Annotated in this window: 44 protein-coding genes (2 of these 44 only partly in view); 20 read left to right on the forward strand and 24 right to left on the reverse strand. The window is 51.5% G+C overall.

Annotation, left to right across the window (positions count from 1 at the left end; all coding sequences use genetic code 11):
• From BUA93_RS07555 to BUA93_RS07570, 3 genes are all read left to right on the forward strand, one after another.
• A protein-coding gene (locus BUA93_RS07555; RefSeq protein ID WP_072978543.1) for a right-handed parallel beta-helix repeat-containing protein crosses the window boundary here: on the forward strand, window positions 1-2,767 show its 3' portion. It extends 503 nt beyond the left edge of the window; 2,767 of the gene's 3,270 nt are visible here — the last part of the coding sequence; the start codon falls outside the window, past its left edge; its stop codon occupies window positions 2,765-2,767.
• A 70-nt stretch (window positions 2,768-2,837) separates the two neighbouring features.
• Window positions 2,838-4,691, forward strand: coding sequence for an NAD(P)/FAD-dependent oxidoreductase (locus tag BUA93_RS16545; protein WP_254793900.1), 1,854 nt, complete (start codon window positions 2,838-2,840; stop codon window positions 4,689-4,691).
• Window positions 4,692-4,803: 112 nt separating this feature from the next.
• Window positions 4,804-5,889, forward strand: coding sequence for an RluA family pseudouridine synthase (locus tag BUA93_RS07570; RefSeq protein ID WP_072978544.1), 1,086 nt, complete (start codon window positions 4,804-4,806; stop codon window positions 5,887-5,889).
• A 5-nt stretch (window positions 5,890-5,894) separates the two neighbouring features.
• Here the strand turns inward: BUA93_RS07570 and budA are convergent, their stop codons facing one another.
• Window positions 5,895-6,635 carry an acetolactate decarboxylase gene (gene budA / locus BUA93_RS07575; protein WP_072978613.1) on the reverse strand — a complete coding sequence of 247 codons (741 nt, stop codon included), beginning with the start codon at window positions 6,633-6,635 and terminating at the stop codon, window positions 5,895-5,897.
• A gap of 142 nt (window positions 6,636-6,777) precedes the next feature.
• Between budA and pheT the strand changes: the two genes are divergently transcribed.
• A complete protein-coding gene (pheT, locus tag BUA93_RS07580; RefSeq protein ID WP_072978614.1) occupies window positions 6,778-9,213 on the forward strand; it encodes a phenylalanine--tRNA ligase subunit beta in 2,436 nt (811 codons plus the stop codon).
• 187 nt (window positions 9,214-9,400) lie between these two features.
• Here the strand turns inward: pheT and BUA93_RS07585 are convergent, their stop codons facing one another.
• Window positions 9,401-9,778, reverse strand: coding sequence for a hypothetical protein (locus tag BUA93_RS07585; RefSeq protein WP_072978545.1), 378 nt, complete (start codon window positions 9,776-9,778; stop codon window positions 9,401-9,403).
• Between the two features lie 156 nt (window positions 9,779-9,934).
• Between BUA93_RS07585 and dnaX the strand changes: the two genes are divergently transcribed.
• Window positions 9,935-11,707, forward strand: coding sequence for a DNA polymerase III subunit gamma/tau (gene dnaX / locus BUA93_RS07590; RefSeq protein ID WP_072978546.1), 1,773 nt, complete (start codon window positions 9,935-9,937; stop codon window positions 11,705-11,707).
• Window positions 11,708-11,781: 74 nt separating this feature from the next.
• Here dnaX and BUA93_RS07595 read toward each other — a convergent pair whose 3' ends face one another.
• Window positions 11,782-13,035 carry an amidohydrolase gene (locus BUA93_RS07595; protein ID WP_072978547.1) on the reverse strand — a complete coding sequence of 418 codons (1,254 nt, stop codon included), beginning with the start codon at window positions 13,033-13,035 and terminating at the stop codon, window positions 11,782-11,784.
• An 83-nt stretch (window positions 13,036-13,118) separates the two neighbouring features.
• Here BUA93_RS07595 and BUA93_RS07600 point away from each other — a divergent pair, with 83 nt between their 5' ends.
• On the forward strand, window positions 13,119-14,117 hold the full coding sequence (locus BUA93_RS07600) for a diguanylate cyclase (RefSeq protein WP_072978548.1): 999 nt from the start codon (window positions 13,119-13,121) through the stop codon (window positions 14,115-14,117).
• Window positions 14,118-14,269: 152 nt separating this feature from the next.
• Here the strand turns inward: BUA93_RS07600 and hisD are convergent, their stop codons facing one another.
• From hisD to BUA93_RS07675, 14 genes are all read right to left on the reverse strand, one after another.
• The gene (gene hisD, locus BUA93_RS07605; RefSeq protein WP_072978549.1) at window positions 14,270-15,559 is read right to left on the reverse strand and encodes a histidinol dehydrogenase; all 1,290 of its coding nucleotides are present in this window, start codon (window positions 15,557-15,559) and stop codon (window positions 14,270-14,272) included.
• Window positions 15,560-15,608: 49 nt separating this feature from the next.
• The gene (locus BUA93_RS07610; protein ID WP_072978550.1) at window positions 15,609-16,412 is read right to left on the reverse strand and encodes a hypothetical protein; all 804 of its coding nucleotides are present in this window, start codon (window positions 16,410-16,412) and stop codon (window positions 15,609-15,611) included.
• Between the two features lie 10 nt (window positions 16,413-16,422).
• Window positions 16,423-16,803 carry a hypothetical protein gene (locus BUA93_RS07615; RefSeq protein ID WP_139257866.1) on the reverse strand — a complete coding sequence of 127 codons (381 nt, stop codon included), beginning with the start codon at window positions 16,801-16,803 and terminating at the stop codon, window positions 16,423-16,425.
• 40 nt (window positions 16,804-16,843) lie between these two features.
• Window positions 16,844-18,547: a citramalate synthase gene (gene cimA, locus BUA93_RS07620; protein WP_083597224.1), complete on the reverse strand. Its 1,704-nt coding sequence runs from the start codon at window positions 18,545-18,547 to the stop codon at window positions 16,844-16,846.
• Between the two features lie 98 nt (window positions 18,548-18,645).
• Complete coding sequence (locus BUA93_RS07625) at window positions 18,646-20,811, reverse strand: polysaccharide biosynthesis tyrosine autokinase (protein ID WP_072978552.1); 2,166 nt, start codon at window positions 20,809-20,811, stop codon at window positions 18,646-18,648.
• 168 nt (window positions 20,812-20,979) lie between these two features.
• Window positions 20,980-21,624: an adenylate kinase family protein gene (locus BUA93_RS07630; RefSeq protein ID WP_072978553.1), complete on the reverse strand. Its 645-nt coding sequence runs from the start codon at window positions 21,622-21,624 to the stop codon at window positions 20,980-20,982.
• A 50-nt stretch (window positions 21,625-21,674) separates the two neighbouring features.
• Window positions 21,675-22,409, reverse strand: a complete 735-nt coding sequence (locus BUA93_RS07635; protein ID WP_072978615.1) for an IMP cyclohydrolase — start codon at window positions 22,407-22,409, stop codon at window positions 21,675-21,677.
• A 25-nt stretch (window positions 22,410-22,434) separates the two neighbouring features.
• On the reverse strand, window positions 22,435-23,487 hold the full coding sequence (locus BUA93_RS07640; RefSeq protein ID WP_139257868.1) for a hypothetical protein: 1,053 nt from the start codon (window positions 23,485-23,487) through the stop codon (window positions 22,435-22,437).
• A 214-nt stretch (window positions 23,488-23,701) separates the two neighbouring features.
• Window positions 23,702-24,502, reverse strand: coding sequence for a hypothetical protein (locus BUA93_RS07650; RefSeq protein WP_072978556.1), 801 nt, complete (start codon window positions 24,500-24,502; stop codon window positions 23,702-23,704).
• On the reverse strand, window positions 24,495-25,328 hold the full coding sequence (locus BUA93_RS07655) for a TIGR02147 family protein (protein WP_072978557.1): 834 nt from the start codon (window positions 25,326-25,328) through the stop codon (window positions 24,495-24,497). The genes BUA93_RS07650 and BUA93_RS07655 overlap by 8 nt, the downstream gene beginning before the upstream one ends.
• Before the next feature lie 132 nt (window positions 25,329-25,460).
• Window positions 25,461-25,667 (reverse strand): hypothetical protein, encoded by a 207-nt coding sequence (locus tag BUA93_RS16550; RefSeq protein ID WP_254793901.1) that lies wholly within the window; start codon window positions 25,665-25,667, stop codon window positions 25,461-25,463.
• Window positions 25,668-25,824: 157 nt separating this feature from the next.
• Window positions 25,825-27,282, reverse strand: coding sequence for an Asp-tRNA(Asn)/Glu-tRNA(Gln) amidotransferase subunit GatB (gene gatB, locus BUA93_RS07665; protein WP_072978559.1), 1,458 nt, complete (start codon window positions 27,280-27,282; stop codon window positions 25,825-25,827).
• Between the two features lie 29 nt (window positions 27,283-27,311).
• A complete protein-coding gene (purB, locus tag BUA93_RS07670; RefSeq protein WP_072978560.1) occupies window positions 27,312-28,754 on the reverse strand; it encodes an adenylosuccinate lyase in 1,443 nt (480 codons plus the stop codon).
• 44 nt (window positions 28,755-28,798) lie between these two features.
• Window positions 28,799-30,280, reverse strand: coding sequence for a BamA/TamA family outer membrane protein (locus BUA93_RS07675; protein ID WP_072978561.1), 1,482 nt, complete (start codon window positions 30,278-30,280; stop codon window positions 28,799-28,801).
• 73 nt (window positions 30,281-30,353) lie between these two features.
• On the opposite strand from BUA93_RS07675, the gene BUA93_RS07680 reads away from it, so the two are divergent.
• From BUA93_RS07680 to BUA93_RS07705, 6 genes are all read left to right on the forward strand, one after another.
• Entirely contained in the window at window positions 30,354-32,771 is a 2,418-nt protein-coding gene (locus BUA93_RS07680) for an MMPL family transporter (RefSeq protein ID WP_072978562.1), read from the forward strand.
• Window positions 32,743-33,936 carry a pyridoxal phosphate-dependent aminotransferase gene (locus BUA93_RS07685; RefSeq protein ID WP_072978563.1) on the forward strand — a complete coding sequence of 398 codons (1,194 nt, stop codon included), beginning with the start codon at window positions 32,743-32,745 and terminating at the stop codon, window positions 33,934-33,936. Before BUA93_RS07680 ends, BUA93_RS07685 begins: the two co-directional genes overlap by 29 nt.
• 105 nt (window positions 33,937-34,041) lie before the next feature.
• The gene (locus tag BUA93_RS07690) at window positions 34,042-36,162 is read left to right on the forward strand and encodes an ATP-binding cassette domain-containing protein (RefSeq protein ID WP_072978564.1); all 2,121 of its coding nucleotides are present in this window, start codon (window positions 34,042-34,044) and stop codon (window positions 36,160-36,162) included.
• Window positions 36,159-37,670, forward strand: coding sequence for a serine/threonine-protein kinase (locus tag BUA93_RS07695; RefSeq protein ID WP_072978565.1), 1,512 nt, complete (start codon window positions 36,159-36,161; stop codon window positions 37,668-37,670). The genes BUA93_RS07690 and BUA93_RS07695 overlap by 4 nt, the downstream gene beginning before the upstream one ends.
• Window positions 37,670-38,077 carry a YraN family protein gene (locus BUA93_RS07700; RefSeq protein WP_254793902.1) on the forward strand — a complete coding sequence of 136 codons (408 nt, stop codon included), beginning with the start codon at window positions 37,670-37,672 and terminating at the stop codon, window positions 38,075-38,077. Before BUA93_RS07695 ends, BUA93_RS07700 begins: the two co-directional genes overlap by 1 nt.
• Before the next feature lie 21 nt (window positions 38,078-38,098).
• Entirely contained in the window at window positions 38,099-38,692 is a 594-nt protein-coding gene (locus BUA93_RS07705) for an L-threonylcarbamoyladenylate synthase (RefSeq protein WP_072978567.1), read from the forward strand.
• A gap of 333 nt (window positions 38,693-39,025) precedes the next feature.
• Here BUA93_RS07705 and BUA93_RS07710 read toward each other — a convergent pair whose 3' ends face one another.
• The 6 genes from BUA93_RS07710 to BUA93_RS07740 all read right to left on the reverse strand — a co-directional run bounded on the left by BUA93_RS07710 (window position 39,026) and on the right by BUA93_RS07740 (window position 44,209).
• Window positions 39,026-39,943 carry a fibrobacter succinogenes major paralogous domain-containing protein gene (locus BUA93_RS07710; RefSeq protein WP_254793903.1) on the reverse strand — a complete coding sequence of 306 codons (918 nt, stop codon included), beginning with the start codon at window positions 39,941-39,943 and terminating at the stop codon, window positions 39,026-39,028.
• A gap of 178 nt (window positions 39,944-40,121) precedes the next feature.
• The gene (locus BUA93_RS07720) at window positions 40,122-40,613 is read right to left on the reverse strand and encodes a 3-hydroxyacyl-ACP dehydratase FabZ family protein (protein ID WP_233144358.1); all 492 of its coding nucleotides are present in this window, start codon (window positions 40,611-40,613) and stop codon (window positions 40,122-40,124) included.
• Window positions 40,582-41,535: a UDP-3-O-acyl-N-acetylglucosamine deacetylase gene (locus tag BUA93_RS07725; protein ID WP_072978570.1), complete on the reverse strand. Its 954-nt coding sequence runs from the start codon at window positions 41,533-41,535 to the stop codon at window positions 40,582-40,584. Before BUA93_RS07725 ends, BUA93_RS07720 begins: the two co-directional genes overlap by 32 nt.
• Window positions 41,535-42,641 (reverse strand): UDP-3-O-(3-hydroxymyristoyl)glucosamine N-acyltransferase, encoded by a 1,107-nt coding sequence (locus BUA93_RS07730; protein WP_072978571.1) that lies wholly within the window; start codon window positions 42,639-42,641, stop codon window positions 41,535-41,537. The genes BUA93_RS07725 and BUA93_RS07730 overlap by 1 nt, the downstream gene beginning before the upstream one ends.
• On the reverse strand, window positions 42,641-43,603 hold the full coding sequence (locus BUA93_RS07735) for a diacylglycerol/lipid kinase family protein (protein ID WP_072978572.1): 963 nt from the start codon (window positions 43,601-43,603) through the stop codon (window positions 42,641-42,643). The genes BUA93_RS07730 and BUA93_RS07735 overlap by 1 nt, the downstream gene beginning before the upstream one ends.
• A 75-nt stretch (window positions 43,604-43,678) precedes the next feature.
• Complete coding sequence (locus BUA93_RS07740; protein ID WP_072978573.1) at window positions 43,679-44,209, reverse strand: gamma carbonic anhydrase family protein; 531 nt, start codon at window positions 44,207-44,209, stop codon at window positions 43,679-43,681.
• Between the two features lie 99 nt (window positions 44,210-44,308).
• On the opposite strand from BUA93_RS07740, the gene BUA93_RS07745 reads away from it, so the two are divergent.
• Window positions 44,309-45,751 carry an aldehyde dehydrogenase family protein gene (locus BUA93_RS07745; RefSeq protein ID WP_083597228.1) on the forward strand — a complete coding sequence of 481 codons (1,443 nt, stop codon included), beginning with the start codon at window positions 44,309-44,311 and terminating at the stop codon, window positions 45,749-45,751.
• 5 nt (window positions 45,752-45,756) lie between these two features.
• On the opposite strand, the gene thiH is transcribed toward BUA93_RS07745, so the two are convergent.
• Window positions 45,757-47,016, reverse strand: coding sequence for a 2-iminoacetate synthase ThiH (gene thiH / locus BUA93_RS07750; protein ID WP_072978616.1), 1,260 nt, complete (start codon window positions 47,014-47,016; stop codon window positions 45,757-45,759).
• Window positions 47,017-47,318: 302 nt separating this feature from the next.
• Between thiH and rpsO the strand changes: the two genes are divergently transcribed.
• The 7 genes from rpsO to glgB form a co-directional block, all read left to right on the forward strand.
• The gene (rpsO, locus tag BUA93_RS07755) at window positions 47,319-47,591 is read left to right on the forward strand and encodes a 30S ribosomal protein S15 (RefSeq protein ID WP_072978575.1); all 273 of its coding nucleotides are present in this window, start codon (window positions 47,319-47,321) and stop codon (window positions 47,589-47,591) included.
• 57 nt (window positions 47,592-47,648) lie between these two features.
• The gene (gene pnp / locus BUA93_RS07760) at window positions 47,649-49,886 is read left to right on the forward strand and encodes a polyribonucleotide nucleotidyltransferase (protein ID WP_175547393.1); all 2,238 of its coding nucleotides are present in this window, start codon (window positions 47,649-47,651) and stop codon (window positions 49,884-49,886) included.
• A gap of 372 nt (window positions 49,887-50,258) precedes the next feature.
• On the forward strand, window positions 50,259-51,764 hold the full coding sequence (locus BUA93_RS07765; RefSeq protein WP_175547389.1) for an HD-GYP domain-containing protein: 1,506 nt from the start codon (window positions 50,259-50,261) through the stop codon (window positions 51,762-51,764).
• Between the two features lie 87 nt (window positions 51,765-51,851).
• Window positions 51,852-53,924: an FISUMP domain-containing protein gene (locus tag BUA93_RS07770; protein WP_072978576.1), complete on the forward strand. Its 2,073-nt coding sequence runs from the start codon at window positions 51,852-51,854 to the stop codon at window positions 53,922-53,924.
• Window positions 53,925-53,956: 32 nt separating this feature from the next.
• Window positions 53,957-55,696, forward strand: a complete 1,740-nt coding sequence (gene ispG, locus BUA93_RS07775; protein ID WP_072978577.1) for a (E)-4-hydroxy-3-methylbut-2-enyl-diphosphate synthase — start codon at window positions 53,957-53,959, stop codon at window positions 55,694-55,696.
• Between the two features lie 145 nt (window positions 55,697-55,841).
• Window positions 55,842-57,008: a phosphoglycerate dehydrogenase gene (locus BUA93_RS07780; protein ID WP_072978578.1), complete on the forward strand. Its 1,167-nt coding sequence runs from the start codon at window positions 55,842-55,844 to the stop codon at window positions 57,006-57,008.
• Window positions 57,009-57,140: 132 nt separating this feature from the next.
• On the forward strand, window positions 57,141-57,671 hold the start of the coding sequence (gene glgB / locus BUA93_RS07785) for a 1,4-alpha-glucan branching protein GlgB (protein WP_083597234.1). Its footprint extends 1,686 nt past the window's final position; 531 of the gene's 2,217 nt are visible here — the first part of the coding sequence; its start codon is at window positions 57,141-57,143; the stop codon falls past the right edge of the window.

Below are 57,671 nucleotides of genomic sequence, written 5' to 3' on the forward strand. Positions count from 1 at the left end.
CGTCGTCGAAAACGGCAAACTCAATATTCAATCCACTCAAGTTGACGGCACCTCTAGCCGCGGCGTCTACGCCAAGAATTCCCAGCTTTCCATCAGCAACAGCAAGTTCATCCGAAACAAAGGGGCTGCCCTCCATATCGACAGCTACAGCAAGGCCGAAATCAATAACACGAAATTCAAGGACAACAAGGTCGCCCTGTACAATGCGCCTCTCGCCATTACAAGCGTATCGGGTTCCAGCCTTACCAACAACACCTACGGTATCTTGAACATGGGCAACAGCCACATTTCCTTCAACAATACCAAGGTCAACGACAACAAGGTCGGAGTATCCTCCGAAGACGTCCTCGGCAAGGAAGTCCTAGAAAGCATCTCGAACAACGAGACCGACTACAACAAGGACTTCGACGCAGTCGCCACCACACTTCCCTCTAGCCCAGAAATTCCGGGAGTCACGAGCCGCGCCATCAACAAGGACGACTTTATCGGAGATTTATTCGCCCAGAAAGTAAACGAAGAACGAAAGGCCGACACCCTCCAGAAATCCTGGAACATTTCAGGAAACATCGGCATCGGCAACCATTATCATTATGTGAAAACAAGCAAGAACCACTCCGGAAGCAATCAGGAAATCTCGGGTGACACCATCAAGCCGGACGATCACTACAAGAACACCTTCCAGGTCCCGGGCTTCGGCACCGATGTCAGCATCTACTTGCTCATGCAATCTCCCGACGGCAAGACGATCGAATTGAACACGGAATACACCGGCGACTCCTGGAACCGCTTCAACCCGATGCCGGTAACACTTACCTATACCGACAAGCACAACCGACTGGTCTTGGGCGACTTCAACAAGAACGGCGGCGAAATCTACATGTCCTCGCTCCCGATTTTCGGCGTGGGCTACACCCGTTCGATCTTGACCAACAATGCGAACCAGCCCCTGTTTGAACTGGACGGTTTCTTCGGTGAAAGCCGCAGGCCCTACCTTGTCGGAGACCGTCATCCTTACGTCTACAAGACCTACATCGAAGACGGTGAAGCTCAGGCCCAGCGTATCGCCTACGGCGGTTCCGTCAAGTGGGCACCACTCCGCCGCTTTGACGCCAAGTTCGGCTTCATCTACGCCAACGACGAAATCAACGACCCGCTGTTACGTGATGGCGGCAGCCGTTCCTCCATTACCAGCGAGCCCATGCAGCAGGCACTATCCGTGTATGCCGATGGAAACTGGCTGTTCTACCCGGGCGACATCGAACTCAACGGACAGATTGCCGTAGGAAGGGCCGACACGGCCGACGTCGTCAAGGAACGAGCCATCAACAAGGTCTTTACCGAAGCGGGCCTGAATACCTCCTCGATGAACACCTTGCGCAAGCTGATGGCGAACGAATCCAAGATCAGCACGCTTTCTAGCGAAGAACTTGAAGAAATCTTCGGTAACAACACCACCCTCAGCCGTCCGAAAATGCGCGACTCCCTCCGCACGCTCATCCGCGAAGCGAAGGCCCAGAACAGCGACTACGAAAGCGACCGCGACGACGATCGCGTCCTCGGACTCAACTGGGGAAGCCAGAACATCGCCATCGGTGCGTCTCTCTACTGGAACATCTACCACACGACACTTTCCGGCCATATCAAATATGTAGGCGAAGACTACTATAGCGCAGGTTCTCCCGACCAGCTTTCCGATACCCGTGAATTTGGCGGTTACCTGGAACAAATCATCACCAGTTTCTGGACTTTCGGTTTTGGCTACCAGATCAACGTCGAAAATGCAGCCAAGGGCAAGAAGACAAACCTCTTCGGCCTGGGCGAAGGAACCCATTGGGGACTGTTCTCCGAAGACGAAGACTGGATGGACGAGCATGAGCTTGACAACGACCGAGCCAAGTACATCCAGAACTTCACCGTCGACAACGGTTTCAAGATTGGCGACAAGATGAACCTGAACCTAAGCTACAACCTGGAATACAGAACCCAATACAAGCCCTACCAACTCCACGGCAACTACATTCTTGAAGAAGGAATCTATAAGGACCGCTGGTTTGCAAAGCGAAATGACAAACCGACATCGACCATCGACATTGGCGAAGAATCTGTCCAGGTTGACTCTACCCGCTGGGCTGAATACCAGAGCATGGCCAGCGAAGATTACCTCGCTTCCAAATTCCAGGAACGAATCTACAAGAACACCTGGATGGCCGAAATTTCGCTCAACGCCTACAAGACCAACTTTAAGGTGGCTGGCCGCTGGACACTCCGTACGGACGATTCCAAGTTCCACAAGGACAGCCTGATCAGCAAGATGGATCTTTCCGACGAAACAATTGCCAAGCTGGGTTACTACTTTGGCGGAGCGGACTACTTCGAACACGCCTACCCCATCTCGGCGACCACATCGACAGGAGCGTTCCAGAACCGGTTCGTCGTGACGCCGCGATTCAAGAACTACAAACGCGACGACATGAGCGAAAGCGAAATTTCCGTGAACGACGACCTCGAAATACCCTTCATGGACCAATTCTTGATTCTGGGTCTTTCGGGTGAATTCCGCTACCTGACCGCCTCATGGGAAGAAGACGAAAAGGAAGTCGAAGATAATGAAACCGACGTTCTAGGCAGCGTAAACCTGACCGTGAACCACTCACAGCGCCTGAGCAGCGAATGGTACGTGGGAACGGGCCTTTACTACCGTCCAGACAACCGTAGCAACGAATACAAGGATGTCTACGGCGGCATCAGGGTCAATTATCAATTCTAGGAAGATCTTCCCTAAAGATTAACAAGGTCGCGTCGGTATGATGCGGCCTTTATTTTTAAATTTGGGAATAATGTTCACCTACCGCTACAGAGAACTTTCCGTCGCCCTTGCCAAGAAAGGGGAATACCGAGCTGCACTCGCCCGCGAACTCCGCTTGCACCCCGAAGAAATTTTCAACTTGCAGGTGGAGCGTTTCTCGCTGGATTGCCGCCGGAAAGGCGACCCCAAGTGGTCTTACAATGTGATTTTCGACTTGAAGCGCGAAGTCCGCGCCACGGGGAATCACGCCAAGGGACTTGTAGCGGCAACGCGTGACAAGGAATCTCTTGAAAGCGACCCGCAAAAAAATAGTGTCGCGATGCCAGGGCATATCGACGTGATTGGCGCGGGTCCGAGCGGACTTTGGGCAGCCTTACATTTGCTGCGGAAAGGTTTTGCGGTAGACCTGTACGAACAGGGCAAATGCGTCGAAGAAAGATTCCGCGACATTAGGCGTTTTTTTGTAGACCGCAAGTTTAACGCTTACAGCAATGTTCTTTTTGGCGAAGGCGGTGCGGGGGCCTTTAGCGATGGAAAGCTGAATACCCGCACCCGGAACCTGTTCACAGAACAGGTTCTACACGACATGGTCGAATTTGGAGTCGACGAATCGGTCGTGACCTTCGCCAAGCCGCATATCGGCACGGACCGCCTCGTTTTATTGCTGCGGAAAATGCGCGCAGAAATAGAAAGGCTCGGCGGCAAGATTCATTTTAGCACAGCGCTTGAAGACATCGAAATTAGGCAAGGGAAAATAACCGCTATTAAATTGAGGAATGTCATTCTGGAGCGAGGCTATGGCCGACCGATAGAATCCATTGCCCCAATCACAAGAGTTAATCCGAGTGAAACAAGGCCGACTTCCGCAACGTCATCCAGGAGCGAATCAAGGCAGTCTTCCGCGACGTCATCCTGGAACGAAACGAAGCTGTCTTCCGCAACGTCATCCTGGAGCGAATCAAATCAGTCTTCCGCAACGTCATCCTGGAACGAAACGAAGTGTAGTGACGGGATCCAGTGCAGCGTTTATACAGCATCATCGAATTCCTACTGGAAACCCTGCGAAGCGCTGGTGCTCGCCGTCGGGCATTCTGCCCGGAGCATTTACGAAATGCTCCACGCCCGTGGCGTCGCACTCGAAAGCAAGGCTTTTGCCATGGGCGTGCGCGTCGAGCACCCGCAAGCACTCATCAACATGCGCCAGCTCGGCCTGAATGTAGATACCAAGCTCACAGGGTCCGCCGAATATTTTCTCGCCACCCCGACACTGAATAAAACCAGCAGCGCCTACAGTTTCTGCATGTGCCCGGGTGGCGTCCTGGTGCCCTGCGCCTCGGAACCCGGGACCCTCGCCACCAACGGCATGAGCTACAGCCGCCGCAACGGGCCTTTTGCAAATGGGGCAATCGCCGTGCCCATTGCGGCAAGCGACAATCTCTTTGGCGGGCACGAATTCCAGCGTAAAATCGAAAGCGACGCCTACGCGGTCGGCGGCAAGAACTACGCCGCTCCAGCCCAAAGCATCAAGGCGTTCCTCGCCCACCGCGAAGACAAATCGCTCCCGAAATCCACCTACCCCTGCGGACTCGTACAGAGCAATCTCTGGGATTGGCTAGACAAGACCATTTGCAAGAGCCTCGCCGAAGGATTCCAAAATTTCGACAAGAAAATTCCCGGATTCATCGAAGAAGGCCTGATTGTCGCCCCCGAAACACGCACCAGCAGCCCGCTGCGCATGAGCCGCAACAACGAAACACTCGAAAGTGTGAATACCCGCGGCCTGTTTGTGCTCGGAGAAGGCGCCGGGTATTCCGGAGGAATTGTCACCAGCGCTGCCGACGGCGTTCGCCTCGCCCACTACGCGAAAAAGGATAAATTGGTATGAGCAATGATTTCGCTCATAAATTCGCTTTGAGGTCACTCCGCTTAAAGCCAATACACCTTAAACCTCAAAGGCACGTAGTGCCGACCTCTTACCCCACACCTCAGGTTAGCCTATGATTACTCGCTTCATTGACCGCAATTTTGCTAACATGCGCCTCGACCGTTTTTTGCGCAAGGCATTCCCCGACGAATCGCTGTCGGTCTTTTTCGCCGTCATCCGCAAGAAGAAAGTCCGCGTGAACGGCGTCGTTGGTAAAGCGAACCAGATGCTGCAGGAAGGTGATACCGTCTGCATCTACGAGAATTTCAAGAGCGTCGAAAACAATTCGGATTTCGGAATTCAGAATTCAGAAACCAAAGACATCGTTGCGAGTTCCGAAGGAACGAAGCAACCCAGCACCGGTTTTGCAAAAGCAAAGTCCACCTGGGGCAAAACAGACGAGAGACTAAAGACGAGAGACGAAAGGAACGCTTCTTGGGGTGCCAAGGAACTCGACATTGTCATCCAGACCGAAGACTATGTGGTCGTGAACAAACCCTCGGGACTTGCAAGCCAGCCGGGTTCCGGCACTCGCCCCGGCGAGAGCCTCGTGGAATACCTATGGGAATGGGGCCGCCGCGAAGGACTTGACTTCAAGCCCACCATCGCCCACCGCCTCGACCAAGAAACTTCGGGCATGATTATCGCCGCCCTCCACGGCGACACGCTCCGCGACTTTACTCGCATGATTCGCGAACACGAAGTTGACAAGTTCTATTACGCGCTCGTCAAAGGCAACCTCAAAAAAGACAAGGGAACCATAAACGAAACGCTCACCCGCACCGACGCCGCCAAGGGCAGCAAGATGAAGGTCGGCGAAACCGGCAAGGATGCCCAGCAGGCAATCACCCACTACCGTGTCAAGCAGCATTACGAAGGCTACGACCTGGTAAAAATCAAGCTCGAAACGGGTCGCATGCACCAGATCCGCGCCCATTTCGCAAGCATCGGACACCCGCTCCTCGGCGACACTCGCTACGGCGATTTTGCGCTCAACCGCGAAGTCAAAAAACAGCTCGGGCTGCACAGGCTCTTCTTACACAGCTGTCGTCTAGAATTTGTATGGCACGGCGACAAAATCGTACTCGATTGTCCGCTCCCCAAGGAACTGCAAAGCGTCGTGGACCAACTAAAGCCTATTCGCCACGAGCACCGATAAAAGACTTATTTATTTCCCTGCTCGACCTGCTTGATATCCTTTTGCGAAGCTCTGGTCAGGGAATAAGTGTCAAAGGCGGCCTCTCGCGGGAGCTGCAACTCGATGGATGTAATTTTCTCCATCTTTGCCTCCCCCTTTTCAAGGGAAAGGTCAAAGACATGTCCGCCAAAACGTTTGTCTTCGGAAACAAAGTGGAAATGCCACCCAGCCGCATTGATTCCATCCATATAATCGGGATAGTACAGACAAACTAGCGTCCCTCCAATATTGTCAAATTCAAATGACTTCTGCCTTTCGAACAGGAGCTCCTTCAACTCAATATGATGCGCCTTGAGCCCGCTTTCGGAGCGGGCATTTACCTTCTTGAAAAATCCGTCTATCCGCACCATATGCATACTGTTGAGACCGAAGTGTTCCTCAATTTTCACATTCAGCAATGCCTTGAGACTATTAATATTCTCGACGGCATCGACCGCAAATGATTCCTGATTCTTTAAGAATACGACCGATGCAAATGGAACACCTAAATCAGCGGGAGTCTCGCTTACGGAGCCATCATCAGCAGCGCGGTAGCAATGACCATCCACGACAATCATCTCGCCGTCGCAGTTTTCAAAAGTTCCAAGCCCCGTATCCCCGTTCTGCAGCAAATCACGAACTTTGACAACCGTTCGCGTGTAACCGAGCGCAAGTGCACTCAGGGTAGATACCTGGTACATTTTTTCGCTAGATGCATTTTCATTCATCACAAAATCTCCTTCTTTCTTGTTCAATATTTAGTTATTCTCCACGCACTTGCAACCACATTTTCTACATTTACCTGCGAAAAATAACGAATCGGCGAAGGAATAAATAATCGTTTTGCCGCCGCATTTTAAAGAGGAAAAGATGAAAGTTTCTTTGAATTGGCTCAGACGTCATGTGGATCTTCCGGAATCTGCGGAAGAAGTTGCAAAGGCTCTCACCGCCGTCGGTCTCGAAGTCGAAGGTATGGAAGAACCGGGCAAGGTTTATGAAAAGCTCGTTGTCGCAAAAGTTCTCACTTGCGATGCCCACCCGGACAGCGACCATTTGCACATCACGACCGTGAACGACGGCAAGGAAGTCATCCAGGTTGTTTGCGGAGCCCCGAACGTGGCTGCAGACCAGACCGTGGTGCTCGCCCCGATTGGTGCGGAACTTCCGCTCCCTGACGGTGGCACGCTCAAGATGAAGAAGTCCAAGATTCGTGGCGTCGAAAGTTTCGGCATGATTTGCGCCGAAGACGAAATCGGCCTCAGCGACGACCACGCAGGCATCATGGTTCTCGACGACAGCATTCCCGCTGGCACCCCGTTCGTAAGTCTCGGCCTTTACGACGTTTGCTTTGAACTGAACGTGACCCCGAACCGCCCGGATGCATTAAGCCACCGTGGCGTGGCCCGCGAACTGGCCGCAAAGTTCAACCGTCCGCTGAAGCCGCTCGCCTACGAACTCAAGGAAGACTCCGAAGCAGCAAGCTCTGCCATCAGCCTCGAAGTGGATTCCGGTTGCGGTTGTTCCCGCTACGTGGGACGCGTCATCAAAGACGTAAAAGTTGAAAAGTCCCCGGCATGGCTCGCAAAGCTCCTGCATGCTGTAGGCATGAACAGCATCAACAACGTGGTGGACATCACGAACTTCATTCTGATGGACGTGGGCCAGCCGCTCCACAGCTTCGCCATGGACCAGCTCCATGGCAACAAGATCAAGGTGCGCCGCGCCGTGAAGGGCGAAAAGATCGAAACCATCGACCACACCGCTCACGAACTCGTCGAAAACGACCTCGTGATTTGCGACGGCGACCGTCCGGCTTGCGTAGCCGGCGTGATGGGCGGCGTTGAATCCGAAATAGTCGACACCACCAAGAACGTGTTCCTCGAAAGTGCCTGGTTCAACCCGACCATCGTCCGCAAGCAGGCCAAGCGTCTCTGCATCTCGACCGATTCCAGCTACCGCTTTGAACGCGAAATCGACTTTACCACCCAGGACGAATACAGCCGCTACGCCTGCGCCATGATTCAAGAAGTCGCCGGTGGCCGCATTCTCAAGGGCACCGTCGAATACACGGGCGACGACCACAAGAAGGCTCTCAACGAAGTCACGCTCCGCACCGCCCGCGCCGAAAAGATTATCGGCATGAAGATTGATGCTGCCGACATCGAAAAGTACCTCACTGGTATCGCTCTCGAAGTCGTGAAGAAAGACGCCGAATCCATCACCTTCAGGATTCCGGGTTTCCGCCCCGACCTCGAACGCGAAGTCGACCTTATCGAAGAAGTCGCCCGCCTTATCGGTTTCGACAACATCCCGTACACGCTGCCCTCCTTCAAGATGCAGCCGAACGAACTTCCGCCGATCGAAGTCCTGAACCGTAAGATTCGCAAGACGCTTTCTGCAATGGGCCTGCACGAATGCCTGAGCCTTCGCTTTACGAGCAAGGCCCGCACCGAAGCTTTGTTCGGTGCAGAAAATGACGACCGCCGCAGCAAGCCCGCAGCGCTTCTCAACCCGCTTTCCGATGAACTCGGCGTGGTTCCGACCAGCCTCCTCCCGAATCTTCTCAAGAGCGTTGCCGAAAACGAAAAGAACCGCCCTGGTTCCGTTCGCCTGTTCGAAGTGGCCAAGGGTCAGTTCAAGCGCGACCGCAAGGACGTGCGCGATCCGGGCTTCGACGAATCGAACCTCGTCGCCCTCGCCGTTGCAGGCGCCTTCGATGTAAACCCGCTCAACGACAAGCCTGCCCAGATCGACTTTGCCGCCTTCAAGGGGCTGGTGCAGAGTTTCCTCAAGCGCGTGGGCCTCGTAGTGGAGTTCCGCGTGCCTGCCAAGGCTGAAATTTACCTGCACCCGGGCAAGCAAGTCGAAGTCCTCGCCGACGGCGTGGTGCTCGGCACCATGGGCGAACTCCACCCGACCGCCATGGCCGCTTTCGATATCGGCTACAGCACCTACGTGATGGAACTCGACATGGACAAGATGGAACACGCCACCCACAAGAAGATCGTGTTCGAACCGTTCAGCCGCCAGGTACCGTCTAGCCGCGACATTTCCATCGAAGTCGACAAGACCATGACTCACGAACAGATTCTTGCACGCATCAAGGGCCTGAACCCGAAGAACCTCGCGAAGATTACGCTCAAGAGCATCTACGAAGGCGACAAGATCGAAGCCGGCAAGAAGAACATGGTCTACAGTCTGACCTACCAGGCCATGGACCGCACCCTTACCGACGACGAAGTCAACAAGGCCCACAACAAGCTGCGTGACAAGCTCGTCGCCAACGGCGACATCGTGCTGAGATAGGTGTGAGCTCGGGCCTCACGGCCCTTTGAGCTATGAGCAATGAGCGCGCATTTCTTCGGAATGCTGTGAGATACAAAAAGAGCCCCTTACAGGGGCTCTCATTATTTAGATACTCATAGCACACAACGTGTGCGGCCTCACAGCTCAAAGCGTAGCGCCCTCAGAGGCGGTCACGCCGACCTCATCGCTATTCCAGCGCTTCACGAATCTGCTGGATAAAGTCCATTTCTTCGGGCGACACGTTGCTTTCGTTTTCGTTTTCTTTAGAGGCGTTCGCTACACGGAGCATCGATTCAAGAACCTTGCTCTTGAATTCGCCAGACTCATTCTTGATGGCCTCGACACAAGCAGCGGCACGGTCCTTAGCCGATTTAAACTTCGCATAGGTGTTGTTGAAATCGTCCCAAGAAACATCCGGGGTCAGTTCGTCATGAATCGCATCCAGCGTATCGCTTTCGGCTTCCGTTGCCGAAGTGGAACCCGGCAAAAGCTTGTCGGTTTCGGATTCGTGATAAAGACAAGCCACCTGCCAAGAAAGAATCAAAAGAGCCAAATTCGAATTCATGTTTACCTCAATTTTTTTTTGCAAAGATACAAAATGAAAATGGTTTGCTTCGTCACTTCGCTCCTTGCAATGACGCTTTTTTACTTTTCATTTTAAAAGCTCCGAATTCTGAAATCTGAATTCCGAATTTCAAGCTCATTTTACTACTTTTAGGCTATGGCATACGTAGCAATGGCCCGTAAGTGGCGTCCGCAATCTTTCTCCGACATGGTCGGACAGGAACATATCGCAAAGACCCTCCAGAACGCAATCGAAGGAGGACGACTCCACCACGCATTCCTATTCACCGGAACCCGCGGTGTCGGTAAGACTACCAGTGCCCGTATCCTCGCCCGCACGCTCAACTGCACCGGCGGCGATCCGCTCCACCCCTGTGGACAGTGTGAAAGCTGCAAGGACATCGCTGGCGGAAACCCGATGGACGTGTTCGAAATAGACGCCGCCTCCAACACCGGCGTCGACAACATCCGCGACGTGATCGAGCGCGTGCAGTATCCGCCCGTCATCGGCAAGTACAAGATTTTCATTATCGACGAAGTCCACATGCTCTCGAACGGAGCCTTCAACGCGCTCCTCAAAACGCTCGAAGAACCGCCTGAACATGTCATTTTCATCTTCGCGACCACCGAAGTCAACAAGGTGCCGCAAACGATTCTCAGCCGCGTACAGCGATTCGACTTCAAGCGACTGACCGTAGAACAAATCCGCAGCCGTCTGCGCTACATCTGCGAACAGGAAGGCATCAACGCCACCGACGAAGCCCTCGACATTTTCGCCGAAAAAGCCGACGGTTCCATGCGCGACGGCCTCACCTACTTCGACCAGGCCTACGCCTTTACCGGTAACGAGATGGCCGCCGAATCGGTCCGTAGCGTTCTCGGCATTCCTCCCGTCGAACTGTTCTTTACGCTCATTAACGCCATCAAGGATCACGACCTCAAGGAATGTTTCAAGATGGTCGACGACGCCTGCAAGCGCGGAATCGAATTTACACCGCTTCTCGACGGTTTCGGCAAGTTCCTCAGGAACATGCTCTACGCCCGCCTCGACGCCTTCACGCCTGACGTGATTAACATTTCCGAGGAGCTGTACACCAAGTACAAGAGCGCCGTTCCCGAACTCAAGAACGGAGACATCCTGCGCATCAGCAAGATGCTTATCGACTTGCAGGGCACCCTCCGCTACAGCACGAACCCGCGACTCCTTGTCGAAACGACATTCGCCCGCATGGCTTGGCTCGACAGGCTGACGGATCTCAGACGCGCTCTTGCCGCGATTAACGATCCTTCCAAAGCTTCGAGCAGCGCCTCCGACGAGGCGTTAAAAAAAAAAGTAACTGAAGTCCAGAACATGCTGGATGCCGTGGAAGAAGCCAAGGCTTTACAGCAACAGGACGAAAATCCCTTTGCCGCCCTACAGAACGGAATCGCCAACGGCTACAATGGCGACGTTTACAGTCGTTACGAAATTTCTGCCGTCTGGGGTTCCATCAAGACGCACATCGCCGATTCCGGTGACTTCGCCTTCTCGGTCGCCCTGAACGATACCGTCCTCGAAACCGGCGACCCGAAAGTCACCCCCTTCCCCATCGCGCTCACCTACCTTGGCGACACCGCCAGCGAAGTTTGGGGAATCAAGCAGATGGAAGAGCACCCAGAGTACCTGGAGCGCTTAAAGCAGATTCTCGAAGAAAAATTGCAGACCCCGGTAATGCTTACGGTCAAGTCGAGAGCCTTCAACGAAAGCGAACTTGCCGTCCGCAAGCAGGCGCGCATGTCGCCCTACCAGCTGGACCTCGAAAAAGATGCGGGCCTCGCTAAGCTCAAGGAGCTGTTCATGGCAGAACTCATCTATAGCGCCAAGAGCAGCAGACCAGTTGTCGCCCCGCAGCAAAACGATTCCTGCGACGTCGACAGCGACGACCAATAATTCAAACGGGTAGACTCAAGTCCACCCGTTTATCGAAGCTTTCGCCAAGCCACTTTTTTCATATAGGCCGGGAATTAACTTTTTTTCGCAATTTTCTGCACGTCCTTCAAAATATCCTCTTCACCATCGACATGGCGGTTCTTCATCACGAACTTTCCGTTACACATCACGGAATGAATCGCAGAGGAATCGGCCGCATAGACCCAGTTGCTCACCAGGTTATGGTTCGGGACGAGGCGTTCGTTTTTCAGGTCGAGCAGCAAGGCGTCTGCCAGGAATCCTTCGGCAATCACGCCCGCCGGAATGCCATAAGCCAATGCCGTATTTGAAGTCGCCAACTTGAGCGCCACCTCCGCCGGCAACGATTCCGCCTTGCCAGTCTTGGGTTCCACCTTCGCCAAAAGCGAAATCAGCTTCATTTCTTCGTGCATGTCGAGGTTATTGTTCGACGAAGCCCCGTCAGTTCCAAGGCCAACCAACATTCCGCTATCTAAGAGAGCATTCACTTTCGGGATTCCGCTCCCCAGTTTCAAATTCGAGCAGGGATTCAGAATCGCGGCAGAACCCGATTCGGCCATCAACGCCATATCGTATTCGGACAAATGAACGCAATGTGCCGCCACCAGGTGGTCACCCAGAACATCCCACTTTGCCAAAAGTTCGACCGGAGAGCAACCGTACTGTTTCTTGCAATCCTTGATTTCGATCAAGGTTTCAGACAAATGAGTGTGCAAAACATAGTTTTCTTCAAGAGCCAATTTCGCACAACGTTTGAAAATCTTTTCGCCCACCGTATAAATGGAATGCGGCATCACTGCAAGCTTTACCCGATCGGATTCATAACGATGGTCCTGCAGGAACTTGAAATTTTCTTCGATATGTTCCGGGGAATCCAGATTTTCGGCAACCGTCACTCCAATCGCCGCACGAATCCCCATTTCCTTAACGACCTTCATCGTCACTTCGCGGCGCCAGTACATATCCGAGAAGAAAACCGTTCCCGACTTGATCATTTCAAGCACGGCTAGGCGAGACCCGATTTCAATATCCTTGGCAGTGAGCTTTGCCTCGAACGGCCAAATGTATTCCTGCAACCACTTCTGGAGCGGCATATCATCGGCATACCCACGCAAAAGGGTCATGGCGGCATGAGTGTGTCCGTTATAGAAAGGCGGTACAATGGCAAGCCCCTTGCAATTTACCACATCGGCCTTGTCATAATCACGGGCGGTAAGCGGGCGCCCCACCTTCGCAAACTTTTTTCCCGAGATGAGGATATCCTGTATTTTACCTTGGAATAGTACAGATTGGAGTATTGTTTTTGCCATATAAACTAGTATTCTCGCGTGTTTTTTTCAAAAAGTAGTATTTTCTGTTTTCGTTTTGAAAAGTTTTTGTATATAATTATGGTATGAGTGCGAACGAACTAGAGACACTGCCCATATCCAGGGCAGAATTTCAGCGACAGGATATTTTCAGGAATGTCGCCTTCGAAAGCCTTGCCGGTTACCTGCTTGGCTGTAAAACGATTTTCCCTGAACCGGGCACACTCCTTATCGACCCTGAAAAGCCCAGGCGTCGTCTTCTAGTTCTCCTAGACGGCCTTCTGGAAGTACATGTGGAATCCCAGGGCGGTATGTACATTGACCATATCCATCCAGGGCACTGCGCCGGAGAGATGTCCATTTTTGACAACATCAAACCGAGCGCCAAGGTCTTCGCCAAGGAAAACTGCAAAATCCTGATTATCGATGGCGACACCGCACTCGCCATGCTCAACGCTTCGCACGATCTGTGCCTGAACTTTTTGCAACTTCTGAGTCGACGCCTACGCAACAACAACAAGGTGGTGTGCGAAGAAGAATACCATATCCGTTGCATCGAAGAAAACGCCAAGGTGGACTCGCTTACGGGCCTGCACAACCGTCGCTGGCTCGAAGAAATGTACACGCGCGAACTCAACCGAAGCAACGCGGGAAACCTGCACCTTTCGGCCTTCATGCTGGACATCGACCACTTCAAGAATGTCAACGACACCTACGGCCACCTCGTCGGCGACCAGGTGCTTATCGCGGTGGCCAAGGCGATTCTCCAATGCCTGCGCCCCACCGATATGCCCGTACGCTACGGCGGCGAAGAATTCACGATTTTCTTGCCGGGAACAAACATCGAGAACGCGAAAATTGTCGGTGAAAGACTTCGCGCCAGTGTAGAATCTATGAAGATTCCGCTTCTGGATAAGAAAGATTTTATTTCAGTCACGATCAGCGTCGGGTTCACGGAACGCAAGGACGGAGACTCCGTCGAAACGATCATCAAGCGCGCCGACGACGCGCTCTACCACGCCAAGGAATCAGGCCGCAACCGCGTGTGCCTGAATCTGGGCGAGGGCTCCATGTTCCTATTCTGACCGGGTAAACAGCAAATAAGTCAAATTGCAAAAAAGGCTCCCGAAGGAGCCTTTTAATTTATAGAATTCATCCTCAAGGTCACTTCTGAAGTCATCCCCGACCGCCATCCCTGAAGTCATCCTCGACCGTCAGGGAGGGGATCCAAGAGCGACTACAGTCTCTTAAGCACCGCAGCAGCGTGGTGGATAAAGCCCTCTTCGGTTGCAACGGCGGCAATGGCCTTCGCATTCTTCTTGATGGCCTTCTCGCTGTAGCGGATGATGCTCATACGCTTGAGGAAGTCGTAGACTCCTAGCGGGCTGAAGAAGCGGCCCGTGCCGTTCGTCGGCAGCACATGGTTCGGACCCGCAAAATAGTCGCCCACCGGTTCGCTCGACCACGGGCCGATAAACACGGCACCCGCGTTCTCGATCTGCGCAGCCATGGATTCTGCTTCGGCGGTCATGACTTCCAAATGTTCCGGAGCAATGCGGTTCGCAATTTCAACACCGTCGAACCAATCCTTCACCACTAAGATGCGACCGAAGTTACCGAGCACCTTTTCAAGGAGTTCCTTCTTCGGGGAGTTTTCCACCTGCACATCAACGCAAGCAGAAATCATCTGGGCCGTTTCCATGTTGTCGGTAATGCAGATAGCGGCTTCAAAACCGGAACCGTGTTCCGCCTGGGAAAGCAGGTCTGCAGCGACAAAGTCAGGATCGCAGGTGTTATCGGCCATCACGAGCACTTCGCTGGGACCAGCCACCATGTCGATATCCACGACACCGAAGACTTCCTTCTTGGCGATAGCGGCAAAGACGTTGCCCGGGCCCACAATCTTGTCGACGCGTTCCACGACGATCTTGCCCTTGGCGTCCTTGGCACCATAAGCCAAGAGACCAATCGCCTGAGCGCCACCGATGTGGTAGACTTCTTCAATGCCCAATTCCTGAAGCACGAATGCCACAGCACGGTTGATTTCGCCCTTGATCGGGGTCACGACCACGATATCCTGAACGCCAGCCACCAGAGCCGGAACAGCGTTCATAATCACAGTGCTCGGATAAATGCCAGCACCACCCGGCACGTAAAGACCCACGCGCTTCATGGGGCGAATGCGCTGACCGAGGACTACACCATCGGCCCCTTCCATGAGCCAGGATTCTTCCATCTGGTTCTTGTGGAAGTCGCGAACATTCTTGATAGCCTGCTTCAAGGCCTTCTGGAGTTCCTTGGGGCACTTGGCGGCAGACTTCGCGATGGCCGAAACCGGCACGCGGATGTTCTTGCCCTTCAGGCCGTCGAACTTCTGGGCGTATTCCGTCGCCTTGGCGATACCGCCCTTCTTGATGTCGGCAAGGATTTGCATCACCTTGTCATGGATTTCTCTGGACGGAGCGACTTCGCGCCCGCAGATGCGTTCAATTTCAGCAGATTTCGGAGTAACTTTTGTAATAATCATAGTAGGAAATAAGATATTAGACATCTACAAAGATAAAAAAAACAAAAAGTTATTTCAACAAAACTTTCTTATGTTCGATATCTAAGATGGAGGGTGTCTTGGGAACATAGATTTGCCCGTTTTCAGTACGGCCTTGTTTCAAGAGGATACCGTTGACATCAAATAGCTTGTAAGGAACCGTTTCATTGAGTCCATCAACAATGAACATTTCTCGACTTATGCGAGACAGACGGAATCTATTTTTGATCGGGGTCTTGGAAATGGAAGTCGGCTTTTCATCAGGAAGCAAAGTCCACCAGTTCTCAATCATTGCAGTTCCACCATCAGTTGGCTCCGCACAACATTCAAAGGTGTCGCATGACGCTATATGCGTATATACAGAAACCATATCATTTGCGTTGTAGATATCCGCCATATCTACTTTGCATTCAAGCATATTATAAACCATTCTATCTATTAAACTAGATGCACTATCCTTTGATATATTTACAACACCCCATTCTTGCAGATTAATAAATTCCTGTTTAAGTATTTGGCTAAGCGTGATATCTCTTTCTTCGAAAAAAGAACCTGTATGAATATTAAAAATAGTGATTCTACTAGCATAAACGTTTACAAATACAGCAAAGTTTGTATCTAATGTTGAATAATAAGCAAATCCATAAAGGGGACCATACTCGTCCGTAACACAATTAATATAATTCAAGGAACAGGTTTTTCCAAAATTGAAAGCTATGTAATTTAGTCCGAATTCTAATTGTGTTCCTTGTCTGAAATTACTTTGAGGATTATCAAACTCAGCTGATAACAACATCGTCGTTAGAAACACTATTGTCATTAGAACTTTATTCATCCCAAGCCTCCTATTTAAATGAAATTTTTAACGATGGCAGAATCGGATTGAAGTCAACACGATAAACATCGGTGTTCTGATGAACTGTTACTCCATTTCCAAGGAATCTTCCGTATACATTTTTTACAGTCTGCCCCAAAATCAATTGAGCTTTTGCTGCATGAATTGTGCCAGCCCAGTCACCTTCTACAAATACAGGCTGTTCTCCATACTGAATGAGTTTGAAGCCCCTTGCAACAAGATTCTTGTCTTCGTTAACAAGAGAAGCTCTCCAAAGAAACGCACCTTCCGCATGGATAACGGTTTCTTTACCAGGTTCTAAAAATTCCAGTTGACAGCCAGATCTTTCAAAAAACAAATCCGCCGACTTCGCGCCCGCAGATGCGTTCAATTTCAGCAGATTTCGGAGTAACTTTTGTAATTTGCATGGCTTATTTTTTCCTTGAAACACCAGCGAGGTTACGGACCTTGCGAGCAGTCAACTTTTTCGCTTTCTCAGGTGCAGTAGCTTCTTTCGCCTTGGCCGGTTCAACAGGCTTCACGTCCAAATGCTTGTAGGCACCTTCGATGACCTTGTTATCCACCAGAATCTTGTAGGTAAGGCCATCGACAAACGCCATCCAGGACGCTTCGATAATGTTGCTCGAAACGCCGACTACGTTCCAGTAGCCCTTCTCGTCGCCGAAGGTGGTCCATACGCGCACCGTAGCGTCGGATGCCACGTTGCTTCCAAGCACGCGCACCTTATAGTCGTCAAGCTTGACCTTCGCCATATTCGGGAAGAACGGGAGCAATGCCTTGCGGAGCGCCGCATCCAAAGCATTCACCGGGCCATCACCTTCGCTCACCTGGTGACTGATTTTGTCGCCAACCTGAAGCTTGACCGTCGCCTGCGACACAGAAACCCCCTGCGGAGTCTTGTCTTCGATAACGCGGTAGTTCAGCACCTTGAACGGTTCTTCCACCATTCCCAGCTGGCGGTACACAAGCATCTTGAAGCTTGCCTCGGCGCTATCGAAATGCCAACCGGCATTTTCGCGTTCCTTGATAAGTGTAAGGAGCTTGCCCACCACGGGGTCTTTCTTGTCGATACCCGGCTTGATGGCCTTCAGTTTTTCTACCACGAGAGAACCGCCGGCCTGGTCGCTGGTGACAAACACGCGGTCGTTACCGACGGCATGCGGGTCGATATGTTCAAAACTGCGAGAAACCTTCATCACGCCATCGATGTGTGCTCCGCCCTTATGCGCAAAGGCTGCATCGCCCACATACGGGGCATGCACATCGCTCGGCAGGTTCACAATCTGGTCCACATTGCTGCTCAACTGACGAAGCCTAGCCATCTTCTTTGCGGCAAAGAACTTCGCGCCCATCTTGAAATGGAGGTCTGCAGCAATGGTCGTGAGGTTCGCGTTACCGCAACGTTCACCGTAACCGTTTACCACGCCTTGCACCATGGTCGCACCGTTCTTGACGGCATAGATGCTATTACACACGGCAAGTCCCGCATCGTTATGCACATGGATTCCGATCGGTGTCGAAATTTTCTTCTTCACTTCCTTCACGATTTCTTCGAGTTCCCACGGCATCGTTCCGCCATTGGTATCGCACAGCACGATGCAGTCGGCGTGGCCGAGTTCCGCGGCCTTCAGAGTCTCGATGGCGTACTCGGGATTCGCCTTGTAACCATCAAAGAAATGTTCCGCATCGTAAATTACCTCTTCGGAATGTTCCTTGAGGTACGCCACCGAAGACTCAATCATGTCGAGGTTCTCTTCGAGAGTCGTGCGGATGACATCGGTCACATGCAGGTCCCAGCTCTTTCCGAAAATCGTCTTGACGGGTGCACCGGACTTCACGAGCGCCTGCAGCAGCGGATCGTTCTCGGGCAAAACCTTCGGACGACGAGTCGAACCGAAGGCGGCAATCTTTGCGTGCTTCAGCTTGACTTCCTTGATCTTCTGGAAGAATTCCTCGTCGGTCGGATTACTCGGATTGGGCCACCCCCCTTCGATATAGTCAAAACCGAAATGGTCAAGAATTCGCGCAATCTGCAACTTGTCGGCAAGAGAAAGGCTTATCTTACGGTCTTGATTACCGTCACGGAGAGTCGTATCGTATAGGGAGATTTTCATAGGCGCAAATATAGAAAAAGAAACTTTCTAAAAACGGAGATGCCCGGTCGAAGCCGGGCATGACAACGTGCGGCTCAGCCGCATTCAATCCTTAAGGACTACGATTTTTTCTTCTTGTCCTTGTTGTAATACCCGTACTTGCCGTAGTAGCCGTAACCACCGTAGCCATACCCATGGCCCTCGTGTTCGCAATGGTTCATCACGAACGCACGCGACTTGCCTTCGCAGCAACGGTCGAGTTTCATCATGGATTCCTTGATCTGGTCCATAGAATGTTTACCGTAATGCAGCACGAACAGGGCAAAGTCGACAATCGGGTAAATCAATTCGGAGTCCGTCACCAATTCCAGAGGCGGAGTATCGACAATCACGATATCATATTTGGACTTAGCTTCTTCAAGAAGATTCTTGAAGGTATCTCCACGCAAAAGTTCACTCGGAGAAACATCGGTCTTACCGGCACCCAGCACAAACAAATTTTTCGTAATGGAATCAGCAATGGCAGAATCCAAAGAACAATGTCCCGAAAGAACATCGCCAAGGCCCTGCTTACGATGGCTATAAATTACACCGCGACGCATGTCTGCATCGATCAACAGAGTTTTCTTGCCAGAACCGGCAAACAAGGCTGCGATATTCTTAGAAACAAATGATTTACCCACACCCGGAATCATACCTGTCACCATCATGACACGCAGATCCGTCGTCGCAAATTCAATAGCGGTATAAAGGGAACGCAAGGCCTCGCTCGAAGGAGACTCGGGATCGTCTTCTACAAGGGGTTTCGTATACTTACCCTTATTGCGCTTAGAAAGAATTGCATTTTCAGCCTTCGGAATCTTGGCATAAACACTGATACCCGTTTCACGTTCAATTTCGAGAGAACTACGAACGCCACGCTTGGTCATCTGCAGCAAGTAAATCAGCAGGGCCCCCAAGAGAAAACAGCCGCCGACACAGCCCGCAAAGATAACCTTCTTGTTCGGCTTGCTCGGCTCACGTTCAATCTGGGCATAGTCCACGATGCGCACGTTACCGACTTCACCGGCACGCACCACGCGGAGCTGTTGGATGTTATTCAACATCGCAGTGTACTGAGCATTGTTCACAGCCACCTCTTCCTGCAAGCTCAACACGTCCTGCTGTGTACGCGGCATATTTTCAGCAGACTTTTTCAACCTAGAAAGTTCAGAACGCAGACGCCCCTGCTGTTGCATAATGGTCTGTACCGCCGGGTGTTCTTCCTTAAACAGACGCGTGGCTTCTTGACGCTGTTGGTCCAGTTCAAGAATCTGCTTTTCAAGTTCGGCCACCTTTTCAAGGTGAGACCTCGTTTCACCCGACATATCCACAGAACCGATTTTCAAGCGGTAATCGGCCAGTGCCTTTTCTGCGGTATCCAATTTGGCCTTGACGCCCGGAAGTTGCGCTTCCAAGAATTCCAAAGTCTTTTCGGCTTCGGCACTGCGCATTTCGACATTCTGGCGCAGATAGATATTGGCAATGGAATTCAACACAGACGCGGCCTTGTCTGCATAGCGGTTGGTATAAGAGACTCCGATAATTCCCGTCTGTTTGCCTTTTTCCGCGACATCCAGCGATTTCACCAACCCACGAACCGCGTCTAGAGGTTCGGACTGCGCGATTACAAATTTCTGCCCCGGAGTCGCCAACAGGCGCTTTACCTGAATGACCAAAGTATCGCCACCATAGGCCGCAGTCAGGCGCTCCCCTACCGGACCCTGCAACAGTTTCACCCCCTCCGGCGTGTAAACGGCAATTTCGTTTTCACTAACCACTTCGGCTGTCCATTTTTCAATACGGGCAATTTCGGGAATATAAAGATTCTCAATATCCATGCGGCCCTGCTTATGCAGCAAGCGGTCCAGAACACCAACCGGGTAAGCGTTGAAACAAAGGTGTTCCTGTTCCACCACAAAGCTCAACACCATGCGGCTTTTCAAGAGTTCAATTTCTGCTTCGGCGGGGCTCGCTACATCCAGAAGGGCACCCATTTCGCCCATGGCCTTACCCGCCTTGTTCCCCTTAACGTCAATCTGCAAAAGAGCGTCGCTCGTATATTGCGGAGTCATCCAATTCGAGACCAAAAAACCGACAATACAGCCAAAGACTATACAAACAGAAAGAAAAAGCTTATGCTTTAAAAGGATTCCCAAGACTTCGAGCAAATCGATTTCGTCATCATCCTTATTGTGAGAAGCAGAACTAGATGTGGAAGAAGAATATTGCGAATTCGGTTCCATTTTTTTTCCTTAAAATCACTTTTTCGTAAAAATAGAAAAACACAGACTTTTTTTGGAAGTTTTTTTTAAGTTTTTCTCATTTATTCAACAAAAATTTTCGACCCCCAAAAACAAAAGAAACCGCGGACATTCTCCACGGTCTCTTCAAGCTTTGGGGCTTAAGTAAGATTACTTCTTTTTAGCCTTCTTAGCCGGAGCCTTCTTGGCAGAAGCCTTGCAAGCGCTCTTGCAGAACTTCACATAGGCGGCGAGGGTGTCGCAGAACACTTCGTCCGGAGTGTTGTCGCCGTTGATGCGGCTGATGATGGACTTGCTGTACTTGCCGAGCACCTTGGCGGTGGATTCCTTGTACACCTTGAGGCGGTTCTTGATCACGGCTTCGTCGGCGTCGTCCTTACGGCCTTCAATCTTGGCGCGGTTCAGGAGGCGGGCCACGATGGTCTTCTCGTCCTTGATGTCGAGCACGAAGATGTGCTTCACGTCGACCACGGATTCGATGAGCTTGACCTGGGCGACCGTGCGGGGAATACCGTCGAGGAGGAGGGTATCCTTATCCGGGTTTACCTTGTTCGTATTGATGAGGCCCTCGATGAAGCGGCCGAAAATTTCGACAGTAGCTTCATCCGGAACCAGGAGACCCTTGCTGGAGTAAGAAGCGAGGAGCTTGCCGGATTCGCTGGAAGGAGCAATGCCACGGAAGATGTCGCCCGTAGAAATGTGCTTGAGAGAGGTAGTAGCAGCGAGCTTTGCGCCGACGGTACCCTTGCCGGAACCCGGTGCGCCAAAGATAAGAACTGCAGGAATTTTAGCCATTGTTAGACCTTCTTGTGTTGATTGTTGAAATTCGTTGGCAAATATAGCAATTACTTGTTCTTGTTCACGATCAGGGTCTTGGCCTTGAAGGTCTTCTTGTCAATCCACTTGACCATGAGCGACACCTTGTTGTCCTTGTCGAGGGCGGCCCAGTACTTTTTGAGCGTGTCTTCGGCGTTGTCAAAAATCGGCATCAGTTTCGGGAAACCGTTGAAAGACGGAATCGGGCTGCCATCAGTTTCGTAGGTGCTGATGAAGTGGCCGAGACCGGGCAAAGCCTTCTCGTATTCAAACGTCATGCGTTCGCAACCAGCTTCTTCGCTGTTGTTTCGGCTCTTGAGGATAGAGAGCTTGTACACGGCGGGGCTTGCGTTCTTGTAGTGGATGCCGGAAATACGCGGAGTGAAGTTCGGGGCGTCGTCTTCGTACTGGCGCGTGCGGAGGGCGCTCTCGAAGGTGCCGCCGAGCTTGATGGCATCGTAAATCGTGTCGGTCTGGTCGCCGTTCGTGATAATCTGGACGTCGGCAGTGTGACGTGCCGGGTAGTAGATAATCAGGTGCGGGTCCGTGAGCTTCGATTCGTCGAAGGCCTTGGTCTTCATGAAGCCGGTCGACCGTTCGATTTCGAACACGCGGTTGCGGCTGTTCACGCTACGGCCCATGATCCAGTACACCTGCACGTAGGACTTGCCGTCGGCACTTTCGCCGAGCACGATGCCACGACCGGGATAAGGGTTATTGGAGAGGGCCTTGAAATTCTGTTTTGCTTCGTCTGTGTACTTCATACCCACAAATATAAAAAAAATCTTATTAATCAACCAAAGACATTGCGTCAGCCAAAACGAATAATTGATCGCCGTCTAACAAGAGGTAATGCGGCATACCAACTTCCGGACGTTGCTTGATTTCAAGCGTAATACGCGTCGGGCAGATGCAGTTAGCAATCGGACTTGCCGGGTCAATTTTCGATTGAGCATAGAATGTGTCTCCCTTGGCAACCACATCGAATCCTGTAAAAACGGCTCCGCAAGGCTTGTCCACTTCGTCAATAACGATCGTTGTTGTTTCCCCCTCATTTATGTACCACGCAATCGTTGCATCTTTCCAGCCAATATCGGCTCTCCATGCAGTGTCGATCTGCGCGACCAAGTCGTTATCGTTGAAATCAACTGGTTCATCAACCGCCTTATCGAGATGATTCTTGCATTCGGCATTAAAATCCTTTGTCACCATGCTATAAGAGGGTTCCAGTTCCTGCGCTATAGACGGATCTATTTTATGCAAAGGCATAACAAAACCCTTGTTGAATTTGGTATAGTTAGCCGTATTAAAAGCAGGGTCATATTCTACTTCGAAAGAAAACGCTGTCGGACAAACGCAGTCCAAAAAAGAATCAACGAAATCGCCAACGACAACAAGTGTATCGCTTTCTACCGTAACTTTAATGTTCTCGAAAGTTGAACCACACGGAATGTCGCCTACGTCCAATGTAACAGTCACAAACCCATTCTTAACGACCGTTGAAATCGTAGATACCGGCTGAATTCCGCCAGGGCCGTCAACAATTTCAGCTGTATTAATTTCTTCTCTGTACATGCATTTCGCGCTGATATTTCTCACCTGTTTTTCAACGCTAAAAATCGCAGACGAAGAAGATTCAATCTCTTCTGAAGATGAAGATTCGATTGTCGTGCTAGATAAAGGTGCTGTCGCCGAAGAAAGATTTTCCGAGCTAGACGATTCTTCTATAGACGAAGAACTGTCTCCCCCGCTAATAACGGGTGCCATACCCGAAGACGAATCATCAGCACAGGCAATGAGCAAAAGCGAAAGAGTCGCTGCAGCAGTAAGAACCTTTTTCATATGAACCTCCATGGTTTGTTATTGATTTCTGTAAACAATATACGTTTTAGCCAGGCTAAAATCAACACAAATATTATACAATATTAACGATTTTTACAAAATTTCAAAAATTTTTATTAAATTTAATTAATACAAATATAGAATATTATACATTCCGTATAATACAAAAAAACAGCCTTCCAAGGAGGCTGTTTTGCAAGGTCTGTTTGAGAGGCTACTCAGGAATCACATCCATATCGAAAATTCGCATCACTCCCGAGGACCGAGAATCAATGTCATTTTGGAAATTGAGCAGCGTTGCATAAGTGTAAGCGGAATCATTGTCCACAGCAAAGTCAATTTGGGAGAGACACCTGTGCCTCTGTGCATTCGTGTAATCGAAAGTTGCTTTTACGTAGACCGTATCACCAGACACACCAACTTCGAAATTTTTTGCAGCCACACCAGCAGTAAGTTCTAGCCACTTAATAGTAAAGCCTGTACGCTCGGTACCGACATACCTATAAGCTTCCGGCAGCGGGTAATCGACATCATCCCCAGAAGATTCTAGCAACGAGTCTTCTGCTAATAGCACACATCGAATGTAAACGTCTGTTACCAACTGACGTGAACGATCTTCAATCTCAGATGAAGAACTCTCCGGCAATACATCTGGATATTCAGAAGAACTAGATTCCTCAAGATTTTTCGAGTCGTTCATCGAAGAAGAACTCTCCGGCAAAAGATTAGGATCAGAATCTTGTATTGATGAACTGGAAACAAACGAAATGTTATTGTCTTCGCGTGCACTCGATGAACTAAGCGTCCCCGCATTCTGCGAAGAACTGGTTAAAACAACATCAATATTTTCGATCGAAGAACTGCTTAAAACAACATCAGTATTTTCGATCGAAGAACTGCTGATTTCAGCAATTGAATTCGGGTCGATGGTCCCACCCGCAACATCGTTGCTGGAGCAGGCAGTCCAAATTACCGCAACGACGGGGCTTATGGCTAAAGCAATTTTCTTAAGCATGGTGCGGCTCCTTGATTTTATCAGTCACCGGGAAAAGCTGGAAATTGATTCTGAAAACTTGATCTTGATCTTTGTACTCGTTTGCGATGGAAAGAACCTTCCTGCAGCAGTCATCAAGTTCTTGGGTTATTCTCTTGTAAGCCTCTTCGTTCACGCTGAAAGTAACACCCGTAAAATGACGTTCGCTTGCAGAATAACGATCGACAGCGCGCGCCGCCATGCCAGCCATTTCTTTATGCATGGCGCGGATTGCGATAGGCAAAGCCTCTTTCGAACCAATCACGGTCTGTTCCGTCTGCGAATAGACCTTTTCAGCCTCTCTTTTCAAGAACCCCGCTTTAACCAAGAAATCCAAAACATCACGAACCTCTTCGGCAGATACATGTTCCTTACAAACATCGGCGATGTCACGCGGTTTTGCCCCTGACATCATCGGAGCAAGCTCCCTGATTACAGGATATTTCCAGGATTCATAATACTGGAAAGCATCGCTATCGACAACACGCACCTTGTGCTCCAACGCGATTTTTTCCATTTCGAGCAAGGCTGCCTTTTTAACGGAATCGTTTTCAGCATTGCAGAATGTCACGAGCTCACGAAAATAATCTTCTTCAAAACCGACAAGTCCCATGGCATGAGCCACATTCGCAATTTTGGGACGGCTGAGCCTGCTTTGGCCCATGCATACAAGCTTTAAAAAATTAGGTGAAGTAAATCCGGCACTTTTGCAGAATTCTCGCCACGAGAACGCACCGAGACGCTTGCGCTCATCGTAGTAATCCTGCATATAGAGGTGATAATCTTTATATTCAAGAACCGACTTCATACCTATTAATATAGGTTTACCAGTTCTTGAAGTCAAGAAAAAGACTATACAAAAATAGCCTTTTTTAACGAAATTTCATTATTTTAATCAAAACCCGCAAGTTTACAGTCAAATAATATACAATCCGTATAATTATCGTTTCGGGTTGTAATTGTTCATGAGCACCATGGCGACGGCGACGCAGAGCATCACCACGCTGCCAACGATGACTTGCTGGCGGTGGTTGTAGTCGCGCTTGACGTAGCTCGGATTTTCTTCGTTGAGCTCCTGAAGAGTCGGGCCCTGGTTCAGTTTGGTCGAGTCGATGCCGTAGAGTTCCGCCGCTTCTTCGTCGGTCATGTTCAGCGTGCTTACATAGGCGCTGTCGTACTTGTCGAGCTTATCCGCGGCTGCTGCGGGAATCGCGAGGAACAGGGCGAGGAGAACAGCAAAAACAAGGCGCTTCGGCGAGCTCAGCGACCTTGCTTCTTTCGTCTCTCGTCTTTCGTCTCTCGTCTTAACCTTCCTTCGCGAGCTTGTCTAGGATCTGGTTCACGAGGCCCGGGTTGGCCTTGCCGCCGGACTTGCGCATGGTCATGCCCACGAGGAAGCCCTTGAGTGCCACCTTGCCTGCCTTGAATTCGGCGAACTGGGCAGCGTTTTCGGCACACACGGCACGGACCACTTCTTCGATGGCGCCGGTGTCGGTCACCTGCACAAGGCCCTTTTCCTTCACGATGGCTTCGGGATCCTTGCCGGTCTCGAACATCTCGGCGAAGACCGTCTTTGCAATCTTACCGTTGATGGTGTTGTCGGCAATGAGGTTCACGAGCTTGCACAGGTCTTCGGGCTTGATCTTGAGGGCAGAGAGGCCGCCTTCAAGTTCCTTCACCTTGGCGAGGAGTTCGGTAATCACCCAGTTGGCGAGCACCTTGCCGTTCTTGCAGTTCTTCGCGGCGGTGTCATACCATTCGCTCACGTCGCGGTCTTCGGTCAGCACCATGGCGTCGTATTCGGAAACACCGAAGTCGTCCATGAAGCGCTTGCGGCGGGCATCCGGCAGTTCCGGAAGCGTGCGGCGGATTTCTTCCACGAAGGCGGGGTCGGTCACGAGGCGGACCATGTCCGGTTCCGGGAAGTACTTGTAGTCGTGGGCGTCTTCCTTAGAGCGAATCACAATAGTCTTATCGGCGTTGGGGTCGTAGCGCTTGGTGCACTGTTCCACTTCCTTACCGGCATCGAGGGTCGAGGCCTGCAAGTTCATTTCGCAGTACAGGGCCTTTTCGAGGTTCGTAAAGCTGTTCAGGTTCTTGATTTCGGCGCGGATACCGAACGGAGCGTCTTCGCTCTTGCGGAGAGAAATGTTGCCGTCGCAGCGCATGTTGCCGTTTTCCATATTGGCATTGGAAACGCGCGTGTATTCCAGCGTCTGCTTGATCTTCTTGAGCACGAGCACGGCTTCTTCGGGGCTACGGATATCCGGTTCGGTCACGATTTCGCAGAGCGGAGTGCCGCAGCGGTTCGCGTCGAAGTGGGAATCGGTCGGGCTCATGTCGTGGATGAGCTTACCGGCATCTTCTTCCATGTGGATACGGGTAATGCCCACGCGCTTCTTGGTGCCGTCTTCCTTGACAATCTCGAGCCAGCCGTTCTTGCAAATCGGGTGGTCGTACACCGGAAGTCCGCCCGTCTGGGTAATCTGGTAGCCCTTCGGCAGGTCCGGGTAGAAGTAGTTCTTGCGGGTCCACATCGCGTTCAGGTCGATTTCGCAGTTGAGCGCAAGCCCAAGGCGAATCGCGTATTCCACCGCCTTCTTGTTCGGCACGGGCATGGCACCCGGCATACCGAGGCAAACAGGGCAAACGTGCTTGTTCGGGGTCGTATTCACTTCGATTTCGCAGCCGCAGAACATCTTCGTCTTAGTTGCGAGCTGGCAATGGATTTCAAGACCGATAACAGGACAATAATTGGACATAAAAACTCCGTTAATTATTCTGCAAAAAATTACACCTTCAGTTCACCGGCGTCAATGTTCGCCCAGTCCTTCACAGCTTCAATGGCCGGGCGGACTTCTTCGGTCACGAACTTCACGACCTGGCCCGGAGCGCGACCCACGAACTTGCGGAGGTCGAGGATTTCCTTGAGTTTCGCTTCGGTGATGCCGAGCTTCTGGAACTTTTCGTTCTTCAAGACGCGTTCGAGCAAGTCGTTGTCCTTGCCCTGTTCCTTGACGACCTTGCCCGCTTCCATGGACATCACGCGGATTTCTTCGTGGAGTTCCTGACGGTCACCGCCGTTCTTGACGCCTTCCATGATGATGTTTTCGGTGGCCATGAACGGGAGTTCGGCCATGATACGCTTTTCAATAACCTTCGGATAAACCACGAGGCCGTTGGTGACGTTTTCAGCAATGATGAGCATGGCATCCATGGCGAGGAACGCTTCCGGAATGGCGAGGCGCTTGTTGGCGCTATCGTCGAGGGTACGTTCGAACCACTGCGTCGCCTGCGTGAAGGCGGTGCTGTTCACCTGGGCCATCACGAAACGGGCCAGGGAGCAAATGCGTTCGCTACGCATCGGGTTACGCTTGTAAGCCATGGCGCTGGAGCCGATCTGTGTCTTTTCGAAGGGTTCTTCCACTTCTTTGACGCCCTGCATGAGGCGCATGTCGGTGGCGAACTTGTGCAAGCTCTGAGCGATGGAGCTGAGCACCTGGTTCACGCGGTTGTCCCACTTACGGGTGTAAGTCTGGCCGGTGATGGTGAGCACGCGCTTGAAGCCCGCCTTGGCGGTCACGCGGCGGTCCAGTTCCATAATCTTTTCTTCATCGCCGTTGAACAGGTCCATGAAGCTGGCCTGCGTACCGGTGGTGCCCTTCACGCCGCGGAACGGGAGAACTTCGATGAGGAAGTTCAGTTCTTCGAGGTCAATGAGCAAGTCCTGGAGCCAGAGGCAAGCGCGCTTACCGACAGTCGTGAGCTGGGCAGCCTGGAAGTGGGTGGCGCCGAGCTGGGCCATGTCCTTGTATTCCATCGCAAACTTGGAAAGCTTGTCCATCACGCGGCAAAGACGCTTGCGCACGAGAATCATGGCCTGCTGCATCTGGATAAGGTCGGTGTTGTCGCCCACGAATGCAGACGTTGCACCGAGGTGGATGATACCCTTCGCCTTGGGGCACTGGACGCCGTAAGCGTAAACGTGGCTCATCACGTCGTGACGGCGGCGCTTTTCTTCTTCTTCGGCGACTTCGAAGTTGATGTCCTTCTCGTGGGCCTTCAGTTCGTCCACCTGCTCCTGCGTAATGGGGAGGCCGAGTTCCATTTCGGATTCGGCGAGGTAAATCCAGAGCCTCCGCCAAGTCTGGAACTTGTACTGCGGGCTGAAGATGAAACTCATTTCCTTGCTAGCATAACGCTTGATAAGCGGGCTTTCGAATTGATCACGCATGATTTTATCCTTGTTTGAATTTTTACAAAGGTAAAGATAGAAAATTACTTGAACTCGGGAGCGATAGTCAAAATCAGGTTCACGCCATGCAGACCGTGGAAACCGAATTGGACACGGAACAGGTACATATTGGGCATACGGACGCGAATACCGAACCCCCAGGAATTATAAAAATGAGAAAAACTCCACTCATCGACTTCCGGGGCAATCATCGCGTATTCATCAAAAAGCACGCCATCGACAAAACGGTCCACCGGCCAGCGGTATTCCGCGCTCAAGGACATCATGTGGTGCGTCGTCCAGGAATCGGAGTAACCTCGCAGGGGCGTATTCGCGTTCAACCTGACAAAGACATCGTGCGGAGCGCCTCCCTTTTCCATTTCCCAAAGGTCCATAAGCCTATACTGCAAGGCAATCACCCTTCGCTCGAACAGAGTTTCCCGCACCTGTTCCGGTCTCCAGATTCGCAACGCTTCGTCCCACGAAAAATCGGTATAGAACCTGCGATTGACACGCGCCTCTTTTACAGACAACATATACTCCTTACTTTTTCCCAAGTAGAAATAGTGTTGGAACACGAATTCCGTTGAAATATAGTCGTGATTCATATCGCTGCTTTCAATCCGTTCTTTTCCGAACTCTTCGGGATCAAGCCCCAAGTCACGAACATTGACTCCGCTGTAATCCCCCACAAAATAATACGAGGTTCTGAACATCGCACGGGTTCCACGAGACGGAGCGTAGGCGTTATCAATATTGTCGTAGACAATGGAAAAACCTATCGGGAGCTGGTTTCGGTTCTGATAAATACCGCGGTCATCGATGGGGAAATCGTCACTAATCAGTAGCGAGTCCTCTACATCGGGATGGCTGTAACGGTAACATTTCAGCGTAACCCAGGCTTCCGTATTCCAGTTGGTCAAACGGGGAAGCGGGGTTCCCAGGCGCCATGTAAACGAGTAAGTCGAATCCGGTTCAAGATAAGCTTTCTGGGTTTCGGGAATCCTGAAGACATGATCGCGGTCATACACCATATCGTAGCGGAAGCCACCGAAGATCTTTGACCCGAAAAGAGCATGTTTCGTGTAGCGGACAGTAAGATCTATATCCCCGTTGGCATAATAGCCCCCCTGCATCACGAGGTAGTCCTGGTCCAGCAAAATTCCGCGATGACGGTAAGTCAGTCCGAGCATCGTCTGGGAACCCGGTTTCAAGTTGAATCCGGGATAAATCAGGATATTGCGCTTTTCTCCGAAGGTAATTAAATCTACCGACTTTTGGATAATGTCATTTTCAAAAGCGTAGTCCACAGGTTTGGCTATCGGATAAATCAGTCCGTTCAAAGCAGGTTGGATTACGTTGTTGAACGGCCACATCCAAAGGCAAGACCACTTGAAGGAGTCGTCATCTTCAACCGCAACCTCTTGAGAGGCCGAATCATCCTGTTTTTCAGGAGCATCGTTTTTCTCTTGATTTTCGGAACTTTCAGCACGAGACACGCCTGTCCCCCAAAGGAGCAGGAGCATTATCACCCAAACAGCTAGAGATCCGAAACCTCTTTTTAACATACGCCCCCAATTTATTAATTATATTAGAGACATGTTTTCGTTTGTTGCCAAAATCATCCAACAAATTGCGCATTATCCCAAAACGATGATTGCGCTTTTTTCGGTGTTGGCACTCCTCTCGATCTACCCCATCGAAAACCTTCGCTGGGAAATTCAGCTGCAGGACACGCTCAACGGAAATAAAGTCGAAGCCGATTACCAAGCTATTGAAAAAGCCTTTGGCGGATTCGGCAGCCTTACCGTCGTCATCCAATCCAAAGACAGTAGCGCCAACTTCCAGTTTGCCCAGAATCTCGCCCGCCACCTTGAAAATGATCCGGCTGTCCATTACACCGAATACATGACGGACCTTGACTTTTTCAAGAGAAACAGGCTCCTGTATGCCAGCGAAAAAGACCTGGACCAAGTAATCGAAAAACTGGACAACATCAGGGACGAACAGATCCGGAAACACAATCCGCTACTGGTGGACTTGGCTGAACCGTCCTCCCTGCCCCCCACCCACGATACCGTCGAAATCATTTCGCAGATAGAAGCCAAGTATTTTAAAAGCCTTCAACAAGATTTCGCAAACCAACAGGGTTCCATCCGAATCATAGACATCTACCCAACGACCTCCATCTCGGACCTGCAAGCCAACCGACAACTTCTAGGGAAGGTTCAGCGCTTTGTCAAAAAGAACCAGAATGGCATCAACGTCTACTACACCGGGAAAGTCTACGACTCCATTAAGGCCGGAAAAGCCCTACTTCCCGAAGCGAAATTTGCAGGAGGAATCACTGCCCTCATTATCCTCGTACTATTAATCATCAATTTCTATAGGCAACCCCAGCTCATTTTTGTATCGGCTATTCCGCTTGCCCTCCCGACGATTTACACCCTCGGACTTGCGTACGTTCTTTTCGGACGAATAAATCTCTTCACGCTTTCACTCGGACTCCTGCTGCCAGGGCATGCCTGCCAGATTGTGACGCACGTTTTCTCGCGGTATTTTCACGAGCGCGAAAAGAAACTCAGTCCCGTCCTTTGCATCGAAAGCGCCCTGCTCGGAATCGGTCCCGTCGTTACCGCATCGTCGTTTATCATGGCGGGTCTTTTCAGCACCATTATCCTAGTTCCCCTTCCGGGACTCCGCGAATTCGGAATTCTCGGCGCTATCGGAAGCATGCTCAACCTGCTGACCTGCACCCTGCTAACGACATCGCTCCTTCTGATTTTGCAGAGAAAAAAGCCTTTCGACATTCACTTTGACGCGAGTACCTACAGGCACCGCAAGCGCCTGTTCTCGTTCAAGGTCAACTGGATTATCATCACGACCATCAGCATTGTCAGTGCAGCGGCGTGGCTGTATAGCGGAATCAACCTGCAATTCCTCTACGATTTCAAGCAGACCGAAATGCAGCTGGAAGAACGCGAGGCAAAAGCCCTGATTGCAGAAACCGGCTTTTCCACATACGACCCCATCATCGTGATGCTTCCCGATTCCTCTTTCAACGACGACCTTGTCGAAAACTTCGAGCACCTACAAAAGAAAGGGCGCCTCAAGGATCTCGGGAAAATCTACACCCAGTACCAATTCCTCCCCAAGACGAGCGTCGAAAAAAAACATAAAATCGAGACGCTAAAGAAGCTCGTTTCAGACGATATCCTCACACAGCTAAATTCCAAGGACAGTGCCGCCATTATCGAAATGCTGGACAACTATGAAAACGACATCAAGGAATTCGAACTTTCTGAAAGTATCCGTCGCAAGTTTAGCGACAAGAGCGGAAATTCCGGCGTTTTCGCATTCATCATCCCCAGCTCCGGCCCGAACAACGGTATCACCTGCCGCCATATTGCCGAGCAGCTGCAACAAATTGATGGAATTCACGACAGAACCTACAAGGTTTACGGAACCCCCATCCTAAGAGCCACTTTGCTCGACACCATTCTCGGAAATATCGACAAGTCAATCCTATTCGGCACCCTGTTGATGTGTTTTATTTTGCTCCTGTTCTACAACAAGTTGAGCCGCGCCTTCTTTACGCTACTTCCCGCCCTTTTCGCCATGAGCTGGGTCACTATCAGCGTCCACCTTCTTGACATCCACATTTCGGCATACAGCTCGATTGCGTTTGTACTCTTAATCGCAGTAAGCGTTGACGGGACTCTTCAACTGTGGTCCGCCTACTACGAAAAGCAAGGCGGAAACGCATGGACCATCATGCAGACGAAACTCCTTCCTATTATAGGAGCGCAGGGAGCCTCCTCTGTCGGCGCAATCGCCATGTTGCTCTCTCCGCATCCGGGCATCAAGAGCGTAGGCCTGATAGCCTTTATCGGCCTCCTGTGCATTTTCGTTTCACTGTTTACCATTTACCCCTTGACCGCAAGTACGCTAGACGCTTACCGCATTTTGAAAAAGGCAAAGAAAAGACATGAAAGACTTATCCGCAAGAACCCTTAACATTGCAGCTTCTTTAACAGTCGCCATTGACACCTTGGCCAAGCAGATGATTGCCGACGGCAAGGATGTCGTGAGCCTAGGTGCCGGCGAGCCCGATTTTCCGACACCGATGCCGATTCAAGATGCTGCCTGCAAGGCCATTCGCGAAGGCAAGACCCGCTACACCGCTCCCGTCGGCATTCTCGAAGTCCGCAAGGCCGTTGCCGAAAAGTTGAAAAAAGAAAACGGTCTGGACTACAAGCCCGAACAAATCATAATGACAAGCGGTGCCAAGCATGCCGTATTCAATTCGCTCGCAGCCCTTATAAACGAAGGCGACGAAGTCATTATTCCGGCACCGTACTGGGTGACTTACCCGGAACTGGTGAAGTGGCTCGGCGGAAAACCGGTAATCGTGAACACCAAGATTGAAGACGGATTCAAGATCAAGCCCGCAGCCTTGAAGGCGGCCATTACCGCAAAGACCAAGGCAATCCTCTTGAACAACCCCTGCAACCCGACGGGTGCCGTTTACAGTAAGGCTGAACTCGAAGCTCTCTCGAAGGTCATCGTCGAAAGCGACATTTACTGCATTTCGGACGAAGTGTACGAATACTTCACCTACGACACGGAATTCTGCTCCGCCGCAGCCCTCCCCGGAATGGCGGAACGCACCATCGTGATTAATGGATTTTCGAAGTCGCATTGCATGACCGGTTGGCGAATCGGCTACGATGCCGCCCCCGTCGAAATCGCAAAGATTATCGGAAAAATCCAGGGACAGGCTACTCACCACCCAAGCAACGTGGCACAATACGCCGCCCTTGGAGCATTGCAGATGGACAAGAGTAATGTTCACGCCATGCAGGCAGCCTTCCGCAAGCGCCGCGACTACATGCTAAAGCGCACCGCCGAAATTCTGCCGGAACCGTGCCGCGCTCCCGAAGGCGCATTCTACCTGTTCGCCCCCGTCAAGAGTTTCTACGGCAAGAAAACGCCCGAAGGCAAAGTTATCAACGGTTCCATCGAACTTTGCGAATACCTGTTGCAGTCGCAGGGACTTGCGATAGTGCCGGGAGCCGCTTTCGGCGACGACAGTTGCGTGCGATTCTCTTATGCAGCAAGCGATGAAACGCTGCAGAAGGCTTGCGACCGATTCATTAGAGGATTAAAGGAACTTATTTAATTCGGAATTCAGATTTCAGAATTACAATCAATTCGGAATTCAGATTTCAGATTTCAGAATTAAAATCAACTCCGAAATCCGAATTCTGAATTCATAATTTACTAGATGCAGTCGTTCAGAATCATCACTCCACAAATCGGCGAGCCGTTTACCATCGGTCGCAAGCCAGACAACACTCTGGTGCTTGACAACCCGATGATTTCTAGATATCATGCGGTGATCGAAAATGCGGATGGACAATGGATTCTAAAGAACCTTTCGCAAAACAGTGTCACGCAGGTAAACGGAAGCGACGCCGCGGAACGCCCCCTTGAAGATGGCGATGTCATTCTGATTGGACCGCTGCAGCTGCGAGCGACACTGAAAGGCGGACGTCTGCAGCTTTTGCTCATGGAATCTGCCGAGCACGACCTCGTCCAAACGAACTTGCTCCAAGAGAAATGGGAATCACTCGACAATCTGCACATGGACATTCCCGAAGGCGTTTCCGCAAGAATGCAGGCGGGAACCGCAGAAATCCGGTTCAACGAAAAATTAGTCGACATGCACGGGAAGGCGACCAAGTTGCTTCAGCTGAAGGAAGGCCAGACCGTTCGATTACCCAGTTGCACGTTCCATTATTCCATGCAACAGCTGACCTGCAAGAACCTTCCCCTGGGATTCGATATCGAAGTTTCCAACCTGGATGTCTTCGCAGGGAAAAAGCAGATTTTGTCAGGGATCAATTTCAAGCTCCCAGCCGGAGAAATCCTCGCCATTATCGGGCGTTCGGGACAAGGAAAATCGACACTCTTGAGGTTGCTGCAAGGCAAGCTTAAGAAAGGTGAGAAATCCTCCGTCTGCATCGGCGGGCTCGACTACCGCAACGAGGAAATCCGAAAGCATATCGCCTTCCTGGAACAGGATCCTGAACTTAGGCGCGACCTCACCGTCAGAGAGACACTGATGGATGGCGGGCGCACCGGTATGAGTGTCGAAGACTTTAAGAAGAACGCCACGGGGCGGCTCGAAAAGTTCGGCGAACTTTTCGGGCTGAGCGAACGGATGCAGAACCCCGTGAAGACGCTCAGCGGCGGCGAATGCCGCCGAGCCGCCCTCGCCCATGAACTTATGGGAAATCCGGGGCTGATCATCCTCGACGAACCGCTTTCGGGGCTGGATCCGTACAATTCCAAAATTCTCTGCACGCACCTGAAACAACTTGCCTTCCTCGGCCACACCGTCATCCTTACCACGCATAGCTACGAAGCGCTCGAAATTGCGAACAAGGTTCTCGTGCTGCACCAGGGCGAACAGGCTTTCTACGGAAGCCCCGAAGAGGCCTACCGCTTCTTCGAAAGCGACAATCCCGAAAAGATTCTCGCGAACCTGAATGACGAAACGGCCACCCAGTGGAAAACGCTGTTCAACAGCCGCGCCATTCCCACCGGCAATTCTTCTGAAACGGCCTACGGCACGACCAATGCCCTCGCCCCGGAAACAGCCGTCCCTTGTTACTTTCCCAAAGTCAAGCATCCTCCGGTCCTGTTCTACAAAATGGGACTTACCGCCAAGCAATGGTTCCGCGACAAGGGCAAGTTTCTCACGCTCCTTTTGCAGCCCCTTGTCATCGGATTCCTATTCTCGCAGATTTTCTCGGAACTTTCGTCGCTCTGGATAGTCGCCTTCGCCCTTATCCTCTGCGCCAACTGGCTCGCTCTTTCGCTGTCCATCCGCGAAATCGTGCAGGAAAAGGAAATTCTCCAGACCGAATTCCGCAAGGGAATCCCGATACTCCCCACGTTGATTGCCAAGGCTGCAATTCCCACGCTGGTCGCCTTCTTGCAAACCATCGTCGTCTACGTATTTATCCATTTCCGGATTTCAGCCCACGTTCCCATTTCATCGTTGCTCCTGTCGATTGCCGTCATGGTTATCCCGCCCGTCGCCGTCGGGCTCACTGTCAGTACCTTCGCCAAGAACCAGGGACAGGCGAACGCCATGTTGCCGCTCCTCATCATTCCGCAGGTCGCCCTTGCCGGAGCGCTCGTTCCACTTGACCAGATGTTGCCACTTGGCCGCACCCTATCTTATGTCATCTGGTCCCGCTACAACCAGACAAACCTGCTGAATCTTTTTTTAGAGAGAAACGACCCCATCGAAAACGTTATTTCGGCACTCGCAATCGCCGTATGTTTTTATATTGTGGTTGTTATAAAACTTAACTATTCCAAGAAAGCAAAATGATTGCACCTCAGAAACAAGAAATTTTTCCACGCCCCTTCAACGAAAACTATGACCTCATCGGAGCCCTCGGCAAAGGCGGAATGGGCAATGTTTACAAGGCGATGGACAAAAGACTGAATCGAATTGTCGCATTCAAGATTCTGGATGCCTCCTCCGATGAAGAAGCAATCAAGCGTTTCTACCTGGAAGCCCAAGCGATGAAAGAGCTGGACCACCAGAACATCGTCCATGTTTTTGACTTCGGTCAGCAAAACAACCAACTTTTTATCGCGATGACCTATGTCGAAGGAACCAACCTCGCCGACATCCTGCATAAAAAGGAACAGCTATCCTTTGAGGCCATCGAAGTCATCATCCGCCAAATCGCACGCGGCCTGCTTTCCGCCCACAACAAGGGCATCGTCCACCGCGACGTAAAACCGTCCAACATCATGCTGACGCGCGACAACCGCGTCTTCATCATGGACTTCGGCATTTCCTACATCCAGGAAATGGAAAAGGACCGCCTTACGCGAACAGGCATGACCATGGGCACCCCCGAATACATGTCGCCGGAACAATGCCACGGCGACAATGTCACCATCCAGTCCGACATTTACAGCATGGGCGTCATCCTCTTCGAAATGACCTGCGGACGACTCCCCTTCGAAGGCAATCGCCCCGTCGAAATCGCCCTCAAGCACGTCCAGGAACAGCCGCCTGCACCGGAGCTTTTCCGCAAGGACATGCCGCCAGGACTTTCGCAGTTAATTCTCAAGTGCCTCAAGAAAAAGCTGAACGAGCGCTTCCACGACATGCAGGAATTTTTGGATGCCTGCGACCAGGTTTTCCCTCCGGACAAGGGAACTCGCCAAACACCCCGCCCCACCATGGGAGGATCCCTACTGCGCCGCCACACGGCCTCCATCACCGAAATGGCGAACATCATTACGCCGCGCGCCCGCATGCTCCAGAAAAAGCTCACAGCGCTCGCCATTTTCATTTTCCCGCTCATCATCATGCTGCTGATTCTCCTGATGCTCACGCACAAGCCCGAGAGCACCCTGCGGGAACTGGAATGGAGCGACGCTCTTGGCAACTACGAGACCAAGGCGCTCGAAGTCGAAGAAAGCAGCGGCTACCCGCTCGACAACCTGAATGACAACGACCTTAAAACAGCCTGGCTCTACACGATGCCGCAAAAGCCGCAGAATCCGGTCCTCACGCTGTATTTCGACAACAACGCGATTGTCACCCATTTCGGAATCGCTGTCGGATACCAGAAATCCGTAGATGATGCTTTCGGCGACCGTTTCCGCATTTTCAAAAAGCCCAAGACAATCACGCTAGAAACCAAGGACGGTTTCAAGCAGAAAATCAAGCTCGAAAATATCCGCGGCATGCAGTACCCGAATATCCAGGCCATGGAAACCAGCGAACTTAAAGTCTACCTCGACGACATCTACGACGGCGAGAACGAGGACTTCGCCATATCGGAAATCCGCCTGCTCGGAATGGAATTACCGTAGTGACCGCGCCCAAATCCAGCAACAAGCCTAAGGGCAACTTCATCGAAACCCAAGCCGCGGCATACCTAAGCCGCGAAGGCTACGAGATTGTCGCCCGCAACTACGCCTACCAGGGTGGAGAGCTCGACATTGTCGCCAAGGACGGAGAAACGGTCGTATTCGTAGAAGTCAAGTCCGTTTGGAACAACCAGCAAGGGAACCCGGCGGCCCGCGTGAACGCCACCAAGCAGAAGAAAATCTGGAAGACCGCCTGTCATTTCTTGCACACGCAGAAGGAGGTTGCACCCAAGGGGTTCGACCAGCCCTGCCGATTTGACGTTCTCTCGGCGCGAGTCTACCAGAAGCCGCTCCATTTTTTGCATATCAAGAACGCCTTTGATGGCACCCAAGTCATTCCGCAGTGTTAGCGGATAATCTATATTATCGCCATGCGTTTTGAAGTTCACCCAGTAAATCCGCAAGCAAGAATCGTGAAGCTTGCCGCAGCCGCCCTCGAAGACGACGGTCTTGTTCTCTACCCCACTGAATCCGGTTACGCGATTGGCTGCAACGCCGAATCGCCCAAGGCAATCCACAAACTTTACGCCCTTAAGAAGCCGATGAAGAAATTCTTCATGGCTCTCATCATTCCGGATATTCGCAAGGCGACCGACTACGCCCGCGTAGACAACTTTGCATTCAACATCATGAAGCCGCGCGTGCCCGGGCCGTACACCTTCATTTTGCCGGCCGACCCGCACATTGCTCGCCGCCTGGACGTCAAGCGCCCCGAAATTGGCGTGAGAATGCCGACGCACCCGTTCTTCAAAGAACTTTTCCAGCATTTCGACAAGCCGATTCTGAGCACGGCCGCCAAGCTCACCGAAGAAGACATGTACGAACCCGACGATATCTGGAAAACCTTCGAGCATTTAGTCGACATGATGGTCGACTGCGGCCCCATAGAAATAAACCCGACCAACATTATCAGTTTGGTCGGGGATCAAGTCGAAGTGATTCGTGGCGAGTTGCTAGATCCGTAAAAAAGGGGGAAGCCTCCCCCTCGCTTCAACCCCGGCTGTGTCATCCTGAGCGTAGTCGAAGGATCTAGCCGGGTTTTCCGCTACCCTCTCGCCTAGAGGCTTAGCCCCTAAAACCCCAAAAGCCACACAGATTAGAAATGCCTAACGGCATTTTTTTCGTCACACGAATTCGAAATCACTAACGTGATTTCTGTTTAATAAGAGTCATTATTGCGAAGAGCGCTTCGTCTCTGCCTGCACCGCACGCTCACATGGATTCGGCCTTCGGCCTCTAATGTACGCTCGCCGACTTACTTTCCTCCGCCTTTGGGCATTTTTCCCTGCACAAGAAAACTAGTCCTTTAGACAACGAACGCTAAACCCATCGTTCTCATCTTTGTGGCCCAGGCGTGCAGCGCTGCCGTTGTAGTCAAAATACATGCAGCACGCGTAGATGTCAGAGTACTGCGTGGCACTCCAGAATTTGGCGTTGTTGTCGAAGAAGTAGCCAACGCTGCCCCTGCTGCCGGCAGGAAGCGCAGCGAAGCCAACTGCGTCGGAACCGTTTTCGTTATTGTTCCATCCCGTCTGCGACTTGAGAACCTTGCCAGCACTCGAGTATCCACCGACTTCGTCAAACAAAGTCTTCCATTCCGTTTCCGTCGGCAGGTGCCAGCCTTCGGGGCAAATTCCCTGCACTTTTGCCGGGAGCATACAGATCTTCTTGCCGTAACCGCAATCCACTCCATTGCCACCGTCATAAAGCGCAACCGAGTCAATTGCCGCCGCCCAAGTGTAAAGGCGGCCAAAAATGGCACAGTTGCCTTCTGACCAATTAAGTCCGCCACCGCACCAACTGCGCTTCAACAGACTCGGAGTCTTCACACGGTCGGCATAATTCAAGTTTTCAGCCATCCATACCTGATCGCCAATGGTTACAGTCTTGTAGGTCTGACCATCGCGACTGTCGGTCATGGTGCCGTAAGTAATATCTGGATTAAGGCGAGATTCCTTCGGGACATTCCAACCATTATCCACCTCCAATGTCGCCGAACTACTCTGTTCAACATGATCACCAACCTTATCAGGGACCTTGGAACTACCGGATTCCAAATCAGAACCCGGAATGACTGAAGAGGAACTCGACTCCGGCGTGACGCTGGAGGAAGATAAATCCTCATCTAGAATTACTGCTGGCGCAGAGCTACTCGATTCATCACCGCAGGCAACGAACAAAATAGCAGAAAGCAACAACGCAGCAAAATATTTCACAGAAGACCTCCTGGAACCTCAATCGTTTTTGCCAAATTTAAATTATAAAAAAAGGAATCACGTTAGTGATTCCCAATCAGTGTGACAATAAAGTCTATTTTTCTCAGGTATGAAAAGCTGATGCTGACCGAAGCCTGCCCTGGGCAGCCATGGGTCAGCATGACTCGGGCATAAAAACCTAGACCATGGCGGCGCTGAAGTCGGCCTTGGTGCAGAGGGTTTCTTTGCCTTCGGCATCGACGGTCAGGAGTTCGCCGCTGTACTTGTAAATGCCGTGGCGGGCCATGATGAGCTTAGCCTTCAAGACGATTTCGGCCTTCGGGATCACCGGAGCGCGGAAACGGCAGTTTTCGACCCCCATGAAAGCCGGGCGCTTGCCCGTGGTTTCAGCTTCGCGACCGATCATGGTGAGGAGCGTGGCGGCCTGGGCCATGGATTCAATCTGAATCACGCCGGGGAGCACCGGATTGCCCGGGAAATGTCCCTTGAGAAAACCTTCTTCACCGGTCAAGTGCCACTTGGCAACGATTTCCATGTTTTCAGCATCGAGGGAGAGGATTTCATCGACAAAGGCAAACGGGGCCTTCTGCGGAAGCACGCTGTGGACGACTTCGGCATCGTAGAGGATTCCATCGACGTTAGACTTGGGTAAAGATTCCAGCATTGACATAAGGAATGATTTTCTCCATGATTTGGTGGTGGGACACATGCCCACCGTTGGTGATTTCGATTCTGCCCCTCGGAAGGGCCGGACAGATAAAACTCAGGTCTCCAATCAAATCTAGTATTTTATGCATCGCAGGTTCGTTTGCGATGCGGAATTTTGGCGATGTTGACGAAGTTTTTTCGCGACAGCCACTCGATTTTTCAACGCACAAACTATCATCAAGTAGTAATCCGCAGGATTCATCGACTCCGGCGAGGAGCCCTGCCGCACGGGCGCGCTCCAGTTCCACCTGATGGATGAAGGTGCGCGCCATGAAAATTTGGTACAAGTTCTCGGGCGAATAAATGGAGACGGACGCCGCCGACTTCAGGTCGTAACCGTCGCGGGCCACATTGCGGTCCAGCACGTATTCGACTTCGAAGGTTTCCGCCGGCGTAATGCGAACATGACCGTGGATTGCCGCGTCGCCTTCGGCTCCTCGCAATGACGTTCCGACGGCATGCAAATCCCACTCAGCATGCACGGGCGCATCGTAAAAGACGAGTTCTTCGGGCGCTCCGCAAAATTTTCGCATTTCGCAGAAGAACGGAATCGCAGAACCGTCCATCATCGGGACTTCGGGCTTGTTCGCATCAGTGAGCCGCACGTTAAAGCGCCTATGCGGCCACATCAGGAACACGGGTGCCAAATGCTCCGGCGACAGAAGTTCCAAGCCGGATTCGCTCAACTTGTAGCCAGCGGTACGTTTCGCAAAAAATTCAAGTTCTTCAAAACAATGACACGCATCGCTGCGGTAAAAAAGCTTCTCGCCCACATACCACGCCACAAAAGGAACCTTCTGCGGGTCACGCTCCAGCGGTTCCACCGAAACAGAAGCCTGCCCAAAACTTAAACTGCGGGATGTAAAAATCAATTCTTTATTCATCACTTCTCTAGCTTCTTTTTCGCCATCATGCGGAGTTCGACCATTTGGCGTCGCCAGATTTCGATGTCTATCGCAGGGAACCCAGCAACGGTCTTGCCAGCGGGAACGCTCTTGGTCACGCCCGCTTTCGCGGTCACAATCGCATTCTTGCCCACGGTCAAGTGCCCCGCGGCCTTGGCACCGCCCGCGAACTGCACGCCGTCTTCGAGAATCGTCGTGCCGCCGAGCGCCGTCTGCGAGGCCATGTAAATGTTGTTGCCCAAAACGCAGTTGTGAGCAATCTGCACCATGGAATCCAAGTGGCAATTGTCGCCGATGGTCGTCGGCGAAATGAATCCTGCAGCCACGACCGTGTTCGCGCCAAAGCTACAGCGGTTCCCGATGCGGACGCCCGCAAAATGCGGCACCATGCGACGCTCGCCCTCGTGCTCGTAAAATCCGAAGCCGCGGCTACCGACTACGACGCCTGCCTGAAAAATGCAACCCTCGCCCACAATAACATTCGGGTAAATGGTCACGTTCGATTCCAGGCGGCAACCGCGTCCGACGCTTGCACCGCGCATCACCACGCAGCCGGGCCCGACAAAACAGCCTTCGTCGACAAAGCCTTCGACAACCGCCGACGGGTGAATCCAGGGGCCATTTTCGCCATAGCCCACACCAGCGTCAAAATCCACGCCAGTTTTCATGTTGTCATTAAAGCCATCGCCCTCGAAATGCTCCAGGAATTTGACCATGACATGGTAAGGCTCGGCTACCGCCACAATGTTTTTGACATGCGGAAAAATCTCCAGCAACGGGTCACGCATAGTCGCATTATCCGACATTGATTTTCCGTCATTTTCCGACACGTTCGCTCGTGAAAATTTCGGTACAAACAGCAGACCCGCAGCAACACCGTTCAATTCATCGTTCGAAGGTCCATTCGCATGCGTCACGCTCTCGATACGACCGACCCAGAAACTCACGTCATTTTCACGGGCCTGCGTCAGTGCCGCAAAGCCGCTCAATGGAGCGCCGTCCAGCGACTTGCGCAAAAATTCACATTCAATATGACATTCGTTTTGCAGGTAATCGACAATTTCCGAAGCGCAGACCGAGAACATTATTCCCCCAGCGCCATAATCTGCACCTGACAAGCGAAATCAATCTTCACGTGTCCGCCCAATTTTCCACTCAGATCTTCACCGTCAAGTTGCAGGAACTCGTCATCGGCAAACTCAAGTTCAATTGATCGCGCCTTGTGCGTTTTCAAGAAATGCTTCTTGACAAAGTTACCCACCACAGGCACCGTTCCCACGGCAATCGCCAAAAGGAACATGAACATATTCGGAACACAAACGATTTCGAGCAGACGGTCCGCCATATCGGATTTGTAGAAAGGATTCGCGCCGCTGGCAAAGCTCGGGATATTGCCCACAATCACCGTGCGGTGACCATCCAGAATCTTTTGCCAACTGCGGCCTTCGGCATCAACAAAGGAAAGCTTTCCCTTTTTTAAATGATACGAACGGTCCGCAAAGAAACTCTTGACATAATGCAGCTTGTTCACGATAACGGAATTCGAATTGAATTCACCCACCGCACGGGCATGATTAAAGTCATGAGCAATTCGGGCATCGATTCCACCCGAAAAATAGTTCGCAAAGGCAATCTTGCCGTTCACCTTCCAAATATCGAAGGGACGTGCCTTGGCCTGCAACAAGCGACGCACCAGGAACAATAGACCTTTGTCCACATAGGGTTTGTAAAGGTTCAGCACGCGGGCAAGGTCGTTTCCCGTTCCAAGGGGAATCAGGCCGATTTTCACGGACTTCGCGTATTCCGAAGAGACCATCACCGAAAGTACCGACGACACCGTTCCGTCGCCGCCGACAGCCACAAGCTTTTCCGTATTGGCCAGCGCATCGCTAATCTGTTTTTCCAGCCCGTCGATATTCGTGAATTCAGCCTTCCACTGGTCGTCCGTATAATTCATGGACGCCATGATTTCGGGCAAGAACTGGTGAATCATCTTGCCCTGGCCACCGCCACTAATCGGGTTTATGAGAAAAACAAACTTATACACAAAGACCTCAAGTACTAAAATACTAAAAATAAATTCCGTTTCTCACGGCATTCGTCCCAGAATGACTTTAATGGGTTACTCGCAACGATGTTCTGCGGATTCCATTAGGATATCTTTCACAACTATATAGTGTTCCGCGTTTTCGTGGAACTTGCGGATTTCATCTTCGGTAAGTTCTCGCACCACGCGAGCCGGAGCGCCCACAATCAAGCTTCCTTCGGGAAATTCCTTGTCCTGCGTTACTATGGCACCGGCGGCCACCACGCTATTGGACTTGATATGCACCCCATCCATAAGAATTGCACCCATGCCCACCAGCACATTGTCATCGACATCGCAGGCATGCAAAATGGCGTTGTGACCGACTGTCACGTTATCGCCCACATGCACGCCCACATCTGTCGATAGATGTATCGTCACATTGTCCTGAATGTTGGTTCGCTTGCCAATCCGAATTTCAGCCAGGTCCGCTCGAATAACCGCGTTGTAAAACACCGAGGAATCGTCTCCGATTTCCACATCGCCAATCACCTTCGCGCCATCGGCGATAAAAACACGTTCACCCAAGACCGGGCGCTTACCGTTGTATTCGATTAAAGAAGCCATATCTATAATCTATAAAAAATGACTGACAAAGTCATAAGCCCGCCCCCAGTCATTCGATTAAAGTTGAGTTCGTTACAACAAAAAACTTATATTTTCATTATGAGCGATTTTTTGAACAATCTTTTTGAATTGCAAGGTAAAAACCGTTGGGCAATAGCACGAACATCCGTCCGAGAACGCATCGAAAAGCTCCAAAGACTCCGCAAGGCCATCGTCAAACGACAGCAGGAATTTTACGACGCCGTGTGGAATGATTTTCACAAACCGCAAACCGAAGCCTGGCTTACTGAAGTTTTTCCGGCTCTTCAAGAAATCGACCACACCGTGAACCACCTGCCAGACTGGATGGAAGACAAGGACGGCAGCTGGAGTTTTTTATTTCCGTTAAATCATAGCCGCAGCCACTTCGAACCCAAGGGACGCGTCCTGATTATGGCTCCGTGGAACTATCCCTTCTTGCTGTTTGTCTCGCCCATCGTAGCGGCAATCGCCGCCGGAAATGTGGTGATTGCCAAGCCGAGCCACAAGACCCCGCATGTAGCAATATTTCTCGAATCACTCTTCGCGGAAGTTTTCCCGCAGAACGAAGTTGCCGTCGTGCTGGGCGCGGGAACGGAACTCGGAGACAAACTTCTCGCCCTCCCCTTCGACCATGTATTCTTCACAGGCAGTCCCAAAGTCGGAGCCCACATTGCAGAATGTGCGGCCAGAATGCATGCTGGTGTAACGCTTGAGCTCGGCGGAAAATCACCCGTAATCATTCTGGATGACGTAAAAATCAAGGATGCCGCCAAGAAAATCGCCTGGGGCAAGTGCCTGAACGCAGGCCAGACCTGCATCGCTCCCGATTTTGTACTTTGTCCGTCAAAATTAGTACAACCGCTCGTCAACGCTATTGCAGACAACGTAAAGAAAATGTACGGCGATACCGAAGACACTCGCCGTCTTTCAAAAAACTTTGTCCACATCGTAGAAAGCCGAACAGTTGAGCGTCACCAAGCTCTCATCAAAGACGCCTGCACCAAAGGCGCAACCGCAGTTATCGGCGCCCAATTCAGTCCCGAAGACATCGAAAACCGCTACACGCCCGCCACAGTACTCACCGGTGTCACGCCCGATATGAAGATTATGGCATCGGAAATTTTCGGACCGATTCTCCTGATTGTCGCCTACGATTCTCTTGACGAAGCTATTACGTTTGTACAGAATCGTCCAAAGCCGCTCGCCCTCTATATTTTCGGAAAATCCGAAGCAAAAATCAACGAAGTCATCGTCCGCACGACCTCGGGCTCGACCTGCGTAAACCACTGCATTCTGCAAATTGAAAATCTATCGGTCCCATTCGGCGGAGTCGGCATGAGCGGCACCGGAAATTATCACGGATTCTACGGATTCAAGACCTTCAGTCACGAAAGAAATATTATGGAGCAGGGCGCATTCGATGCAGTAAACTACCTCTATCCACCCTATCACCAGAAAGGCGACAAGGGTTTCCGCGCCAAGATCCAAAGATTTTTTAAAGCAATGCTTAAGCAAGCATAAGGCTTTTACACGTATAGATAATCGTTCAACACCGGCTGAAGACCTTCGCCCGAAATGTCTGAGTACATGGCGTTAAAGCTGCGGCCGTCGTTGATTTCGAACTGTTCGTCGCCGCCTTCGCCGTCGTCGTGACCGCTGTACTTGCTTTCGTGGTCGCCAATGCCCGTAGAAACCCCAGCAGAAACTTTAGTCGCCGCAATCTTCACGATGCCGTTGCGGAATTCCTTGCTTTCGCGGCTCGAGACCGTAATGCCCACGTACGGCAAGAAGATGCGGTAAGCGCAAAGCACCTGGCAGAGTTCCTTCTCGTGAACATCCAGCGGGTCAATCTTGTCGTTGTTGATGATGGGGCGGAGTCGCGGGCAACTCAAGCTCATTTCGGCATGCGGATACTTCTTTTGTAAGTAATACACATGGAGCGCCGAAGCCAGCGCATCGCGGCGGAAGTCCGAAAGGCCGAGGAGTGCAGAGAATGCCACCCCGCGCATGCCCGCCATCAGGGCGCGTTCCTGCGAATCAAAGCGGTACGGGAACACACGCTTATGGCCCATCAGGTGAAGTTGTTCGAAACGCACCTTGTCGTAGGTTTCCTGGAAAACGGTCACGTAGTCCACTCCGCATTCATGCAAGTAGCGGTATTCGTCGACGTTGACCGGGTATACTTCGATGCCCACCATGCGGAAATACTTGCGGGCCAGCTTGCAGGCTTCACCGATGTATTCCACACTGCTTTTCGCGCGGCTTTCGCCCGTGAGAATCAGGATTTCTTCCATGCCGCTGTCGGCGATGACCTTCATCTCGTGCTCGATCTGCTCCATGGTGAGCTGCATGCGCTTGATATGGTTGTAGCAGTTGAACCCGCAGTAAACGCAGTAGTTTTCGCAGTAGTTCGCGATGTAGAGCGGCGTGAAAAAATAGACGTTGTTGCCAAAATGCTTGCTCGTCTCGATTTTCGCCTTCGCGGCCATCTGTTCCAGATACGGAGCGGCCGCCGGAGAAAGGAGCGCCTTAAAATCTTCGAGCGTGCAGCGTTCATGTTCCAGGGCGCGCTTCACGTCCTTGCCGGTATACTTGGAATAATCGAAATTTTCAGACTCAGAGAGCACCTTGTCGGCAATGTCCGACTGGATGACTTCCATGCCGGGCAGATAATCCATTATATTAGTACGGGAACTCGGATCGTTTTCAAGGCGGTGCTTCTTGGCAAGCGCCCCTTCCGAGAGATTCCCGGAATCAAACAGGTAATTATTGTCTTTTCTTTCCACAGCCCCCAAATATAGAAAAGAAGCCCAAATCTTGCTAGAAGTCGCTTTTCATCTATTTTTTGCCTTTTTTCACCACGTTTTCCTCTTTTTTCGCCTTTTTCGCGATACTTTCACCTCCGAATTCCGAACTCCGAATTCCGAATTTTCTATATATACCCCCAAATTGCATTTTTGCCTGGGTCCTGTGACCAGATTCGCCAATTCCACTGGTGCTAGAGCAGAGAAACTCGGACAAAAACATGTAATGAAACAGGTCGCCATGGTGGTGACCGCAAAAACAACAAAAAAAAGGAATGGCTATAATGGCTACTATCACTAAAGAAAAGGCTGCAGAAATCACCGCTAAGTTCGGAGCAAACGAAAAGGACACCGGTAACGTCCGCGTTCAGATCGCTCTCCTCACCGAGAAGATCAAGAACCTCACCGAACATGCTAAGACCCACAAGAAGGACTTCCACTCCCTGCGCGGTCTGTCCATGATGGTTTCTAAGCGCAAGAACCTCCTCAAGTACTACGGCGAAAAGGACATTATCGCCCAGCGTGCCTTGATCAAGGAACTCGGTCTGCGCGGCTAATTCTTCAGACTGGAGAAATTTATGTCTATTGACGCATACCATCAAAAATACGGCAAGATGCTCGACCCGAAGGAAGTGTCCGTAACGCTCCCTGACGGCCGCGTCATCACGTTTGAAACAGGCCGTATCGCCAAGCAGGCACGCGGAGCAGCAGTCGCCAAGATGGGCGATGCATTCGTGCTCTCTACTGTCTGCTACGGCGAAGAAAAAGAAGGCGACTTCTTCCCCCTCACTGTGGAATACCGCGAAAAGGCTTACGCCGCTGGTCGCCTCCCGGGCGGCTACAGCAAGCGCGAAGCCGGTCGTCCCTCTGACGAAGAAACGCTTTCTGCACGTATTATTGACCGCCCGATTCGCCCGATGTTCCCCGAGAACTTCACCCGCGAAGTCCAGGTGATCGTGCAGGTTCTGTCTGCTGACCGCAAGTTTGCACCGGACGTGCTCGGCGTGTCTGCAGCATCCCTTTCTATCGGTCTTTCTGAACTGCCCTTCGAACAGCAGGTTGCCGCCGTACGCGTGGCCGTGGTCGATGGTCAGAACATCGTGATGCCCACCTACGAACAGATGGCCTGCGCCGATCTGGACCTGGTGGTCGCCGGTACCGAAGATTCCGTCTGCATGGTGGAAGGCGGTGCCTACGAAGTGTCCGAAGACACGATGATCAACGCAATTCTCGCCGGTCACGAAGCCATCAAGCTCATGTGCAAGGCCCAACAGGAACTGGTGGACCGCTGCGCTAAGCCCAAGATGGAACTCAAGCCGCAGCACGTTGGCGAAGCCCACGAAAAGCTTCTCGCCACGGTGAAGGAAGTCGTGTGGGACGAACTGAACAAGGACGTCCACTCCAACATGGTGAAGACCGACTTCTATCCGGCTATGGCAGACCTCTGCGCGAAGATGCTGGAAGACGAACGCATTCTTGCCATCATCGGCAAGGACGAAGAACAGGATCCTGCTCTCGTTGCAGACGCTAAGGCAATCTTTAGCGACTACGAACGCACTGCCATGCGCGAAATGATCCTGAACGAAGACGTGCGTCTCGACGGCCGTACGACGACCGAAGTCCGCCCGATCGAAATCGAACTCGGCGTTCTCCCGAGCGCTCACGGTTCTGCGATCTTCCAGCGTGGTGAAACCCAGGGTCTCGTGGTCTGCACGCTCGGCTCCAAGGCCGACGAACAGCGCTACGAAAGCCTGCAGGGCGAAGGCTCCAAGAGCTACATGCTGCATTACAACTTCCCGCCGTACTGCGTGGGTGAATGCAAGCGCCTCGGCATGAGCCGCCGCGAAATCGGTCACGGCCACCTGGCTGAACGCTCTCTCGCTGCCGTTCTTCCGCTGCCGGAAGACTTCCCGTACACCATCCGCGTGGTTTCCGAAATTCAGGAATCCAACGGTTCTTCTTCCATGGCCTCTGTTTGCGGTGGCTGCCTCAGCTTGATGGACGCTGGCGTTCCTATCAAGGCTCCGGTCGCAGGTGTCGCCATGGGCCTCATCTCCGAAAAGGGTTCCGTCAAGGAAGGCGGCAAGATCAAGATCTTGACCGACATCACCGGTACGGAAGACCACCTCGGCGATATGGACTTCAAGGTGACGGGTACTGCCGAAGGTATCACTGCCTTCCAGATGGATATCAAGATCCGCGGCATTACGCCGGAACTCATGCGCGAAGCTCTGGAACAGGCTCGTCAGGGCCGCCTGCACATCCTCGGCAAGATGGCTGAGCTGGGCCTCGCCGCTCCGCGTCCGAAGGTTTCCGAGAAGGCTCCGACCATGATCAAGATGCGCATCCCGACCAACAAGATTCGCGACGTCATCGGTTCCGGTGGCTCCGTGATCAAGGGCATGCAGTCTCAGACGGGTTGCACCATCAACATCGACGACGATGGCAACATCGACATTGCCGCCCCGAGTGGCAAGGCCGCTGCAGTCTGCCGCCGCATGATCGAGGAACTCACTGCCGAACCCGAACCGGGCCGCAAGTACAAGGGCAAGGTCAAGACGATCCAGCCGTTTGGCGCATTCGTCGAAATCCTCCCGGGTCGCGACGGCCTCGTGCACATCTCCGAACTTGCCGACCACCGCGTCGATAAGGTCGAAGACGTCGTTCACGTCGGTGACGAAGTCGAAGTGCTCTGCCTCGGTGTCGACCCGAAGGGCAAGGTGAAGCTTTCCATGAAGGCGCTCCTCCCTCCGAAGCCCGCAGCAGAAGCTCCGGCCGCTGATGCTTCGACAGGCTCAGCAACCGCCGCTACTGAAGCTCCGGCTGCACCTGAAGCACCGGCTGAAGCCTAATTTCGATTATCAGCTGATTTAAGTCACGGTCGTCAATCGTAAAAAGATTGGCGACCGTGATTTTTTACACACATTTTAGACATTTTAAGCAAAATAAACCAGGGAACACACCTTAACCCGTAAATTTTAATTTATATTTAATACGGTTGATTGGTGTTGTTAATCGATGGGATTTACATGGTTATTTTGTATTTGACATTTCTGACCGTTTTATCGGCCTTTAATATATTGGTGCACCACCGTATCAACCCGAAATTGAACGGTCCTTACACACTGTTATTCTATTCTGTATTCATCGCTTGTCTAGGGCACCTTTTACTAGCCTTATCTACAAACCTGGACCAGGCAATTCTTTCGAATAAAATAATCTATGTGGGATCGATATGCCTCCCGCTATTTACTTTCGACGCAGGTATATCCATCTGCAAAATCCGACTCCCCCATTGGTGCTATGACTTGCTAACCATCGTGGTTTTTGCGGTATTCGTATTATCGCAGACAGTCGGTTTTAGCGACATCTATTACAAGTCTATCAAGTTCATCTATACCAACGGCGTAGGAAACTTTACCGCGGTCTATGGCATAGGCCACGACATATTCAACTGCATGATGGTCGGTTTCGTCTTAATCAACGTGAGCCTTATCGTCTATGCTTTCATCAAAAGAAGGAACGTTTCCTTCAACAGCTTGATTGCGCTTTCTTCGATTGAAGTCGTGTCGATCCTTTCGTTCTTCATTTCCCGTTTTGTCGAAAGCGATACGCTGGTCATGCCCGCCGTCTACGTATTTGACCAATTCGCCCTCCTGTACATCTGTTTCTGGGTCAAACGCTACGATGTTGAACAAATTATTTCCCATGTTTTGGAAACCCAGAACACCGACAGCTATGTCCTGATTACGACAAACAACAAATTTCTCGGTTGCAACGCAGTGGCTTACAAGACCTTCCCCGACCTTAAAAAATGCCGGATAGACCACTCGATGCCCGACAATACGAAACTCAACCACCTTCTCGTTTCATGGATCAAGGAAATTTCTCAAGACAAGATTATCATCGAGAAAAAATTCGAAAGCGACGGAAGATACTACAAAATCAAGTTGAGACAGATTCCGCTTACCCGCGCCAAGAAAATCAACCTGTTCAAGATTGAAGACGAAACCAGCATCCACAATTACATCAATATGCTGGGTTCAAACAATGTCCGTCTGGAAATGATGCTGAAGGAGAACGACTCTCAAATCCGCTCAATCCAGGAACAAATGCTTATCGGCATGGCCCACATGGTCGAAAACCGTGATAGCAATACCGGTAGCCATATCAAGCGTACAAGCAAGGTCGTTTCTATCTTGGTGGACTACCTGCGCAAAGACAAGAGTCTCGGTTTCTCTGAGTTTTTCTTCGACAGTCTGGTTTCTGCAGCCCCGATGCATGACATCGGTAAAATCGCTATCGAAGACCGCATCCTGAGAAAGCCCGGTCGATTTACCCCGCAGGAATACGAAGAAATGAAGAGCCACCCCGAAAAGGGCGCCATGATCGTAGAAAACCTGCTTACCTCTATAGAATCTCCCGACTTTGTCAAGATTGCAAGCAATGTAGCTCGTTACCACCACGAACGCTTCGATGGATTTGGGTACCCGCATAAACTCAAGGGAAACCATATTCCATTCGAAGCCCGCGTCATGGCAGTCGCCGACGTCTACGATGCGCTAGTCAGCAAGCGCTGCTACAAGGCCGAGATGTCTTTTGATGACGCCTATACGATTATCATCGAAGGTATGGGCACCCAATTCGATCCTTCGCTCAAGGATTGCTTTATCGCCTGCCGTTCCAAGTTAGAAGAATACTACGGCAGCCTGAAAGAAGACGAAGCATAGAGAATTTGGAATGAAAAATGAAGAATGAAAAAACTTTCATCCTTCATTTTTTCTACATTTGTTCACATAACAAGGTCTAGTAAACAAATGCTGAAAAAACTTACAAATTTAATTTTCGGAGCCACTCTCTTCTTAGGGTTCACCGCTTGCGGTGACGATGACTCGGGGTTTCACATTTCATCGGCATCCTCTATAAACAACCTACCCGATTGCTCGCGTGAAAATGCAGGTGATCGCTACTTTGTCGAAAGCAAGGACGCCGTTTACGCGTGCAATCAGGGGAAATGGGTTGATGAACGCGATCTGGATGAAGACGAGTACAGTTCGTCTTCGGACAGTACGGATCTGAGTGCAGGTTCCAATTCGAAAAAAGGCAGTTCCTCATCGAAGAATCCTTCTTCTAGTAATGACGAAAGCTCAGATACATCCAATTCTTCGGGAAACACCTCTTTGTCGAAGAATTCCTCGTCATCTGAAGCATCTTCTTCGAACAATGAATCTTCTTCATCTTCGGAAGAAGATACCCCCGGTTTGGTAATCCAGGGAAGATACGAAGGGTTCTATTCTCATGAAGTAGCCACCAATGTTTATGCCCGACTTTTGGACAATAAGTTGGATTATGTGGATTCAACAATTGAATACAAGGGGACTATGGATACTACCACGAACAAGTTCATTATTCGTGGAATTCCAGAAGATGCTGAATTCTTGGAAATCGAGATTATCCGCAACAACACCACGAATTCGACAATCAGGTCTTATGTCTACCAATACGGCATTGTCAATGTGAAAAAAGATACGTCTTTATTTATAAATCCGCCGTTCAGCGCAATTCAGGGCAGAATCAAGTCCTTGGTCAGGGAACAGGGCCTTTCGTTTGTCAACGCGAAACACCAGGCCGAAACGGAGCTGCAGAAGGCTTTCGGTCTCGACGAAAAATTCCATGACGTGGATAAATTCAGCGTCGCCGGGACGTCGGATACGGACAAGCTGTGGGCGACGGCGATAACCTACTTTATCGCATCGGATATGGATTTTGGTTCAAGGTATTTTGACTCGGAATCGTTTGTGAAAAACGGTGTCGTGGAGTTCGATGAAGATGCTGCCGGTGAGCTGTTTTCCGATATGTACCGTTGCTCGGGCCGCTGCTGCAGCGGATTCTGTTATTGGGCCTCGGATATTAGCGAGCAGCTGGAATATTTATTGGATGTTCTCTCGAGTCGAGGTACATGTGAAGCCTCCCGTGAAGGTGAAGTCTATTCGTTCAAGATTTCAAAAGATTACGACTATCTCTTTTATGTAACATGCGCCAAAACGCAATGGAATGAATCGACAACTATCGAAAAGTATACTTACCAGTGGGATAAGCCCTGTACACAAGGAGATTACAAAAAGGGCAATGTCACCGACAATGTGTATTTCTGCCAAAACGGATCGTGGTTCAATGCGGTTTCATGGAATCTTGATATTCCCAGAGATTACCGCCTGAACCCGACTATCGATTACGGAGAACTGGTGGATGAACGCGACGGGAAAACATACAAAACCGTGAAAATCGGGAACAAGACCTGGATGGCGCAGAACCTCGATTTCCGTGGATACAAGACGGGTTATGAACAAGACTCTAGCATTGTTGCGAATATGAAAGGCCGGAATAGAGTTTGCTACAAGGATAGTACAAAGTATTGCGATGTGTGCGGAGGCATGTACAACTGGCAGGCTGCCATGAACTTGAACGGAGCTGCGGTGAATTACGACTCCGCATCTATTGCAGCCTTAATCCAGAAAGAGCACCAGGGAATTTGTCCCGAAGGCTGGCATATCCCGACGATGCTTGAATTCAAGAATATCGTGGTTGACAAGTACGGCGTACCGCTCGACAGTAACGGACATGCTCTCAGATCCCGTTATGGGTGGGGTACCAATATGGAAGACGCCTATGGATTTTCTGCACTGCCTTGCGGCAGGCATTGGTATGCATGGAACATATCGGGCTATGCGTTCGGTGATGCCGGACGCCAGGCTTATTTCCTTGCTTACGAGGGAATCCGGGAAACCGAGGTCAGGGTTCAATCTAGCGGATTTCCCAAAATGATGATTTACACTCAGGACCATTCTGCCGACTACCATTTCTCTATCCGTTGCGTAAAAAACGACTAACCTTGAGGCGAAAATTTGCTATCTTTGGGCGCATGACGAAGTTTAGCGAATTCCCGTACGTTGCCGACCGCTTCAATGCAGTCCGCAGGGAAACTGTACAAGTCCGCGTTGGCGGCGCACTTATCGGGGGCAATGCCCCCATTTTAGTTCAGTCCATGACCACCACCAAGCCGAAGGACGTCGAGAAGACGGTGGCGGAAACTTTAGCGCTTGCCAAGGTGGGCTGTGGCCTGGTTCGCATTACCGCTCCGACATTTGCTGATGCTGCAGCACTTGAAGAAGTGATGAAACAGGTGCGAGCAGCCGGCTGCACCGTTCCGGTATCTGCCGATATCCACTTCCAGCCGAAGGCCGCTTTCGAAGCCCTCAAGTGGGTCGAGAAAGTCCGCATCAATCCGGGTAACTTTGTAGACACCGGCATTTTGACGCTCGACCAGCAGACGGACAAATCTTTTGACGAGGGCAAGGAAAAGGTGGCAGAAGCCTTTACGCCGTTCGTGCAGGAGGCCAAGCGCCTGGGACGCGCCATCCGCATCGGCGTGAACCACGGTTCGCTCTCTGCCCGCATGATTTACCGCTACGGCGATACGGTGGAGGGCATGGTGGAAAGCGCCATGGAATACCTGGCCGTGTGCGAAGCTGAACATTTTGACCAGGTGGTCCTCAGCCTCAAGAGCAGCAACCCGCGCGTGGCGATTGCCGCCTACCGTATGCTCGCCGCGCGAATCAAGCAGGAAGGCTTTAAGCCGTACCCGTTCCACGTAGGTGTCACGGAAGCGGGCGCGGGTGCCGACGGACGCTTGAAGTCTGCAGCTGGCATCGGCGCCTTGTTGCTCGATGGCCTTGCAGACACCATCCGCGTATCGCTCACCGAAGATCCGGTGGCCGAAGTCCCTGTGGCACAGGAACTCATCAAGGCCTGCGCGTTGCCTGCTGCGCCGACGGCATACAACGTGCCGATTCTTGAAAAGGACCCGTACCATTACGAACGCAGAGCGACGACGCCCGTCGCTGTTTCCGGCGTGGAAATTGGTGGTTCTCATCCGGTGAAGGTCGGCGTGAAGGCCGATGCAATTGCACTCACGGGCGAACGCCGCAATGCAGAATTCGCGCTCCCCAACTTGAACGAAAAGCCGATTGTGGAATTCAAGGACGCCATGGATATCGCGGGCTTTGCCCAGAATCCGGCAGCGGTACCGGCAGGTTCCGTGTTCTGCTACACGGGAGCCGAAATGGTTTCCGGCGTGCGCGCCCTTGCTGCTGCACTTGATGCAGCAGGTCGCAAAGACCCGATTTTGCTTTACGCCAAAATCGGCGACACCGAAAAGGAAACCCTCCGCGTCTCTGCCGATATCGGAAGCCTCGTGACGGACGGTCTTGGCGATGCCGTCGTGATTGACGGCTACAAGGGCGCGAAGGAATGCGTGCTCCTTGCATTCGATATTCTGCAGGCCGCCTACTGCCGCCGCAGCAAGACGAACTTTATCAGCTGCCCCAGCTGCGGCCGCACCTTGTACGACATCCAGCAGGTCATGGGCAAGATCAAGGCCCGCTTCGGCCACCTCTCCGACATTTCCATCGGCATCATGGGCTGCATCGTGAACGGCCCAGGCGAAATGGCGGACGCCGACTTCGGGTACGTGGGCGGTGGCCCCGGCCGCATTACCTTGTTCGAGGGCAAGACGGCAGTCAAGAAGAACATTCCCGAAGAGGACGCCATCGAGGAACTCGTGAATTTGATCAAGGAAAGAGGCCGCTGGCAAGAACCCTAAAAGTGGTTAGTAAACAGTGGCTAGTAAACAGGAATATTTAAGTGGCTAGTAAACAGGAATGTAAAAGGAAAGTTCTTATTACAATCCTAACCACTAATCACTAACCACCAATCACTAAGTTTTAACTTAAACAAAGGACAATACAATGGCAACTATTAAGACGATGAACAACATTTCCAAGAAAGGCCTGAGCCTGTTTGGCTCGTTCTACCAGGTTTCCGACTCCGTTGAGAATCCGGATGCCATCTTGGTGCGTTCCGCCCAGGTTGATACCGACAACTTTGACGGCCTGCTGGCTGTCGCCCGCGCCGGCGCTGGCGTGAACAACATCACCATCGACAAGGCTTCCGCGAAGGGCATCTGCGTGTTCAACACCCCGGGTGCAAACGCCAACGCCGTTGCCGAGCTCGTGATGACCGTGCTCGGCATGGCCGTCCGTAACGTGGACAAGGCTGCTGCATGGGTCAAGAACCTCGACACCACCGACCCGGACCTCGCGAAGACCGTCGAAAGCGGCAAGAAGAAATTCGCCGGCATGGAACTCGCAGGCAAGACTCTCGGCGTAATCGGCCTCGGCAAGATCGGCGTGCTCGTCGCTAACTATGCCCGTTGGAAGAACATGCGCGTCATCGCTTACGAACCGTATCCGAACGCCGCCAATATGCACGAACTTTCCAACAAGGTGGAAATTGCCGACCTCGACACCGTGATTGCGAAGTCTGACTTCCTCACCGTGCACGTTCCGTTCATCAAGGGCGTGACCGAAAACCTCCTCAACCGCAAGAACCTCGCACAGTTCAAGGGTAGCTACATCATGAACTTTGCTCGCGGTGGCATCGTGGAAATGGATCCGGTCAACGAAATGCTCGCTTCGGGTTCCCTCCAGGGTTACCTCTGCGACTTCCCGACTGCAGACCTCATCAAGAACGACAAGGTGACCTGCTTCCCGCACCTCGGTGCCTCTACCGAAGAAGCCGAAGAAAACTGCGCCGTGATGGCCGTCGAAGAATTGAAGGACTACATCGAATTCGGTTGCGTCCGCAATTCCGTGAACTTCCCGGCCCTCGTTGATCACCCGCATGCCGGCGTCAAGAGCCGCGTCGTGGTCATCAACCAGGACGTTCCGAATATGATTTCCGAAATCACGAAGGTATTCGGTGCCGAAGGCGTGAACATCGCCAGCTTCTCTAACAAGAGCAACGGCAAGATCGGCTACAACCTCGTTGACGTGGAAAGCAAGGTGGACGACTCCATCATCGAGAAGCTCTCCAAGCTCGAGAAGGTCATCAAGGTCCGCGTTATCCATTTCTAGTAGAAAGAGATTTCTCGCACTCAATGAAGCGACCCACTAACGGTGGGTCGTTTTTTTATTTATTCTTTGTCCGAAACGAATACGTTTAAGTTATATTTACATCGTTAAACTAGGTGTTTAAAGGAGTATTGTATGGAATGGAACGACTTTACGAGCCTCACGTCGGAAGACATGCGCGCCATTTGGGATTTTAGTACGAAAGATCCGTTTTCCATTTTGGGAATTCACCCGCTGAATACAGATCGTGGTGTCAAGACGGTGATTCGCGCCTACCAGCCGCAGGCCAGTTTCATTCGCGGAGAATCCTGCGACGGTGAATACGAATTTGATTTCATGAAAATCGGTAACACGGGATTCTTCGAAGCGATTCTCGACAAAGAATACGAACCGTTCTTTTACAACCTGATTATCAAGCAGGACGACGGCAACGAATACACGCTCACCGACCCGTATGCATTCCTCCCTGTACTTAGCGACTTTGACCGCCACCTGATTTCGAGCGGCACGCACTATGAGCTTTACCGCAAACTGGGCGCAAACCTTGTTGAACACCAGGGCTTTAAAGGCGTACACTTCGCCGTCTGGGCTCCGAACGCCCACGCCGTTTCCGTGGTCGGTAGCTTTAACAGCTGGGACGGCCGCCGCAACCAGATGCGCATGCTG

Origin of the sequence: Fibrobacter sp. UWH4, assembly GCF_900142475.1 — a bacterium.
Classification (GTDB): Bacteria; Fibrobacterota; Fibrobacteria; order Fibrobacterales; family Fibrobacteraceae; genus Fibrobacter.

Excerpts from the sequence above, each read along its gene's own strand:
- BUA93_RS07740 (WP_072978573.1), bottom strand. The coding sequence starts at position 44,209 with ATGGCTTCTTTAATCGAATACAACGGTAAGCGCCCGGTCTTGGGTGAA.
- BUA93_RS07730 (WP_072978571.1), bottom strand. The coding sequence starts at position 42,641 with ATGTTCTCGGTCTGCGCTTCGGAAATTGTCGATTACCTGCAAAACGAA.
- budA (WP_072978613.1), bottom strand. The coding sequence starts at position 6,635 with ATGAATGAAAATGCATCTAGCGAAAAAATGTACCAGGTATCTACCCTG.
- BUA93_RS07675 (WP_072978561.1), bottom strand. The coding sequence starts at position 30,280 with ATGCTCCTGCTCCTTTGGGGGACAGGCGTGTCTCGTGCTGAAAGTTCC.
- pnp (WP_175547393.1), top strand. The coding sequence starts at position 47,649 with ATGCTCGACCCGAAGGAAGTGTCCGTAACGCTCCCTGACGGCCGCGTC.
- BUA93_RS07695 (WP_072978565.1), top strand. The coding sequence starts at position 36,159 with ATGATTGCACCTCAGAAACAAGAAATTTTTCCACGCCCCTTCAACGAA.
- BUA93_RS07625 (WP_072978552.1), bottom strand. The coding sequence starts at position 20,811 with ATGGAACCGAATTCGCAATATTCTTCTTCCACATCTAGTTCTGCTTCT.
- BUA93_RS16545 (WP_254793900.1), top strand. The coding sequence starts at position 2,838 with ATGTTCACCTACCGCTACAGAGAACTTTCCGTCGCCCTTGCCAAGAAA.
- BUA93_RS07595 (WP_072978547.1), bottom strand. The coding sequence starts at position 13,035 with ATGGCAAAAACAATACTCCAATCTGTACTATTCCAAGGTAAAATACAG.
- BUA93_RS07770 (WP_072978576.1), top strand. The coding sequence starts at position 51,852 with ATGCTGAAAAAACTTACAAATTTAATTTTCGGAGCCACTCTCTTCTTA.
- gatB (WP_072978559.1), bottom strand. The coding sequence starts at position 27,282 with ATGTCCAATTATTGTCCTGTTATCGGTCTTGAAATCCATTGCCAGCTC.
- BUA93_RS07650 (WP_072978556.1), bottom strand. The coding sequence starts at position 24,502 with ATGCTTAAGAAAATTGCTTTAGCCATAAGCCCCGTCGTTGCGGTAATT.
- rpsO (WP_072978575.1), top strand. The coding sequence starts at position 47,319 with ATGGCTACTATCACTAAAGAAAAGGCTGCAGAAATCACCGCTAAGTTC.
- BUA93_RS07725 (WP_072978570.1), bottom strand. The coding sequence starts at position 41,535 with ATGAATAAAGAATTGATTTTTACATCCCGCAGTTTAAGTTTTGGGCAG.
- BUA93_RS07640 (WP_139257868.1), bottom strand. The coding sequence starts at position 23,487 with ATGAAAAAGGTTCTTACTGCTGCAGCGACTCTTTCGCTTTTGCTCATT.
- BUA93_RS07705 (WP_072978567.1), top strand. The coding sequence starts at position 38,099 with ATGCGTTTTGAAGTTCACCCAGTAAATCCGCAAGCAAGAATCGTGAAG.
- BUA93_RS07655 (WP_072978557.1), bottom strand. The coding sequence starts at position 25,328 with ATGAAGTCGGTTCTTGAATATAAAGATTATCACCTCTATATGCAGGAT.
- BUA93_RS07745 (WP_083597228.1), top strand. The coding sequence starts at position 44,309 with ATGAGCGATTTTTTGAACAATCTTTTTGAATTGCAAGGTAAAAACCGT.
- dnaX (WP_072978546.1), top strand. The coding sequence starts at position 9,935 with ATGGCATACGTAGCAATGGCCCGTAAGTGGCGTCCGCAATCTTTCTCC.
- BUA93_RS07685 (WP_072978563.1), top strand. The coding sequence starts at position 32,743 with ATGAAAGACTTATCCGCAAGAACCCTTAACATTGCAGCTTCTTTAACA.
- BUA93_RS07585 (WP_072978545.1), bottom strand. The coding sequence starts at position 9,778 with ATGAATTCGAATTTGGCTCTTTTGATTCTTTCTTGGCAGGTGGCTTGT.
- BUA93_RS07780 (WP_072978578.1), top strand. The coding sequence starts at position 55,842 with ATGGCAACTATTAAGACGATGAACAACATTTCCAAGAAAGGCCTGAGC.
- BUA93_RS07570 (WP_072978544.1), top strand. The coding sequence starts at position 4,804 with ATGATTACTCGCTTCATTGACCGCAATTTTGCTAACATGCGCCTCGAC.
- BUA93_RS07690 (WP_072978564.1), top strand. The coding sequence starts at position 34,042 with ATGCAGTCGTTCAGAATCATCACTCCACAAATCGGCGAGCCGTTTACC.
- ispG (WP_072978577.1), top strand. The coding sequence starts at position 53,957 with ATGACGAAGTTTAGCGAATTCCCGTACGTTGCCGACCGCTTCAATGCA.
- BUA93_RS16550 (WP_254793901.1), bottom strand. The coding sequence starts at position 25,667 with ATGACCGACGAAGAAGCGGCGGAACTCTACGGCATCGACTCGACCAAA.
- purB (WP_072978560.1), bottom strand. The coding sequence starts at position 28,754 with ATGCGTGATCAATTCGAAAGCCCGCTTATCAAGCGTTATGCTAGCAAG.
- BUA93_RS07680 (WP_072978562.1), top strand. The coding sequence starts at position 30,354 with ATGTTTTCGTTTGTTGCCAAAATCATCCAACAAATTGCGCATTATCCC.
- pheT (WP_072978614.1), top strand. The coding sequence starts at position 6,778 with ATGAAAGTTTCTTTGAATTGGCTCAGACGTCATGTGGATCTTCCGGAA.
- BUA93_RS07600 (WP_072978548.1), top strand. The coding sequence starts at position 13,119 with ATGAGTGCGAACGAACTAGAGACACTGCCCATATCCAGGGCAGAATTT.
- BUA93_RS07610 (WP_072978550.1), bottom strand. The coding sequence starts at position 16,412 with ATGAATAAAGTTCTAATGACAATAGTGTTTCTAACGACGATGTTGTTA.
- BUA93_RS07630 (WP_072978553.1), bottom strand. The coding sequence starts at position 21,624 with ATGGCTAAAATTCCTGCAGTTCTTATCTTTGGCGCACCGGGTTCCGGC.
- cimA (WP_083597224.1), bottom strand. The coding sequence starts at position 18,547 with ATGAAAATCTCCCTATACGATACGACTCTCCGTGACGGTAATCAAGAC.
- hisD (WP_072978549.1), bottom strand. The coding sequence starts at position 15,559 with ATGATTATTACAAAAGTTACTCCGAAATCTGCTGAAATTGAACGCATC.
- BUA93_RS07720 (WP_233144358.1), bottom strand. The coding sequence starts at position 40,613 with ATGTCAATGCTGGAATCTTTACCCAAGTCTAACGTCGATGGAATCCTC.
- BUA93_RS07635 (WP_072978615.1), bottom strand. The coding sequence starts at position 22,409 with ATGAAGTACACAGACGAAGCAAAACAGAATTTCAAGGCCCTCTCCAAT.